This is a genomic window from Streptomyces sp. NPDC031265 (assembly GCF_055570295.1).
On record NZ_JBVIHM010000006.1, the window covers coordinates 254,192 to 298,229 of the forward strand.

General features: G+C 71.6%; 33 protein-coding genes and 4 pseudogenes. 21 read left to right on the plus strand and 16 right to left on the minus strand.

Translation table 11 applies throughout. The annotated features are described in order from the left end of the window. Positions 1-180: 180 nt before the first annotated feature. Positions 181-1,287, minus strand: coding sequence for a sugar ABC transporter substrate-binding protein (locus ACZ499_RS12980; RefSeq protein ID WP_468674480.1), 1,107 nt, complete (start codon positions 1,285-1,287; stop codon positions 181-183). A gap of 686 nt (positions 1,288-1,973) precedes the next feature. Between ACZ499_RS12980 and ACZ499_RS12985 the strand changes: the two are divergent. Further along, a pseudogene (locus tag ACZ499_RS12985) lies at positions 1,974-2,814 on the plus strand (coagulation factor 5/8 type domain-containing protein); the annotation flags it as partial. A 130-nt stretch (positions 2,815-2,944) separates the two neighbouring features. Next, on the plus strand, positions 2,945-3,091 hold the full coding sequence (locus ACZ499_RS12990; RefSeq protein WP_468674482.1) for a LuxR C-terminal-related transcriptional regulator: 147 nt from the start codon (positions 2,945-2,947) through the stop codon (positions 3,089-3,091). A 19-nt stretch (positions 3,092-3,110) separates the two neighbouring features. On the opposite strand, the gene ACZ499_RS12995 is transcribed toward ACZ499_RS12990, so the two are convergent. Then, a complete protein-coding gene (locus ACZ499_RS12995) occupies positions 3,111-3,926 on the minus strand; it encodes an SDR family NAD(P)-dependent oxidoreductase (protein ID WP_468674484.1) in 816 nt (271 codons plus the stop codon). Positions 3,927-4,087: 161 nt separating this feature from the next. Between ACZ499_RS12995 and ACZ499_RS13000 the strand changes: the two are divergent. Then, positions 4,088-4,690, plus strand: a pseudogene (locus ACZ499_RS13000) (hypothetical protein); the annotation flags it as partial. Positions 4,691-4,751: 61 nt separating this feature from the next. Here the strand turns inward: ACZ499_RS13000 and ACZ499_RS13005 are convergent. Then, positions 4,752-5,375 carry a histidine phosphatase family protein gene (locus ACZ499_RS13005; protein WP_468674486.1) on the minus strand — a complete coding sequence of 208 codons (624 nt, stop codon included), beginning with the start codon at positions 5,373-5,375 and terminating at the stop codon, positions 4,752-4,754. Positions 5,376-5,827: 452 nt separating this feature from the next. On the opposite strand from ACZ499_RS13005, the gene ACZ499_RS13010 reads away from it, so the two are divergent. Further along, the gene (locus tag ACZ499_RS13010; RefSeq protein WP_468674488.1) at positions 5,828-6,664 is read left to right on the plus strand and encodes a helix-turn-helix domain-containing protein; all 837 of its coding nucleotides are present in this window, start codon (positions 5,828-5,830) and stop codon (positions 6,662-6,664) included. A gap of 91 nt (positions 6,665-6,755) precedes the next feature. Here ACZ499_RS13010 and ACZ499_RS13015 read toward each other — a convergent pair whose 3' ends face one another. Beyond that, positions 6,756-7,670: an SCO4651 family lipoprotein gene (locus ACZ499_RS13015; protein WP_468674490.1), complete on the minus strand. Its 915-nt coding sequence runs from the start codon at positions 7,668-7,670 to the stop codon at positions 6,756-6,758. Between the two features lie 169 nt (positions 7,671-7,839). Here ACZ499_RS13015 and ACZ499_RS13020 point away from each other — a divergent pair, with 169 nt between their 5' ends. The 8 genes and pseudogenes from ACZ499_RS13020 (at position 7,840) to ACZ499_RS13055 (ending at position 16,111) form a co-directional block, all read left to right on the plus strand. Beyond that, positions 7,840-9,000, plus strand: coding sequence for a serine hydrolase domain-containing protein (locus tag ACZ499_RS13020; RefSeq protein WP_468674492.1), 1,161 nt, complete (start codon positions 7,840-7,842; stop codon positions 8,998-9,000). A gap of 326 nt (positions 9,001-9,326) precedes the next feature. Beyond that, positions 9,327-9,575, plus strand: a complete 249-nt coding sequence (locus ACZ499_RS13025; protein WP_101386713.1) for a ribbon-helix-helix protein, CopG family — start codon at positions 9,327-9,329, stop codon at positions 9,573-9,575. 111 nt (positions 9,576-9,686) lie between these two features. Further along, positions 9,687-10,133 (plus strand): annotated as a pseudogene (locus ACZ499_RS13030) (hypothetical protein); the annotation flags it as partial. A gap of 39 nt (positions 10,134-10,172) precedes the next feature. After that, on the plus strand, positions 10,173-11,288 hold the full coding sequence (locus ACZ499_RS13035; RefSeq protein ID WP_468674565.1) for a hypothetical protein: 1,116 nt from the start codon (positions 10,173-10,175) through the stop codon (positions 11,286-11,288). Continuing rightward, positions 11,285-13,039, plus strand: coding sequence for a hypothetical protein (locus ACZ499_RS13040; protein ID WP_468674494.1), 1,755 nt, complete (start codon positions 11,285-11,287; stop codon positions 13,037-13,039). The genes ACZ499_RS13035 and ACZ499_RS13040 overlap by 4 nt, the downstream gene beginning before the upstream one ends. Further along, on the plus strand, positions 13,036-15,159 hold the full coding sequence (locus ACZ499_RS13045) for an integrase (protein ID WP_468674496.1): 2,124 nt from the start codon (positions 13,036-13,038) through the stop codon (positions 15,157-15,159). The genes ACZ499_RS13040 and ACZ499_RS13045 overlap by 4 nt, the downstream gene beginning before the upstream one ends. Then, the gene (locus ACZ499_RS13050; protein WP_468674498.1) at positions 15,156-15,575 is read left to right on the plus strand and encodes a hypothetical protein; all 420 of its coding nucleotides are present in this window, start codon (positions 15,156-15,158) and stop codon (positions 15,573-15,575) included. Before ACZ499_RS13045 ends, ACZ499_RS13050 begins: the two co-directional genes overlap by 4 nt. Before the next feature lie 35 nt (positions 15,576-15,610). Beyond that, on the plus strand, positions 15,611-16,111 hold the full coding sequence (locus ACZ499_RS13055) for a DUF4326 domain-containing protein (RefSeq protein ID WP_468674500.1): 501 nt from the start codon (positions 15,611-15,613) through the stop codon (positions 16,109-16,111). A gap of 9 nt (positions 16,112-16,120) precedes the next feature. Here the strand turns inward: ACZ499_RS13055 and ACZ499_RS13060 are convergent, their stop codons facing one another. From ACZ499_RS13060 to ACZ499_RS13075, 4 genes and pseudogenes are all read right to left on the minus strand, one after another. Beyond that, positions 16,121-17,041, minus strand: a complete 921-nt coding sequence (locus ACZ499_RS13060) for a hypothetical protein (RefSeq protein WP_468674502.1) — start codon at positions 17,039-17,041, stop codon at positions 16,121-16,123. Further along, positions 17,038-17,445, minus strand: a complete 408-nt coding sequence (locus ACZ499_RS13065; RefSeq protein ID WP_468674503.1) for a hypothetical protein — start codon at positions 17,443-17,445, stop codon at positions 17,038-17,040. Before ACZ499_RS13065 ends, ACZ499_RS13060 begins: the two co-directional genes overlap by 4 nt. Further along, positions 17,442-20,579: a CHAT domain-containing protein gene (locus ACZ499_RS13070; protein ID WP_468674505.1), complete on the minus strand. Its 3,138-nt coding sequence runs from the start codon at positions 20,577-20,579 to the stop codon at positions 17,442-17,444. Before ACZ499_RS13070 ends, ACZ499_RS13065 begins: the two co-directional genes overlap by 4 nt. A 344-nt stretch (positions 20,580-20,923) precedes the next feature. Continuing rightward, positions 20,924-21,028 (minus strand): annotated as a pseudogene (locus ACZ499_RS13075) (HNH endonuclease); the annotation flags it as partial. Positions 21,029-21,161: 133 nt separating this feature from the next. On the opposite strand from ACZ499_RS13075, the gene ACZ499_RS13080 reads away from it, so the two are divergent. Beyond that, positions 21,162-21,452 carry a toxin Doc gene (locus ACZ499_RS13080; protein ID WP_468674507.1) on the plus strand — a complete coding sequence of 97 codons (291 nt, stop codon included), beginning with the start codon at positions 21,162-21,164 and terminating at the stop codon, positions 21,450-21,452. 92 nt (positions 21,453-21,544) lie between these two features. Then, the gene (locus tag ACZ499_RS13085; protein ID WP_468674510.1) at positions 21,545-24,742 is read left to right on the plus strand and encodes an amidohydrolase family protein; all 3,198 of its coding nucleotides are present in this window, start codon (positions 21,545-21,547) and stop codon (positions 24,740-24,742) included. A gap of 15 nt (positions 24,743-24,757) precedes the next feature. On the opposite strand, the gene ACZ499_RS13090 is transcribed toward ACZ499_RS13085, so the two are convergent. Further along, positions 24,758-25,375 (minus strand): TetR/AcrR family transcriptional regulator, encoded by a 618-nt coding sequence (locus tag ACZ499_RS13090; RefSeq protein ID WP_468674512.1) that lies wholly within the window; start codon positions 25,373-25,375, stop codon positions 24,758-24,760. A gap of 117 nt (positions 25,376-25,492) precedes the next feature. Between ACZ499_RS13090 and ACZ499_RS13095 the strand changes: the two genes are divergently transcribed. From ACZ499_RS13095 to ACZ499_RS13110, 4 genes are read left to right on the plus strand one after another with little or no spacing between them, the layout of a single operon-like run. Further along, positions 25,493-26,689, plus strand: coding sequence for an alpha/beta hydrolase family protein (locus tag ACZ499_RS13095; RefSeq protein ID WP_468674514.1), 1,197 nt, complete (start codon positions 25,493-25,495; stop codon positions 26,687-26,689). Then, positions 26,689-27,861: a thiolase family protein gene (locus tag ACZ499_RS13100; RefSeq protein ID WP_468674516.1), complete on the plus strand. Its 1,173-nt coding sequence runs from the start codon at positions 26,689-26,691 to the stop codon at positions 27,859-27,861. The genes ACZ499_RS13095 and ACZ499_RS13100 overlap by 1 nt, the downstream gene beginning before the upstream one ends. Further along, positions 27,861-29,798, plus strand: a complete 1,938-nt coding sequence (locus tag ACZ499_RS13105) for an AMP-binding protein (RefSeq protein ID WP_468674518.1) — start codon at positions 27,861-27,863, stop codon at positions 29,796-29,798. The genes ACZ499_RS13100 and ACZ499_RS13105 overlap by 1 nt, the downstream gene beginning before the upstream one ends. 53 nt (positions 29,799-29,851) lie before the next feature. Continuing rightward, positions 29,852-30,703 carry an MBL fold metallo-hydrolase gene (locus ACZ499_RS13110; RefSeq protein WP_468674520.1) on the plus strand — a complete coding sequence of 284 codons (852 nt, stop codon included), beginning with the start codon at positions 29,852-29,854 and terminating at the stop codon, positions 30,701-30,703. 9 nt (positions 30,704-30,712) lie between these two features. Here the strand turns inward: ACZ499_RS13110 and ACZ499_RS13115 are convergent, their stop codons facing one another. Genes ACZ499_RS13115 through ACZ499_RS13145 form a run of 7 tightly spaced genes read right to left on the minus strand, consistent with a single transcriptional unit; the run spans position 30,713 to position 39,884 of the window. Then, positions 30,713-31,516: a thioesterase II family protein gene (locus ACZ499_RS13115; protein ID WP_468674522.1), complete on the minus strand. Its 804-nt coding sequence runs from the start codon at positions 31,514-31,516 to the stop codon at positions 30,713-30,715. Beyond that, a complete protein-coding gene (locus ACZ499_RS13120) occupies positions 31,513-31,752 on the minus strand; it encodes an acyl carrier protein (RefSeq protein ID WP_385538997.1) in 240 nt (79 codons plus the stop codon). The genes ACZ499_RS13115 and ACZ499_RS13120 overlap by 4 nt, the downstream gene beginning before the upstream one ends. 2 nt (positions 31,753-31,754) lie before the next feature. Then, positions 31,755-33,680 carry an HAD-IIIC family phosphatase gene (locus ACZ499_RS13125; RefSeq protein WP_468674524.1) on the minus strand — a complete coding sequence of 642 codons (1,926 nt, stop codon included), beginning with the start codon at positions 33,678-33,680 and terminating at the stop codon, positions 31,755-31,757. After that, positions 33,677-34,708: a 3-oxoacyl-ACP synthase III family protein gene (locus ACZ499_RS13130; RefSeq protein ID WP_468404380.1), complete on the minus strand. Its 1,032-nt coding sequence runs from the start codon at positions 34,706-34,708 to the stop codon at positions 33,677-33,679. Before ACZ499_RS13130 ends, ACZ499_RS13125 begins: the two co-directional genes overlap by 4 nt. Further along, positions 34,705-37,731, minus strand: coding sequence for a type I polyketide synthase (locus ACZ499_RS13135; protein WP_468674526.1), 3,027 nt, complete (start codon positions 37,729-37,731; stop codon positions 34,705-34,707). The genes ACZ499_RS13130 and ACZ499_RS13135 overlap by 4 nt, the downstream gene beginning before the upstream one ends. Further along, positions 37,728-38,042, minus strand: coding sequence for an acyl carrier protein (locus ACZ499_RS13140; protein ID WP_385539001.1), 315 nt, complete (start codon positions 38,040-38,042; stop codon positions 37,728-37,730). The genes ACZ499_RS13135 and ACZ499_RS13140 overlap by 4 nt, the downstream gene beginning before the upstream one ends. 45 nt (positions 38,043-38,087) lie before the next feature. After that, on the minus strand, positions 38,088-39,884 hold the full coding sequence (locus tag ACZ499_RS13145) for a fatty acyl-AMP ligase (protein ID WP_468674529.1): 1,797 nt from the start codon (positions 39,882-39,884) through the stop codon (positions 38,088-38,090). Between the two features lie 370 nt (positions 39,885-40,254). On the opposite strand from ACZ499_RS13145, the gene ACZ499_RS13150 reads away from it, so the two are divergent. From ACZ499_RS13150 to ACZ499_RS13160, 3 genes are all read left to right on the plus strand, one after another. Next, positions 40,255-41,850 carry a DHA2 family efflux MFS transporter permease subunit gene (locus ACZ499_RS13150; protein ID WP_468674531.1) on the plus strand — a complete coding sequence of 532 codons (1,596 nt, stop codon included), beginning with the start codon at positions 40,255-40,257 and terminating at the stop codon, positions 41,848-41,850. Between the two features lie 2 nt (positions 41,851-41,852). Then, positions 41,853-42,551, plus strand: coding sequence for a TetR/AcrR family transcriptional regulator (locus ACZ499_RS13155; RefSeq protein WP_468674533.1), 699 nt, complete (start codon positions 41,853-41,855; stop codon positions 42,549-42,551). Positions 42,552-42,686: 135 nt separating this feature from the next. Beyond that, on the plus strand, positions 42,687-43,919 hold the full coding sequence (locus tag ACZ499_RS13160) for an alpha/beta hydrolase family protein (protein WP_468674535.1): 1,233 nt from the start codon (positions 42,687-42,689) through the stop codon (positions 43,917-43,919). Positions 43,920-44,038 lie beyond the last annotated feature (119 nt).

Here is a 44,038-nt window from a genome sequence, read left to right on the forward strand (position 1 = left end):
AGTCCCCCGTTGTGTGCGGTGCGGGGGCGGGGCCGGGCCCCCGTCTCCCCCCCCCCCCCACGCCCCTGCACGTCCGCTACCCCCCCCGCATCCCCTCAAACCGACCCCACCCCCTCCCCCATCCCCGCCCCCGGCGGCCCGGGCAGAGGTCTTTACGGTCGGGCGGTACGGCTGCGCCCGCTACTGCAGTCCGGCGGACTTGCAGGCGGCCTTGTACTTGGCCGTGCAGATCTCGTCGATGGTGTAGAGGCCGTCGCTGACGACAGTGGAGCGGATGTTCTCCTTGATCACTGCGACGACCGGGACGAGCGCGGTGGGGATGTCGCTCTTGGTCGGGCTGTTGGTCTTGGAGTTGGCGATGGAGATGAGGCTCTGCCCCTTGGCCAGCGCGACCGCCATCTGCGCGGCGATCGGGCTCTCCTCCGCGTACGACTTGTAGACGCTCATGTACTGCTCGCCCGCCACGATGCGCTGGACCCCGGCGAGTTCGGTGTCCTGGCCGGTGATCGGCGGCAGCTTGGAGACACCCGCGGCCTTGAGGGCGCTGATGATGCCGCCGGCCATGCCGTCGTTGGCGGAGTAGACACCGATGATCTTGTCCTTGCCCAGGGCCGAGATCGCGCTGCGCATGTTGGCGGCGGCGTTCTCCGGCTTCCACTCCTTGGTGTCGTATTCCTTCCCGATGTTCACCTTGCCGTCCAGCTCGGTGTGCGCGCCCTTCTTGAACTGGGCGGCGTTCGGGTCGGTGCGGGCACCGTTCATCATCACGATCTGGCCGTCCTTGGCCTTCTCGCCCAGGTTGTCCAGCAGGGCCCTGGCCTGCACATGGCCGACATCCTCGTTGTCGAACGAGACGTACGCGTCGACAGGGCCCTCGGCGAGCCGGTCGAAGGCGACGACGGGGATGCCCGCGTCCTTGGCCCGCTGCACCGCGCCACCGATGGCCTTGGAGTCCACCGCGTCGATGATGAGCGCGTCGACCTTCTTGGCGATCATGGCGTCGACCTGCTGGTTCTGGCGCGCCGCGTCCTGCTCCGCGTTCGCGTAGACGACCTGGCCCTTGCCGCTGGTCAGCTCGCCGACCATCTTCTCGATCAGCGGCTTGTCCGACTTCTCGTAGCGAGCAGCCTGCTTCTCCGGCAGCAGCAGACCTATCTTGAGGTCCCTCTTCTTGGCGGCTCCGTTGGACCCGTCGCCGGACTTGCTCCCGCCGCCGCATGCGGCGAGGGTGACGGCCATCGCGACGACACCCACGGTCATCGCTCCACGGCCGGTACGCGTGCTCACTTAAAAACAACCTCCCTGACATGGCCGCATAAATTTCGGCCGAGGTGGCTGGAAGCCAACCCTGCCCTTGCAGTGACGTCAAGAAGTTAGCCCTTAACGAGATGACAACGGAATTTTCGGATACGGGTGGGACAGGCTTAATCTGCCCGGCAATACGGGGTGAAACGGGCTTACGGCTGCTTTTTGCTTTGGTGGGCGATTGCTGATGGTTCGTCAATTTGACGAGGAGGGGAATTGTAGTCTCGCAGCCCAGGTGGGTAGCGCCCGTCGAGAGGCGGCCAGGTGGTCTGTCCGTCGGTCATTGCATTCAAGGAATGCGGCGTGTTGATGGAAAAGGTGGAATGTTCGTTCATGTATTGAACGCAAGCGCATTAAAGTCGGGCTGAATTGGTCTACACCTTAGCGGAACCCTCTTGTTTCACTACGTGACTTAAGTGGCGAGCCAACAACCTGTCAAGCCCCTGGTTCAGACCAGATGTTCGAGGTCTGAACTATTGACGTGTTCATGGTGCAGTCTTACTTCACGCCTTGAAGAAAGGGTGAGGCCATGACCATTCCCGCAACCCCCACTCCGCACGACCGTCGGAGCGTGCGTGGCAGAGCCGCATCACTGGTGGCCGTCGGCGCGCTCGCCGCCTCCTTGACCACCGGTGCCGTTGCCGCCCTCGGCGCAGAGGCCGCGCCGCGGCAAGAACCTGCTGTTCACACCAGGCGTCTACCACCTGAACGAGACCATCGAGGTGAACCGCCCGGACACCGTCGTGCTCGGTCTCGGCCTGGCCACGCTGGTCCCGGACGACGGCATCACCGCGATGGACGTCGCGGACGTCGACGGGGTGAAGGCCGCCGGACTGCTCATCGACGCCGGGCCCACGAACTCCGCGCTCCTGATGCGGGTGGGCACCCCGGGCGCGACCGCCCGGCAACACCGCCGACCCGACCTCGCTGCACGACGTCTTCTTCCGTATCGGCGGAGCGGGCGTCGGCAGGGCCCCCCAGAGCCTGGTGATCAACAGCTCGGACGTCATCGGCGACCACATGTGGCTGTGGCGCGCCGACCACGGCAGCGGCGTCGGCTGGACCAGCAACGCGGCCGCGAACGGGCTGGTCGTCGACGGCAGCGATGTGGCGATGTACGGCCTGTTCGTCGAGCACTACCAGCAGCACCAGGTGCTCTGGAACGGCAACGGCGGCCGTACGTACTTCTTCCAGAACGAGATGCCGTAGGACCCGCCGGACCAGTCCGCGTGGATGAACGGTTCTACCCGGGGCTACGACGCGTACAAGGTCGCGAGCTCGGTGACCAGCCACGAGGCGTGGGGTCTGGGCAGCTACTGCTACTTCAGCGCCAATCCGTCGGTGGTGGCCGAGCGCTCCTTCGAGGCGCCGGGCACGGCGGGCGTCCGCTTCCACGACATGGTGACGGTCTCGCTGGGCGGCACGGGGACGATCAACCACGTCATCAACAACGCCGGAGGGGCCGCCAACTCCTCGAACAACGTGGTGGACCTGGTCTCGGGCCCCTGATCCGGGTCTAGCTGCTCGAAGGCCCGGAGGCGCGCGCGGTGGCCGTCATGATCCAACCGACCCCGGGCCGCCTGCTGTTGCCGGTCGTCTCCGTCTGGTACGGGATGACCACCCGGGAGCGCACCCTGTCATGCAGGAAGTACTCCAGGGCCTGCCCACCAAGCACATCGCCCGCCGGCTCGATCTGTCGCCGCGCACGGTCAACGACCACCTCAAGGCGATTCACCGCAAGGCGGGTGTCAACGGCCGCGAGGAGCTGCTCACCGGCCTAGCCTGACGGATAGTTAGGTGTGGCCTCAGCCGGCCGCGTCCCCGCGGCGCTCGACGTGGAACCCGAAGGGCACGGTCCCGGGGTCGAGCGCCGTCACCCCGCCGTCGACGGTGAGCGTCGCGCCGTTGACGAACGACGCCGCGGGGGAGAGCAACCACGCGATGGCCTCGGCGACTTCACGCGGCTCACCAGGGCGCTGGGCGGGCAGCAGCCGGGTGGCCGTCTCGTACGCCGCGTCGACGTCCGCGAGGCCCTCCTCCTCGGCGAACCGCGCCATGCGCCGGTCGGCCATCTCCGTACGCACCCAGCTCGGGCACACGGTGTTGGCGCGCAGCCCCTTCGGCCCGTAGTCGACCGCGAGGGAGCTGCACAGCTGGAGCAGCGCGGCCTTCGACGTGGCGTACGCGGCGTTGCCCACCCCGTTGCGCAGCGCGGACACCGAGGCGACCGCGACCACGGACCCGCGGGCCTCGACCAGATGCGGCAGCGCGCTGCGCAGCAGCAGGAACGGGCCGGTGAGATTGGTGCGCATCACCAGGTCCCAGTCCTCCACCGAGGTGTCACCGACGGCCCCGCTGCGCCCGGTCCCGGCGTTGAGCACCACGCCGTCCAGCCGGCCGTACGCCGCGACCGTCGCGGCCACCAGGCCCCGCACGGCGTCCGGGTCGCCGATGTCGCAGGGGTGGGCCAGCGCGCCGGTCTCCTCGGCGATCTCGCTCAAAGGCTCGGGGCGGCGCCCGGAGACGACCACCCGGTGTCCGGCGTCGGCGAGCAGCCGGGCGGTGGCGGCGCCGATCCCGGTCCCGCCTCCGGTGACGATGACAACCTGTCGCTCAGCCATGCCCGTTCAGCCTCCGTGGTCGCGTGCGGTGCGGTTCGACCAGCACCTCGATCGAACCCTCGAACGATCATAGGCAGACGCCATCGGTACGCAGCCGCCGGGAATCCGTACGGCCGCGCCCCTGTCGGCCGCGAGCAACCGGTTTACGTCATGTGTCACACATGACCCTGGAAAGCCCCACAAGAGGAAGGAACAGACAGGGACGGAAAGGACAGTGCACGGTCAAGACCACCGGGCTCGCCGTCGGCGCGCTCCTGCTCAGGCTCGGCTTACCAGCGGCGCCGGTGTCCGCTGCGGCGCCGGCGCCCCGGGTCGACCTGCGGGTCCTCGTCGTCAGCGACGGCGGCTCGCCCACCGGCGCGATCACCGCCGAACTCGACGGCGAGGGCCCGCCGTACACCGTGGTGGAGCTCGGCAGGTCCGGCCGTTCCCGTCATCGACGCCGCCTTCCTGGCGGACACGGCCGACGGCGCCCGCACTAGGTGCCAGGCGGTCGTCCTGCCCAACGACGCGCCCTTCCCGGTCGGTTCGCCGGAGATGGCCGCGCTCGTCGCGTACAGAAGACGTAGGCGATCCCACAGGTCGACGCCTATGTGTACGCGCGTCCCCAGGTCGGCCTCCAGGTGCCGGGCAGCGCCGGGTACAGCGGATCGCTGGACGGGCTGCCCGCCCGGGTGTCCGCGGCGGGGCCCGGCGGCCCGTTCGGCTATCTCCGCGGGAGCGTGCCGTTCGAGAACAACGACCCTGCGGTGAAGGAGAGTTACCGCTTGGGTACGAGTTCTCGAAGATCTTCGCGGGGTACGGCGGCTGACCGGCGGCGGCCGCTCAGACGCGGAACTCCGGTGGGAAGCCGGTCCAGCGGAGTTCCGCGGGCAGATGCCCCATGTCGTTGAAGAAGACGACGGAGGGCGGGCGGTCGGGCGCGTACCGGATCACGGTCAGTGCCGCGTTGGCGTGGTTGAGGCCCTGCCAACGCCACTTCGGACCGTCGAGCGCGGCCCGGACGAGCCAGCCGATGAGGAAGTTGTGGGTGACGACCAGCTCGTGGCGCGGCTCGTCGCCGTCCACGGGCCGGGCGAACCGGGCGAGGGCGGCGGGAGCCAGCTCGCGCCCGAGCTCGCTCATCTCGGCCGGGAACTGGGCGAGCCGTTCGAGCAGCGAGTCGGCGTACTCGGGCGGCAGCTCCTCCTTGCGGGGCATGTACGGGATGTAGTCCCCGGCCAGGTCCGACGGCTCCATGGGGACGCCGTCGAGTTCGCCGTGGATCAGGCGCGCGGTTTCCGCCGCGCGCGCGAGCGGACTGTGCAGCACCAAGGAGAGCGGGCTGTCCCGGAGCCGTCGGCCGAGCAGGACGGCCTGGCGCCGCCCGTTCTCCGTCAGCCCGCTCTCGTCCGGCAGGGCCTCGCCGTGGCGCGCAAGGTAGAGGTGGCGGGCAGCCGTTCCGGCCATGGGCGAGGCCCTCCGGGGCAGATCGTGATCACACGGATGCCCGGAGGGACGCCGGGCCCCGCCGTGCGGTTCCGCTTCCCGTGCCCCGGTCCGCTTTCCTGTTGTCACCCGCCACCCCCGTGGGCGGGTGACAACAGGGAAACGGACCGGTCTGAGCCGGCCCCCCCCTCGGGCCCGTCGTACCACCGCTCGGCTGGCCGTAGACCAGGGGCATATGCGCCCGACACCCTGTCAATGGCCGATATTCGGCCAGGGGTTCGGCTGTTCCTGGCCTTCACCGCCTCTGCCATCACAGACTGCTGCCGAGGCCGACCGCTGGTCTTGTAAGAAGGCGCACTGCCTTGCCGGATTCCGGTCGGCGGAACACGCGCATGGTGAGGAGAGGGTTGCAGGTGGAGGCCAAAGCATCCTTGATTGCCGAAGACCGAGAGGAGGAAGACCGAGGGGAGAGTGTGGAAAGGGCGGCACCCGACTGGCTGCGGGGCCAGGTGGTCAAGTACCGGGGCCGGCGCACACCGGGAGGGATGCCCGCCAGGCTGACGCTCCCCGGCGCCACGGTGACGATGATCGTCGGCTGGGGCGACCCGCTGCACCTGTTCGGCGCCGGTGAGAGCGAATCGGCGGGCGGGGCGTGGTACTCGCTGGTCGGAGGTCTGCGGACGTCACCCGTCGTCGGCGGCTACCGGGGATCCGGACAAGCCGTCGAAGTGGATTTCACCCCGCTCGGCGCCTATATGTGCCTGGGCATATCCATGCACCATCTGGCGAACGAGACCGTGCACCCGGACGAGTTGCTGGGCAAGAGATGGACGGAGAGGCTGACCGAACGGCTCGCCGCGGCACCCGACTGGGAGGCGCGCTGGGCGCTCCTCGACGACGCCCTGGCGAGCCTGCTGGCCGACGGCCCCGTGCCGTCCCCCGTGGTCGCCGAGGCCTGGAGCAGGCTGAGCGCACGCCACGGCGGGATGACGCTGGGCGAACTGGCCGGGGCCACCGGCCGCGGTGGCCGGCGCCTGCAGGTGCTCTTCCGGGAGCAGATCGGTCTGCCGCTGCAGTCCGTCGCCCGGATCCTGCGGTTCCAGCGCGCGCTGACGCTGCCGTACGGCTCGCACGGGTCGCTCGCCGAACTCGCGGCGGCGTGCGGCTATTACGACCAGGCGCATCTGAACCGCGACTTCAAGGCGCTGGCGGGCCTGACACCCGCGCAGCTGTGCGGACTCGCGAACCACACCCCGCTGGACGGCACGGCGGCCGTCGAAGGGAGCCGCACCAGCGTCTTCAACCGCTGACCGCATCCCGACGCGGCAACTGAGGAGGGGTGCTGCCGGACCTGCCGGACCCGCCGGGCCCGGCAGCACCCCTCACGCACTCCCGTACCGCCTACGACTGCTGCGACAGGCCGTCGACGAACTCCTTCCAGCTGGCGACGGTGTCCGCCGCAGGCGGCGTGATCGCCGGGACCGCGCCGAAGTCCGAGTACTCCTCGACGACGAGCCCGGGCCCCTTCGAACCCCGGCCCTCCTCGCGCGACTTGAGGACGAGACCGTCCTTGCCGACCCACAGGTCGATGACGACCGAGCTCATGCCCTGCTGCCGGGTGCTCGCGACATAGCTGTCGCGGACGCCCCTGTCGATGGCGGGCCCGGTGTACGCGGCCAGCTCGTCCACGACCACCGTGCCGCGGTAGTGGTCGGCCGGACGCCCGCCGACCCGCTCCTCGCCAAGGCGCCGGGTGGACGGGGACGCGGCGAGCGCGCCCGCGAACTCGGGGACGTATCCCGCCGCCCGCGATTGGCCCGAGCCCTTGTCGGCGCCCGCGTACGCGGTGTCGTCCATGGTGTACCAGCTCTTGCCGGGCACCTCGTCCGTGTGGACATAGGTCTTCCCGCCGAGCGAGATCACCTGGCTGAAGCCGCTCGGATTGGCCGAGGACGGCTTGCTCCACGACCTGATGACGCTCGCGGACGGCGACTTCTGGAACAGCATCTCGGAGCGGCCGGAGCCCGGCGCCCCCGTCTGGAGCGTCTTGTACGAGGTCTGCTCGCCGGTCTTCCTGGCCGCGGCCGTCAACGCGGCGCGGACCTCCGTTCCTTTGCCGGACCCTTTCGCGGATCCTTTGCCGGAGGCCGCTCCTTCGTCGTCGGCCCGCTCCGGTTCGGGCGTGCCCGTGCCGTCCTTCGCACCGCCGCCGTCCGGACCGTCCTGCTCGGACTCGCCGCTTCCGCACCCCGACAGCATCACCGCGAGCGCCGCCCCCGCTGTCGCCAGCGCGATGCCCCTGCCCCAAACGCGCACAGGTCGCATTCCTTCCCCGTTTGTGAAAAATCCTCGTGATCTTAGCCGTCTGCGCAGGTGGGAGGGGTCGGTGCGGATCCGATGGCTGAGGGACCGATGAGTTCGCGCGCCGCCGGCGGTCTTCCTCACGACTGACCGCTGATGACTTCCGACTGCCGAAGGTGGACCGATGAGCGATCTGCACGACATCCTCAAGAAGCACGTGGACGGCGACGGCTGTGCGCCCGGGGCCGTGGGCCTGGTGGCCCGGGGTGACCGGGTGGAGGTGGAGGCCGTCGGGCACACCGACGTCGAGGGCAGCGCGCCCATGGCCCGGGACTCGATCTTCCGGATCGCGTCGCTGACCAAGCCGATCGTCGCGGCGGCGGTGATGACGCTGGTCGAGGACGGCCGGATCGCGCTGGACTCGCCGGTGAGCGAATGGCTGCCGGAGCTGGCGGCGCCCAGCGTGGTCCGTACGCCCGAGAGCCCGGTCGACGACGTGGTCCCGGCCGTCCGTCCCATCACGGTGGCCGATCTGCTCACCTTCCGTGCCGGATACGGCTTCCCGGCCGATTTCTCGCTCCCGGCGGTCGCGCCGCTCTTCACCGACCTGCTGCAGGGCCCGCCGCAGCCGCAGGCCGTCGCGGCGCCGGACACGTGGATGGCGGCGCTCGCCCGGATCCCGCTGCTCCACCAGCCCGGCGAGGCCTGGCTGTACAACGCGTGCTCGGACATCCAGGGCGTACTGATCGCCAGGGTCGGCGGGCGTCCGCTGCCCGAGTTCCTGGCCGAGCGGATCTTCGAGCCGCTGGGCATGGCCGACACCGGGTTCGCGGTCCCGGCCGCCGACCTCGGCCGCTTCACCGGCTACTACCGGGCCGGGGCCCCGGACTCCGAGGGCCTGGAGCTGGTCGACGCGCAGGACGGGCAGTGGAGCACCCCGCCCGCGTTCCCGTCCGGGGCGGGCGGGCTCGTCTCGACCGTCGACGATCTGTACGCCTTCGCCCGGATGCTGCTCGCCGGGGGCACGCTCGACGGCCACCGCGTCCTGTCGCCCGACTCCGTACGGCAGATGACGACCGACCACCTCACCCCGGCCCAGCGCGCGGCGAGCAGGCTGTTCCTGGAGGGGCAGGGCTGGGGCTTCGGCGGAGCGGTCGACGTCGAGGCGGTCGAGCCCTGGAACGTGCCGGGACGGTTCGGCTGGATGGGCGGCACCGGAACGGCGGCGCACATCGTCCCGTCCACCGGCACGGCCACGATCCTGCTCACGCAGCTGGAGCTGACCGGACCCACTCCGCCTCCTGTCGCCATGCAGGATTTCTGGCGATATGCGGCGAACGCCTGACAGGCGTACAGGGCTTGACCACTCGGCGCCTCCGCCACCGGCCTTCAACGAGGCGTACTACGCCTGCCCGGAGATGCTGCTCGACCCCGGTGCCCGGCAGGCGTGCTCGGGCTGGAGCCTTGTGGACGAGACGGTGTGCGCGTGGTTCGCCCGCGACCTGGACAGCGGCGCCTGGGACGCGCGCTTCGGCGCGCTGCGCGAGCAGCCCTCCTACGAGGGGGCGTTGGTGGTGTCCGCTCGGTACCCGAGTGACCTGACAGGGCGGCCGCGGGGCCGTTTCGGGTGGATGCGGTCCCGCGCTGTACGGCCTGCTGTACGGTCGAAGCATGTCGAAGTCAGTGACGATCCGGGTCGACGACCAACTGCACGCGCTGCTGAAGGAGCGCGCGGAGGCCGAGGGGTCGACGGTGACCGCGCTCATCACGCAGGCCGCGTACGAGGCGGTGCGCGATCCACGGCTCGAAGGCGCGGCGGAGGTCTTCCGCTCCTTCATCGCCGAACAGGGCGACGCCTTCGACGCGGCCTTCCCGGACGACGCCCCCGACCAGCGGGACTCCTCGGGGCGGGCCGCCTGACGGTGGAGTTCCACATCGACATCCGCTGGCTGCTCGAACGCCAGACGGAAGTGCTGCCCAAGCAGCCCACGGTCCATGACTTCTCCAGCCTGGTGGCCGCTTCCCTATTGAATGAGCGTGTTGAAGCTCATCAAGAGGGGTGCTGGCACAGTGAGTTGGCGAGTGTTCTGGGTGCCGCGGGACGCGGTGCGGTGTGGGGTACGGGGGGCGTTGCTGGACAGGTGGACCGACCTGCCAGTGCGCGAGGACGCAGTACGGGTCCGGCCCGGGGACCCTATCTTTCTGTCGCCTGACTACCAGGTCGACGCATTTCTAAGCCTCTACGGGCAGTCAAATACCTTCCGCAGATATACAAAAGAGACGCGACGCAACTACGCGACGGATATCGTGCTTCTCCTCACGTTCTTGTGGAATCGCGGGCGGACGTGGACCGAGGCGACCCAGCGGGACCTTGAGGATTACGAGCACTGGCGACGCTTTTCCGAGACGAATCCGGAGCGAATCGGCGGGTCGAAGTGGAACCGTGAGCTCGCCGCGTATACGAGTCTGTTTGGTTGGGCTGCCAGGGAACGGCATCTGATAGGCAATCCGGTTGCCATGAAGCAGGTCCTGGGCCGCAACGGAGAGGTCCTGACGGTCGCGGCGGCGAGGGCGAAGGATGCCCGGCCGAGCAACGTGCACTGGTTGACGCCTCGGACCTGGCGACGCTGGATCGACGTCGGGTTGCGGGGGCACGACCGCGAGGGCGTCCCGGAGCCTGGCTGGGTGGGCCGTCTGGAGGACCGGAATACGGCCTTCGTTCGCATGATGGTGTCTTCCGGCCTGCGACGGACCGAAGGCGGGTCGCTCCTGACGTTCGACGTCCCGCAGCGGCGGTTGGCGGGCGGACGGTACTACCGCGGGAGGATCGCGGCCGAGGTGACGCGGTCGAAGAAGCCGCGGACGTTCTATGTCTCCTCGGACGCGATCGGGGACGTCGAGGCCTACGTAGACTCCTCACGGGCGTGGGCGGTGCGGCGGGCCCAGAAGGCCGACCGCTACGTGCAACTGCCCGAGATGCGGCTGGTCAGAGAGGTCACGCGCGGGCTGAAGCCGGTGGTGCGCTGGTGCGACCAGGACGGAGTGGCGGGCGAGCGGGCGCTGGACGAGCTGACGGTCGAGGAGCGGATGCTTCTGTTCACCGAGGGTCCGTACGGGCCCGAGCCGCTGTGGTTGTGGCTCAACGAGCAGGGCCTGCCCTTCCATCCGCACTCGTGGGACGGCGTCTTCCGTACCGCCAACCAGCGCTGCGAGCGGGTGTTGACCCCGCCGAAGCGGGTGGGCATGGATCCGCACAAGGTCTACGCCCCCTACGCGACCGTGCACTCGGCGCGTCATTCGATGGCCCTGTTCATGCTGGTGGTGCTCAACACGCTGATGGACCGGCGCTACGGGCTCACGCCGGAGGAGCGGAGGGACTTCCGGCTGCTCTACGGGGATCCGTGGTTCATGGTCCAGAACCTGTTGGGTCACGCCTCCCGGGAGACCACGGTGGACCGGTATCTCGCGCCGGTGGCGGACCTGCAACTGCGCTCGATGCTCGCCGACGCCGACAGCCCGGTCCAGGCTCCGATGCCCGAGCTGGACGGGGTGTTCGCGCGCATCGCACGGGAGTCTGAGGGCATCCAGGACATCGACGCGCGCATGGAGCCCGCCGCGGGCGGTGCCGGGTGAGCCCGCGCGGACGCAAGGCGTCCCTCCCGCCGACCGACCACACCCGTCCCGAGCCGCTCGCCCCCGACGGACTCGTCGTCCACCACTACAACCGGGCCGGCCGGGTCAAGGACTACGACTTCTCCACTCTGCCGGTCGCCGAGCCGATGCAGCGTTCGCTGGCAGCTGTCTTCGCGGGCTTCTGCAGGCCCGACGAGTGGGGCGCCCATGCGACGTCCGCGAGCTACTGGTACCAGTTGGAGGTGTTCACGAAGTACCTCGCGCGCCAGGAGAATCCCCCGCGCGATCTCGACGAGATCACCTCCACTGTGGTGAAGCAGTGGCGCATGGGCCTGGGCACGAGCCGGGGGAGCTACAACGCGAGCACCCAGGTCACCCGCCTGTTGCTCAGCGACGGGCGGCTGCAGGCCGGCCCGGTCGCCGACGAACTAGCCGTCCGCCGCAAGGCGCCCAAGAGCAAGATCCAGTCCTACAGCGAGACCGAGTTCGACGAGATCAAGGCCGCCGCCCGGCGGATGTTCCGGTCCGCGCTGCTGCGGATCAGGGAGAACGCCCAGCACCTGGAGCGATGGCGGCAGGGCGACTACTACCCGGAGGGCAGCCAAGGCTGGCTGGTCGGGCAAGCGCTGGACATCCTCGCCCGCACGGGGGACCTGCCACGCTCCCTTCACCGGGACGGCAGGCCGCGGATCGTGATCCGTAAGTACGCGAAGGTGCTGGGTGGCCAGAAGCCGGAGGTGACGTGGCAGAGGCTGTTCCTATCGCGTATGGAGGCGGTGGCTCTGGGGGTGCTGCTGATGGCGGAGTACGGATGGAACCTGTCCGTCATCGACCATGCCGAGGTGCCCCGGGCACTGCCGGATCTCGGCGAGGACGGCCACCCGACCTACCGGATCCCGCTGGAGAAGTACCGTCGCGGAGCCGGCCGCCACTACGAGACGCGCAATGTCACCGACGACGGGGCGGCGTCCCCGGGCCGCCTGATCACGCAAGCGCTGGAAGCCACCCGGTTCGCCCGCGCCGTTGTGGAAGACCTAGCCCCCGGTGTCAACCGCCTGGTCGTCTGGCGGACCCACAAGTTGGGGCGACAGCAGGCGGGCCAGGACCGGCTACCGCCCGTCGGACACTTCCACTTCGGCATCCACCGGAGTTACACACAAGAATGGGCACACGCGCACGGCTTCGACGGAGCCCCGTTCCAGCGGGGACGACGGACCGTGAACGCACTCGACCGCCGGCAACCGGGCCAGAACAGCCAGGAGACCCACGACCGCAACTACGTCCTGGTCGACAAACGAGTTCAGGCCGAAGCCGTTGAGGTCATCGCATTCGGCGCCGAGGACGCTACGCTCCGCGCCCGCAAGGCCGTCCTGGCAGCCGAGTTGCGGGACCAGCCCGCAGCGGGAGACGTGGAAACCGCGACAGCGGACTGCTCGGACTACGACAACGGCCCTCACCCGGCGCCGGAGGGCGGATGCGGCGCCTCGTTCCTGATGTGTCTGGGATGCCAGAACGCCCGGGTCCACCCGGGCCACCACAGCAGGCTCGCTCACCTGCACTCCGCGCTCACCAACCTGCGCTCGGCCCTGGCTCCACCCGTCTGGCAGGCGGACTGGGGCGAGACCCACGAACGCCTGGAAGACCTCAAGGACAAGCTCGGCCACGGCACATGGACCCAGGCCCTGGCCCGGATCGGTGACGCCGACCGCGAACTCATCGACCACCTCTTGACCGGGAACCTCGACACGTGACCACAGCCTTCGAACTCGACCCCTACCTCCTGCCGCTTCCCAACCCGACTACGCCGGTTGTTCCCGTGCACCTGGTCACCGCCATGCACGCCCACCTCAACACCCAGTACGCGGATCCGGTCTGGTCCCTGGCCCCGATGACCGAGAACCCCAGCGCGAGCAAGCTGACGATCAACTGGGCCAACTGCCCGGCCTTGTTCCAGGACGAGCTCCGGCTGGCCGTCTGGAACCTGATCAACGGCCAGTTGCGGCCGACCTTTCTCAAAGAACGAGGCAGCCGGATGCGAAGCCGCCTTGGCGCCGACGGCACGGGCGAGGCAGTACGGCGCTGGATGCACCTGGCTTCCTGGCTGGAAAGCCGCGGCATACCCAGCCTCGCCGAATGCGGAACCGCCGTCCTGCATGCCTACGGCCTGCACCTCCTCGAGACGGCGGGCAACCGCGACTCACATCAGAAGATCTTGAGCTCCCTCACTCGGCTCTGGGCGTTCGACCAGCTCAGCGCCCGCCCGAACGGCATCGGACGGCCGCCCTGGGACGAGGTGGGCGCCGACGACTACCTGCCCCCCGCGACGACCCGAGGCGGCGAGAATGCGAGCGATCCCCTGGCCGAGGAGACCATGGGTCCCCTACTGATCTGGGCGATCCGCATGGTCGACGACCTCGCCGATGACATCCTCGCGGCCTGGGCCGAGTCACGGCGCCTGACCGACGCCGCGCGCATCGCATCCCCGGGGCCGATCGGCTACGCAGCCCTGGACGCCTACCTCACCCCGATGATCGCGGCCAACGCCCCTCTGCCCACGACCACGAACCGGGGCCGGCCGAGACTCGCCCGCACCTACATCGCGGCAACGACCGGCGCGTCGATTGGCCAGGTCGACCGAGTCTCCCGACGCCACGGGCTGTTGGACGCGGCACCCGTCCGACCGGGACCCTGCCCGCTGGACGTGCCCGTCAACGGCCGCATCTCCGGAGCCCCCTGGCGGACGGCGATCGACCTCGACGAAATCCACGCGTTGAGGCGGCACTTGGCCACAGCGGCCTTCGTGACCTGCGCTTACTTGACAGGAATGCGTCCCGGGGAGGTCCTCGGCCTGCGCTCGGGCTGCTGCCCTGACCCGACGCCGGACGCCGAAGGACGGGTCGGACGACACCTGATCCGCAGCTACGAGTACAAGACGGCCACCGATGAGCACGGCAACCACCTTTCCGCGGGCGTTGAACGCGAAGTGCCGTGGGTCGCCATCACACCCGTCGTCAACGCCATCCGCGTCCTGGAACGCATGGTCCCCGAAGGCTCGCTCCTGTTCGACCACAATGCCCATGTCCAACATCAATCCCGCGCCGATACCGGGGCCCTGAAGACGACCGGCCTGCGGGAGCGGATCGAGCACTTCGTCGCCTGGGCGAACGAGGAAGCCCAGCGGCACCGGCTCCCCGGCGAAGTCATCCCACCCGACCCGGCAGGGGCCATCGGAACCAAACGGTTCAGAAGATCGCTGGCCTGGCACATTGCCCGCCGCCCGGGCGGTCTGGTCGCCCTCGCCATCCAATACGGGCACCTGAGGACCGCCTTCGTCTCCGAGGGGTACGCCTCCCGCAGCCGCGACGGCATCCACGACCTCATCGACGTGGAGACCGTCCGCGCGGTCGCCGACACCGTCGCCGAACTCCACGACGACCTTGAAGCCGGCGGCGGCGTCTCCGGGCCCTCGGCCGGGCGGGCCATCCGTGCTGCCACACGTGCCCAGCGCTTCTCCGGCACCGCCGTCGGGGCCACCGCCGCCCGGCGCCTCCTCGCCAACGAGAACGCCATGATCTACGACAACCCGCAGGCCCTCCTGCTCTGCCACTACAAGCGGGACCAGGCTCTGTGCCACCGCGACGGCGTCAAGGACACTCCGAGCCTGGACCGCTGCGTTCCCGGATGCGGCAACATCGTCCGCACCGACGACCACGCCTTCCAACTCCGCGAGCGCGCGAGCCTCCTCGAACTCCAGGCTTCCCACGCTCCTCAGCCGATCGGCGAGCGCCTCCAGGCCAAGGCCGGCCGGCTCCGCACCCTGGCCGCGGACCACGACCGCACGCGCATCACCCTCCAGGAGGCCATCGAATGAGCCCCGCCCCAGACGAACGTGACCGCATCCGGGCGGCGATGGACCGCATCCTGGACGGCGCCCATCAAGCCTCCAATGGAGCACTCACGATCGTCGCCCTGGCCCAGGAAGCCGGAGTCCCGAGAAACGCCCTCACCCAGCGCCATCTCGATCTGAAGAACGAGTTCTACGAGCGGGTCAAGGAACGTGGCGCGACCCCAGATGTCGAAGCCCGCCTCCGAGCCACCATCGTGAGACTCAAGCAGACGATCGCCAACAAGAACGAAGAACTCGATCAACTTCGCGCGGACGTCCCGGCTCTCGTCCGAGCCATCAACCAACTCACTCTGGAAAACCAGCAACTCCGGGAGCTGCTGGCCCGCCCTTCACCAAATGTGATCTCCATCCACCGTCGACAACCCCACCCGAGCGAGTGACAGCTGAAGGTGATGGCGATCCCCGAAAGCCACCGGTGACGCTCTCCGTTCTCCTGGCCCGGCTGCCGGAGCTGCGCGGCATGGACCTGGCCTGCCCGTGCGCTCCCGGCGAGTCGTGCCACGCCGACGTGCTGCTGGAGTGGGCCGCGCTGCAGGTGCTCGCCTTGGATGTGCGCATCGCCTCGACCCGGGCCCGGGTCGACCGACAGCGCGTCTTCCGGGGCGAGGAGCCGCTGTGCGACGCCGATGCCCGGGCCGCCGTCCTCACGCGCAGGACGTGGGCTTCCGCTGCCTGGTCGACGTCGACCCGGGCGACGGCGTCCCCCAGTGCTGGGACGGCGGCACCCGGAGCCAGCACCTCATGCGCCAGCGGCTCGCCGAGGCATATCAAGGGCGTCGCCGGGCGATGGTGCCTGCGCGTCCTGCGTGGGACCGATCGTGTTGTCCTCCAGCGCGTTCGCCGGGACGCGCCGGAGGAGCCTGTGGGTCAGGGGCGTCCGTACTGGCCGGATGCTGCTTGCTGGACGGCCTTGTAGGTCTGGCTCTTATCTGGATGTGTGCTCGTAGGGTTCGGTGGCGGGCAGGCCCTGGCGGAGATGGCTTGAGACGGTATGGAACCGAGCGCGCTCTTCGTCCGGGTCGGCGGGCAGTGGCAGGTGGAAGGCAGTGAGGAGGTCGAATCTGTGCAGATTCACGGCCGCGTTGACGAGTCGGCCGTAGTTCTCGGCAGCGCTGATCGCGCTTCGGTAGGTGAGGGCGGCCGCGAGAAGGAACGCTACGGCCAGAAACGTCCACCGGCTGAACGGGAGAATGGCTGCCGAGAGGACGCCCATCAAGGCGAATGCCGCGGTCATGCGGCTGGTCATGTCGAGTTGGTCTCGTGCGTCGTCCACGAGGGACGCGGTCCGCTCGGGAAGGACCGCGTACAGCTCCGGCCAGGAGGCCACTGTGTCGAGGCCATAGGTTTCGGCGGGCCGGTCCTCAGCCGCACGGAGCACGTTTCCGAGTCTGGTCGGCATGAGCCGTTCCGGGTCGCGCGGCAGCTTGGCCAGACGTGCCGCGGCTTCGGCCATCGCAGGTAGGTTCTCGGGACGGGGATCGGCTCGCTGTTGCAATGTGTTCAGCCGTTCCCAGCGCCGCCGCCATCGGGCGATGAGCAGACGCCCCAGCACCACGCCGGCTCCGCGCGTCAGCGGGTAGCCCTCAAGCCAACGGACCAGCTGCTGCTGGAGGGGCTGCAGCAGGAGCGCGGCCATGATCACGCCGAGGAAAAGCAGGACCCACTCGCCGGGAGTGAGCGACTGCAGTGAGTTGACCAGCTGTTTCCTGCTAGGCATATGTGACGGCGCGCCGGAAGCGAGCTCGGCGAGCACGGTGAACAGGATGGCCAGCATGGGGATGGTGCCAGTGATCGAGAAGCGGCGTCCGTAGTCCTGGCCCAGGCCGGGCGGTGTAACGGCATTCATCCGACGACCACCAGAGTCTGTTCAGGGTGGACCGGGCATCGAGGTGGCCGGAGCGGATAGAGGATCAAGGCGAAACGGTGGGAACAGTTCGTGACGGGGCAGCGCATGGTGATCATCTCGTACCGCACGTCGCCGGGCAGGGCTGCCTGGTCGGAGGCGCCGTAGTCGCGCGTGCTCAGCCGGGGCGGCGGAAGGCTGTAGGCGTCCCGGCGGTGGAGCAGGCCGAGCTGCTCTCCGCCAGCGAGGACTGTAACGGCTGGACGGTCGTCGTCCGCGTCGAAGTACTGGAGTGCCGCTGTCAGCGCGCGGGTGGCGTCCTGGTCGTCGACCACGATGACGCCGGGGTGCGGGTTGGGTTGCGGCAGAGGTCGCAGCAACGCGGCAATTTCGGCGACGCTGGTCATTCGTACTCCCCCGCGAACTGATCAAGTTGGACGGGTCCCGGGTCACCCTGGCAGACGAACGCCGCCCAGTAAACGGGGTGCGGGTACTTGAGGCGCTGCACCCCTCGGGCAGCGGTCAGCGCCTCCACCACGCCCGCGCCAGCCATCAGCCGGGCATAGAACTCGTTCATCAGCTCGCGGGTCTGCTTGTCGGGCACCTTCCAGAGGCTCATCACCAGAGTGCGGGCGCCTGCGAGCGAGACAGCCCGCCGCATCCCGAAGACTCCTTCACCAGTCCGGGTCTCACCGAGCGCCGTATCACACGCCGAGAGCACAACCAGCCTGGTCGCACTCAGGTCGGCAGCCGCCAGATCGGCCGCAGTGACCACGCCGTTTCCCGCCTCGTGTGGCGGCTCTCCTCCGGCGAGCCACGTGTTGGCCCCGGAGAGTGCCAGGCCCGACCGCAGCATTGGATCGTCCAGGCCCTCACCGGACAGGCGCCGGAACGGGTCGTCACGCTCGACCGTGAAGCCGACCGGCGTGGCCAAGATCCCGTTGAGCGCCATCATCCGCCGGTCAGGGTCGGCCGGCCGTATGACGGCCCCGGCCTGAATCGACTCGGGATCCAGCAGGTCCGGCCGGATGGCCGGCAGGAAAAACCCGTGTGTGGCGATGTGGAGCACCGACGGGCCGCGCGCCCCAGTCACGCTGCCCTTCACCGCGTCGCTGCCCAGTAGGGGCACGACTCCGAGCAGCCCGGCTATGTGCTCCGCCTCGGCACGGGCCGCGGGCAGCGGGCTGAAGGCGGGGGCTGCCGACTCCGGCGGCCCACCGGTCGAGGAGCTCAAGTCGAGGTCGGGATCGGCCACGACGAGGGGAGGGCCAGCAGAGGCCAGGGGCGCGCAGATGCGCAGGACGTCACGTGCTGTGGGCAGGTAGCTGACCGCGTACTCGTCCATGACGAAACGGTCGCCGTCGAGAGGGATGGATTCGAACGGAAGCCGGTTCAGTTCACCGTCCGGGGCGATCAAGAGCGCACGCATTCCCGCGAGTTGCGGCAACAGCGGGTTGACGATCGCCTCCCGGAGAGCGGAGACGGCAGTGTCGTCGGTTGCCTTCAGTCCGCTGAAGGCGGCGACCACGTCAACGGCCATGGCGTCGATCACGTCGGCCGCACCGAGCGAGACGAGCGCAGGGGGTCTGTTCCGGCGCAGGACGAGCGCGGCGTAGCGACGCTCGCCGGCGAGGGAGTTCGTCCGGTCGTCAGCCGCGTAATGGAATGAAGCGTAGCGCCGCAGGTCAACCAGGGCGGTTTCGGCGGGCAGCGCCTCCGCGATCTGACGCCACCGCAGGGCGAACGCCTCGATGCCGGATCTGCCGAAGACACGGGTTGAAAGTTCGGACTCGATCGCCTCCAACCGGAACCGGTCTTCGATCAGTCTTGCCGCGTGGTCGCGTTCCCCTCCTGCGGGCGGACCGGCCAGTCTCCTGCTTTCGATAGCCGCGCTCAGTCTCGTGTGGTCCCGCCGGAGTTCGCCGAGCCGGGGGTCGGTGCCGTCCCCGAACACGATGTCACGTTGGATCAGGCTCGTCGTGGTTGCGAGACCGGCGCGGTTCAACAGCACGTCGGCTGCCAACTCCACGACATCGGGGCCGCCCTCGTGGTAGGTCACGACCATGTCGAGCAGCTGGTCGACGCGGTATTGGGCGGCCGAGACAGCCGCGAGCCACTCACGCTGCGAACCGGTTCTGAGAATCGACGACAACTGCGCGTCCTCAAGGCTCAAGCCCTCCTGGAACGCTGATACGGCCGTGGCGGTGTCGCCGAGCGCCAGTTGCACCTCCGCGAGGTTGAAGAGGATGTCCCCCAGGTCGGGCTGATCGCCCTCGTCTGCCCGGTATACATCCAACGCCTCCTGATAGAGACGGGCTGCCTCGCGGTCCCGGTGCGACTTGAAGGCCAGGCGTCCACGGTTGTTCAGCAAGGACGCGCGCTGCTGCGGCGGGGTCTCGCCCGTCACGAGCGAGGCGACCTCATCAAACAGCTCCCTAGCCTCGTCGAGGCGCCCATCCTGCTCCCGCAGAGCACCGAGGTTGGAGAGAATCCGGAGTCTGATCTGCGGGAGCGGCTCAGCGAGCCTGTCCAAGATCCCAAGCGCGTGCTCGTAGTGCCGTTCCGCGGCCCCGAGGTCGCTTTGCGCCTGGTAGGTATGGCCGAGTGCCACGACCGCTTCGGCGACCGACTGCCGCCTCGCGAGGGCTGAGTTCAGGTCGATCGCCTCCTGGAACGCTCGCTCCGCGCCGAGGAAGTCACGTCTGCTGCGGTGAGCGACGCCGAGGTTGAAGAGCATGTCGGCCACGGCCGCTGCGTCCGTTGCCGGAGTGAGCCAGGCTGGCTCTCTGGGAGCATCGAGGGTCAGGCGGGTGAGTTCGTAGGCCTTTTCAAGGTGGTGCGCCGCTCCGGGCGTGTCGGAGAAGGCCAGCATCAGCCGTCCGAGCCCGAGATGTGCGGCGATGCGCAGCGGGCGGCTGTCGGCGAAGTGTTCTGCCCAGTCCACTGCACGGGTCCAATGATTGTCGGCTGCGTCGCCCTCGCCGAGGCGCGAGCACAGCTCACCCAGCAGATAGTGGGCCGAAGCGCGCGCGGATGCATCATCGCTGTCATGCGGACCTTCTCCTGGCAGGCCTCCAGCCAGCTCTTCATACAGTGCTCGAGCCGCGTCGACGGTGCCCGCCGCGAGCTGTAGGCGTGCCGCGTCGTTCAACGCCAGTATGAGGTCCGGGTGCCGGTCGGGCAGGTATCCCCGCCTCGCCTGAAGGACGTACTCCGCCATATCCCGGGCGAGTTCGTCCTGTCCGACTCGCTCTGCGAAGAGCATGATTGTGGTCGCCCGCTCCACGATCGGAGGGCCGTCGCCCTGGAAGGTCCGTAGAAGGGCCCACATCGTACGGGTGAGGGACAGCACCGCGCCGAGCTCACCGGCGCGAAAACCGGAGAAGATCACCTCGTCGGCGGCGGCGAGCAGTTCGACGTCGGGCGCGCGCCTCACCTGCTCTTCGAGAACTGCCGCCGCCCGTGCGTAGTCTCCTCGAGCCTTGAACATCGCGGCGTCCTTCAGTGCTCGCCTCTTGTCTCGCGTATCGCCCGTCTCCACCCCAACTCCCTCCTCGGCCGAACCTCTTATGCACTTGGAGGCTGGTAGGCAAAGAGACTACTGATGCTTTTCGGATTGGGGTCGGTTGGTGTGGGGTGATGGCCAGTCCGGTCTCGGTGAGGCAGCCGTCGATGAGTTCGGGATGACGCTGGATATGGGCAAGTCCCCGGCGGAGGGTGTGGGTGAGGTGGTCGAGGTCGGCAGCGTACAGGCGCATCCCAGCGACGCGATGGGTGTTCACAGTGAGGTAGGCCGCCGGCGAGGTGCCCATGGTTTGGGTCCTTATCCGTCGGCCCCCTCCCGAACCGTGCGGGCGGCGTTAACCGCACACGGCTCTCCAGTGATTACTTCCGTGGAAGGGCTGGACCCCGTCCGGCATGGATGTTGTGGTGACAGGCTGAACAGACCACCAGGGTCTTGTGTCGACGTGCTGCCATCAGGACCGCCCAAGGTGGCCGATCGGGCCGACCGGGCCTGTTGAGATCGGCGAGCTTTCAGGGAGCGTCATCAAAGGCCCCCGGGCTGCAGGAGGAGCCCCTGCCCCCAAGTAGTCCCTCGTCGCTCATCTCTCAACACGTTGACTTGACAGGGAAGGCCGCCGTCGGCCGCCACCGCGTCAACACCCCCCGGGTCGAGGCGACCGTCGACAACTCCTGGCGGGCGGGCGCACTGATGCACGCGATCATCCGGCTGCGCCCCCTGCCCGCCCGCAACGCGCTCTTCGGCGCGGCGGTGGTGGTCGCGTACATGAACGCGGCCGGCGAGGGTCTGGACGCCCCGTACGGCGCCCTCATCGACCTCGCCCGCGACATAGACGCGGGCCACACCGACGCCTACGACGCGGCCGACCGGATACGGTCCTGGCGCATCTGACCGCTCGCCTTCAACTGCTCCCCCATCCCGACCCATTTGGCCTGAAGGGCAGGGTTGCCCACGTGATGCGTGGTGCGCCAGCGTGTGGGGGCATGGACCGTGACCCGAGCGGCTTCGCCGCGAGCTCCCTCTCCCGCCGTCAACTGCTCGCCGCCGCCGGTGCGGCCGGGGCCGTCACCGCCGTCGGGACGGTGCCGGCGGCGGCCCGGCAGCGCAGTGGGCTCTCGTTGTCGTTCAGCGCGGCCACCAACGGCTCCGCGAGCCTCGCGCCCGCCGGGGACCGGGTGGTCGCCGAGGTCCAGAGCGTGCTGTGGTCGCTGCCCCGGCACGGCGGCAGGGCCGTGCCGCTCACCCCGGCGGGGCTGGAACCGGGTCGGCCGGTCCACTCTCCGGACGGGTCGCTCATCGCCTTCTGCGCCTATGAGGGCGGCGGCTACCACGTATGGACCATGCGACCGGACGGCTCGGACGTGCGGCGGCGCACCGAGGGCCCCTGGGACGACCGGGGGCCGGCCTGGTCGCCCGACGGGACGCGGATCGCGTTCGCGTCCGAGCGCGCGGGCGACCCGGTGGCGGGCAGCTCGTACCGCGTCCATGTGCTGGACCTGCGGACGGGGCGGCTCACCCGGCTCACCGGGCGTCCCGGCCAGGACGGGCCGCTCCAGGACGGGGCCTGGGAGGACTTCGACCCCACCTGGTCGCCGGACGGGGCGAGGATCCTGTTCGTCCGCGCGAAGGTCGTCACCACCGCCCTTGGGCTCGGTGTGGAAGCGCGGACCATCGCTGCCGTTCCGGCCGAAAGAGATGGCCCCGTCGGCGTCGTGTACACCGAGAGCGAAGTCGCCCAGGTCATGTGCCCGGTCCTCGCGCCCGACGGCCGCCGGCTCGCCCATCTGCGCACCACCGCCGCGCCGAACGGCTCCTGTGTGCTCGTCGTCGACGGCAAGCCGGTCGCCGTCGCCGGGGACATCGCGCCGGTACCCCCGCGCTGGACGGCGGCCGGCGAGCTGCTGCTGACCGTCGACGGGCGCTTCACGCTGGTACGGCCCGACCGGCCGGGGGAGGCCGAGACGATCCCGTTCGAGGGCGTGCTGCCCGTCGAGCGGCCGCGCTACCGGGTCAAGGAGTACGACCTCGGCGAGGGGCGCGTGCGGCCGGTGCGGGGCATCCATCTGCCCGCGCTCTCGCCCGACGGGCAGCGCATCGCGTTCGCCGCCCTCAACACACTGTGGCTGGCGGACACTTCGGGCGCCCGGCCGCCCGAGCGGCTGCGCGAGTCGGCGCCGACGCGCTATCTGCTCGGTCCCGTCTGGAGCCGCGACGGGCGGGCGCTGCTGTATGCCGACGACCGCGACGGGCTGCTCGGTATCCACCGTCGAGATCTGGCCACCGGTGAGGAGAGCGCGCTCGCGACGGGCGGGCGTGTGCACCCGGCGCTCTCGCCGGACGGCAAGCGGCTCGCCTGCCTCGACATGACCGGCCACCTCCTCGTACGCGACCTGGCGTCCGGCGGCGAACGTGCCCTGGCGGCGCCCCTCGGCGGCGGCGGGCTGCCCGGCCGCCCCAGCTGGTCGCCCGACGGCCGCCATCTCGCGCTCTGCGACCGCAACCGCCTCAACGCGCGCTTCAGGGAGGGCTACAACCTCATCCGGGTCGTCGACACGGAGACCGGCACCGCCCGCCTCCACGCGGTGGCGCCGCACGTCTCCGTCTCCGACCGGTACGACTCGGGGCCCGTCTGGTCGCCCGACGGACGCTGGATGGCGGTGATCGTCGAGTCCGCGCTCTGTCTGCTGCCCGTCGCCCCCGACGGAACCCCGCAGGGCCCGCCGCGCACCCTGACCGACGAGCCCGCCGACCACCCGTCCTGGTCGGGCGACTCCAAGACACTGCTGTATCTGTCCGGTTCGCGCCTGCGGCTCATCGGCGTCGACGGCGGGCCCGCGCGCACCGTCCGGGTCCCGCTGGACGCGCACAGGCCGGCGCCCGCCGACACGGTGGTGCACGCCGGGCGGCTGTGGGACGGCACCGGCGAGAAGGTCCGCGACGACGTCGACATCGTCGTACGCGACGGGCGCATCGCGGCCGTCGAGCCGCACCGCGCCCGTGGGGCGCTGCGGCGGATCGACGCCTCGGAGCGTACGGTCGTGCCCGGACTGTGGGACACCCATACCCACCCCTGGCAGAGCACTTATGGCGGCCGTCAGACCGCGGGCCAGCTCACCTACGGGATCACCACGGCCGTATCCCTCGGCGGATTCGCGTACGAACAGGCCCGCATCCGTGAGGCGGTGGCCGCCGGGCAGCTCGCCGGGCCCCGGCTGCTCACCACGGGGGAGCTGCTGGACGGCTCCCGGGTGGCGTACAGCATGGGGCGCGCCCATCGCACCCGGGAAGGACTGCGGCGGTCGCTGGAGCGGGCTGCCGCGCTCGACTGGGACTTCGTCAAGACCTATGTGCGGGCGCCGGACTGGGTGATGGAGGAGGCGGCCCGGTTCGCGCACGAACGCCTCGGGGTGCGCGCCGGAAGCCATCTGCTCTCGCCCGGTGTACAGCTGGGACAGGACCTGACGACCCATCTGCAGGCCACCCAGCGAGCCGAGTTCGGGCACGCCACCACCGCGTCGGGGCGCGCGTACGAGGACGTGGTGGAGGTCTACTCCGCGCGCGGCGTCAACTTCGCGCTCATCGCCACGCCGTTCACCTCGGCGCCGCTGATCGGGGCCGATCCCGGGCTCGCGGCGGACCCCCGGGTCACCGTGGTGATGCCGCCGTGGGACTCCGCGCTGGTGCGGCAGTCGGCGGGCGTGCCGCCGACGGCGGCCCAACTGGCCGCGCTGCGCACGGAGACCGACGTCTACCGCCGGGTGCTCGCGGCGGGCGGTCTGGTCGCTCTCGGGACGGACGCGCCGATCGTGCCCGTCGGTCTCTCCCTGCACCTGGGCCTGCGCGCGCTGCACCGGGGTGGTCTCTCCCCGGCGGCGGCCCTGCGCACCGCGACCGTGCTCCCGGCCCGCCTGTTCGGGGTCGAGCGGCACCTCGGCACCGTGGAGGAGGGGAAGATCGCCGACCTGACCGTGGTGGACGGCGACCCGTTCGAGGACTTCGACACGATGGTACGGACGGTCTCGGTGTTGCGGGGCGGAGTGCCGTACGAGACCGAGGAGTTGGTGGCCGCGTTCGAGCAGCCGCTGCGGCACGCGGGCGCCGACAGCGAGTGGCTCTCGGTGGGGCGGCTGATGCGGCGCGGCGGGTGCTGCGACGTGGAGGCCGAGCTGCTGCCCGGGTGAGCGGTCGCGGTGCGGTCAGCGGCTCGCGGCGACCGCCGCGACGATGGCGTGGGTCAGCCGCCTGAGATAGGCGTCGTCCGTCGGGCCGCCCGCCGCCAGTATGCGGAAGTACAGCGGCGCGCCGAACAGGTCGGTGGCCAGGCCCATGTCGATGTCGGGCGGCAGCTCGCCCCGTACCGTCGCGCGGTCCAGAAGGGTCGCGACCGCCGCGCGGCGCGGGGCGAGGACGGCGTGGTGGAGCGCGTCGTGGAGTGAGGCGCTGCGCGCCGACTCGGCAAGCAGGTCGGGGATGATCCGGCCCACCAGGGGGTGCCGCAGCGCCCGCAGGGTCTCCCGGACGAACCGCTCGACGTCGCCGGGCAGCGACCCCGAGTCCGTCGTCGTGGGGATGTGCGCGGCTGCCGCCTCGGAGACCAGCTCGACGACCATGGCCTCCTTCGACGGCCAGCGGCGGTAGAGCGCCGCCTTGCCGACGCCCGCGCGGCGGGTCACGGCCTCCATCGACATCCGTGCGTACCCGGACTCCGCCAGCTCTTCGAACATCGCCCGGCGGATCGTCGCGGTCACGGACTCGCGCAGTACGCCCGCGCCGGCGGGCGGGCGCCGCAGTGCGCTGTCACGGAGGCTGGCCATGATCGGAGACTAACACGGAACGGAACGGTTGCGTTCCGTGATGTGGCGGGTGTACGTTCGCGCCCTACGAGCCGGAACGGTGCCGTTCCGTTCAGTGGGTTCAGCGGGAGGGCCGCGGTGAAGTTCCTCTTCGACGACAAGGCGTTCTCCTTCCAGGCGCTGCGCACGGCGGGACACGCCGCCTGCGGGGGCGCCGATCTCGGGGAGGTGCTCGTCACCTGCCAGGACGTTCCCGACGGCAACGAGGCCGCTTGGTGCCGTGCCTGGGCGGCCACCGCCGCACGGCTGCACCGCACCGGCGACGACGCACTGGCCGCCGGGCACCGGGTGAGCGCGCGCGAGGCGCTGCTGCGGGCCTCCAACTACTACCGCACGGCCGACTTCTTCCGCCTCGACGACCGCGACCACGACCGGGAGTCGGACCGCCTCGCCCTGCACTCGCGCGAGACGTTCGCCCGCGCCGCCGCGCTGTTCGACACCCCGGTGGTCCCTCTGCGCATCCCGTACGAGGGCACGACCCTGCCGGGTTACCTCTTCCTGGCCGGGGCCACGGACGAGCCCCGGCCGACGCTGATCCACCACGGCGGGTACGACTCCACGCTGGAGGAGCTGTACTTCATGGTCGGCGCGGGTGCCCTGCGGCGCGGCTACCACGTCCTCGCCTTCGAGGGGCCCGGCCAGCAGTCCGTGCGCCGCGAGCAGGGCCTGGCCTTCCGGCCGGACTGGGAGGCGGTGGTCACCCCGGTGGTGGACCACGCCCTCAGCCTGCCCGGGGTCGACGCCGACCGGCTCGTCCTCTTCGGCACCAGCTTCGGCGGGCTCCTCGGCGCCCGGGCCGCCGCCTTCGAACGGCGCTTCGCGGCCTGCGTCCTGCACAACGGCATCTACGACTTCTACCGGCTGCCCCTCACGGGCATCCCGGCGCACCTGGCCGAATGGGTCGCCGAGAGCCGCGACGAGGTGGCCGGGCCCGCCCTGGGGGTCGCCATGTCCCACAGCACCCAGCTGCGCTGGTTCCTGCGGCACGGCATGTGGGCCTTCGGGGCCAAGACCCCGGCCGAGGCCCTGCGCGCCTGTATGCCGTACAACCTCGACGGCGTGGCCGAGCACATCACCTGCCCGACCCTGGTCCTGGACGCCGAGAACGACGTGGTCGCGCGCGGCGAGGCGCAGCGGGTCCACGCCGCGCTGCGCGCCGAGAAGGACCTCATCCGGTTCGCCGCCGCCGACGGCTCCGGCGAGCACTGCCAGGAGGGCGCGGCCCTCCACTTCCACCAGCAGGTGTTCGACTGGCTCGACGAGCGGGGGATCTGATGCTGTCCGACATCGCCGTGGTCCACGGGGCGCGTACGCCCGTCGGGCGGTTCAAGGGGGCGCTGCGGTCAATCCCGGCGCACCGGCTCGGCGCCCTGGTGATCCAGGAGGCGCTGCTGCGGGCCGGTATCGGCCTGCATGAAGTCGACGAGGTCGTCCTGGGCTGCGTCGGCCAAGTGGGGCCGGACGCGTTCAACGCGCGCCGCGCGGCGCTGGCCGCCGGACTGCCGGTCGACGTCCGCGCGTACAACGTCAACCGGCTGTGCGGCTCCGGCCTGCAAGCCGTCTGGTCCGCCGCGCAGACGCTCGCCCTCGGCGAGGCGCAGGTCATGGTGGCCGGCGGCAATGAGTCGATGACCCGTCAGCCGCTGCTCGACTACAGCGAGCGCGCCGCCGACGAGCTTCCCGGACCACCCCGTATCGACGGGACGTTCTCGCTGGTCACCGACCCCTTCGCGCACGGCCCGATGGGGCTCACGGGTGAGGCCGTGGCGGCGCGGTTCGCCATCTCCCGGGCGCGCCAGGACAGTTGGGCCGCCCGGAGCCAGCAGCGGGCCGCCGAGGCCGTGGCGCAAGGGCGGTTCGCCGGTCAGATCGTTCCCGTGCTCACCCCGGACGGCACGGTCGAGCGGGACGAACACCCACGCCCCGGCACCACCGTGGAACGGCTCGCCCAACTCGACCCCGCGTTCGCCCCCGACGGCACGGTCACCGCCGGGAACTCGGCCGGGCTCAACGACGGGGCCGCCGCCGTACTGATGACGCGCGCCACGGATCTGCGCCCGGGGACCGTCGCCCTGTGCCTGCTGCGCGATGTGGTGGTCACCGCCCTGGAGCCGGAGATCATGGGATTCGCGCCCGCCGGCGCCATCAGGAAGCTGCTGCGGCGCGCGGGGCTCGACCTCGACGACATCGCGGTGGTCGAGCTCAACGAGGCGTTCGCCGCGCAGGTCCTCGCCGTACTCGACGACCTCAAGGTGGACCCCGACCGGGTCAACCCGAACGGCGGGGCGATCGCGCTCGGCCATCCGATCGGCGCGACGGGAACGATCCTGCTGCTCAAGGCCGCACACGAACTGCGCCGCACCGGCGCGCGGTTCGCGGTCGTCGCGCTGTGCATCGGCGGCGGCCAGGGCATCGCCGCGCTCATCGAGAACCCGGAGGCGCACTGATGGGCGAGTACGCCTGGTACCCCGGCCGGGAGCTGACCGAGCACAGCAACGTCGCCCGGTTCTGCCGGGCCCACGGCCTGGACGGATACCGCGAGCTGCAGCGCCGCTCCATCGCGGACCCCGAGTGGTACTGGACCAGCGCCGCCCGCGACATGGGCATCGTCTGGCACGAGCAGCCGCAGTGCGCCCGCGACGGGCGGGGCGGGATCGCCGCCACGCGCTGGTTCCCCGGCGGGCGGACCAACCTGGTCGAGTCCTGTCTGGAGCGCCATGTGCGCCGCGGCCGCCCGGACGCGACGGCCCTGCGCTGGGAGCGCGAGGACGGCACGCGGGGGCGGCTCGGCTACCGCGAGACGGCGCGGCTCAGCGCCCGGGTCGCCACGGGACTCCGCGGCCTGGGAGTGGGGGAGGGGGACCGGGTGGCGGGCTATCTGCCACCCGGGCCCGAGGCCTTCGTGCTGCTCTTCGCCTGCGCCCGGATCGGCGCCGTCCTCGTCCCGATGTTCTCCGGCTTCGGCACCGAGGCGCTGGCGGTACGGCTCGCCGACGCCGAGGCCCGGGTGCTGGTGACGGCCGGGGCCACGACCCGGCGCGGCAAGCGGTACGAGATGCTGCCCGTCGCCCGCGCGGCGGCCGGCAAGGTCCCCGACGTACGCCACCTGGTGGTCGTCGCGGACGAACCGCCTGACACCGCGCCGCCGTCCGGCGCGGCCACCACCACCTGGCAGGCGCTCACCGAGGCGAAACCCGCCGAGACCGTGCCGCTGCCCGCCAGTGCGCCCTTCCTCCTCCTCTACACGTCCGGCACCACCGGACGTCCCAAAGGCGCCATCCACACCCACGGCGGGTTTCCCGTGCAGGTCGGCTCCGAGGTCCGCTACAACCTCGACGTGCGCCCCGACGACGTGGCCTTCTGGGTCACCGACCCCGGGTGGATCATGTTCGCCCTGGTCGCCGTCGGCTGCACCCTCGCGGGCGCCTGCGTCCTCGCGTACGAAGGCGCCGTCGACCACCCCGGCCCGGCCCGGCTGTGGCGGCTCCTGGACGACCACCGGGTCAGCGTCTTCGGCAGCTCGCCCAGCCTCGCGCGGGCGATGATGACCACCGCCGGGCCCGGGTCAGCCGCGTCCCGGGTGCGGATCCTCGGCTCCACCGGCGAGCCCTGGACCGAGGACGCCTGGCGCTGGTACTTCCACGAGGTCGGCGGCGGCCGCTGCCCCGTCATCAACATCAGCGGCGGTACGGAGGTGGGCGGCTCGCTCCTGGCGTCCGCGCCCACCGTCCCCCAGACGCCGTGCGGCTTCACCGGCCCCTGTCTGGGCATCGACGCGGTCATCGAGGACGCGGACGGCGCCGAGGCCGGCGAGGGCGTGATGGGCGAACTGGTGGTGCGCCAGTCCTGGCCGGGCATGACCCGGGGCCTGTGGCGCGCGCCCGAGCGGTTCGCCCACACCTACTTCAGCCGCAGGCCCGGCCGCTGGTCCCACGGCGACCTCGCGTCCCGGTCCGACGGGGAGTGGTTCGTGCACGGCCGCCTCGACGACGTGATGAAGGTGGCGGGCAAACGGCTCGGCCCCGCCGAGGTCGAGGAGGCCGCACTCGGGGACCCCGCCGTGGCCGAGGCGGCGGCGGTCGGGATTCCGCACCCGGTCAAGGGCGAGGCGCTCTGGTGCTTCGTGGTGCCCGCGCACGGGACGCTCTCGGCGCCGGACGCCGACCGGATCCGCGCGCGCGTGGCCGACGCACTCGGGCCCGCGTTCCGGCCCAGCCGTGTGGTCGCCCTGCCCGACCTGCCACGGACCCGCACCGGCAAGGTGATGCGCCGGCTGATCCGCGACTGCGTCACCCAGGACGCGCCCGGCGACCTGTCCACCCTCGCCAACCCGCACAGCCTCGAAGCGCTGCGCGCCGCCGTCCACGAGGCGGCCGACGGCTGACACCGGAACACGGCCGGCTTCGCGTCAACAGCGTCAACACACAAGGGAGTTCCATGCCGACGATCGACATTCTCCTGCCCGGCTTCGCCATCGACACCGACCAGGGCTACCCCGCCTTCTGCGGGGTCTTCCTCGTCCGGGGCGCCGACGCCACCGGCCGCCCCCGCACCATCCTCGTCGACGCCGCCCACGTCGGACGCCGCCCCCATCTGTGGGCGGCGCTCGCGGCACACGGCCTCACAGCGGCGGACATCGACACCGTGGTGCTCACCCACGCCCACTGGGACCACGTACAGAACATCGATCTGTTCCCGTGCGCCGAGCTGCTCCTCCACGGCGACGAGCGGCGCTACGCCCACGCGCCGCACTCCAACGACTGGGCGACCCCCGCCTGGACCGGACTGCTGCTCGAACAGCTGCCCATCCGGGAGGTGGCGGACGGCGAGGAGATCGTGCCCGGCGTCAGCGTCATCGGCCTGCCCGGGCACTCGCCCGGCAGCATCGGCGTCCTGGTCGACACCGACGCCGGAGTGGCCGCGATCACCGGCGACGCCCTGCACTTCGCGTACGTGGCCACGACGCGCCGCAACCCGCTGGTCTTCTGGGACGCCGATCTCGCGGCCCGCAGCATCGACCGGGTGATCGGGGCGGCCGATGTGATCTACCCGGGCCACGACCGCCCCTTCCGCCTCACCGCCGACGGCGCCATCGACTACCAGGAGCCGTTCGCGCTCACCGTGACGGGGCTGCGGCCCGACACCGAAGGGCTCGCCTTCGCCGACGGCTCCTCGCGCCCGCTGTGGGTCATGCCCGGTGTGGACGAGCAGCGCACGCTGTACGAGAAGAACGCGGAGGAGGCCCGGCGGCGCATGGCCGGGGTGCCGCGCGTGGTGCGCCCGCGGTGAGGCGGCCCGTCACGCGGGGGCCCGCCGCGCCTCGGTGAGCAGCCCGGCCAGCGAGCGGTTGAGCTCCTCGAAGAACGGCTCGGGGGCCTCGCGCGGGAAGAAGTGGCCGCCCGGTACGGTGGTCAGCCGGAAGTCGCGCGCGTACCGCTCCCAGGCGTACACCGCGCCGGGGTCCACCAGCGCGTCGTCCGCGCCCGCGAAGGCCCGGATGTCGAGCGGCAGCCGCTGCTCCGCCTCGTCCGGGTCCGGCAGCCCCGCCTCCCGGTGGCTGGCGCAGATCCGCAGGTCGTCCCGGACGATGGGCAGCAGCGCGCGCAGCCAGTCGTCGCGGCCCAGGAACTGCGGGTGCAGCCCGCCGATGTCCACCAGGAGGCGGGCGAGGCCGGCGTCGTCGTGCAGATCGGCGGGCGGCAGGGGCGGGGTGAGGTGCGGGGCCGCGTACGCGCCGAGGAACATCGCGAGCGGCGCCCGGCCCCCGGCCCGCATCCGGGCCGCCACCACCGCGAAGCCGATCAGCGCGCCCATGCTGTGCCCGTACACGGCGTACGGGCGGTCCAGCCACGGGGCGAGCTGCTCGGCCAGGGCTTCGGCCAGGGTCCCCGCGTCGTGGAACCGCGGTTCGCGGAACCGGGACTCGCGGCCGGGCAACTGCACCGGCAGGACGTCGACTCCGGGTATCACCCGGGCGGGCCACGGGGCGTAGAACGACGCCCCGCCGCCCGCGTGGTGGAAGCAGAACAGCCGCAGCGGAGCGTCCTCGCGCGGCGCCCGGACGAGGCAGCCCGCCGGGGCGGCCGTGGCGGGGCCGCTCACGCGCGTACCGCCTCGTACATCTGCTGGAAGGTCACGGCCTCCAGGAGGTCGGCCACCGGGATGCGGCGGCCGGTGACGCTCTCCACCACGGTGACCAGGCGCAGCAGATGGACCGAGTCCCACTCGGCCACTTCGTCGAGGGGGCGGTCGAGGTCCTCGGGGGCGACGCGGATGCCGAGTTCGTCCTCCAGGAGTGCGCAGAACCCGGTGGCGTCGGCGATGGCGGTGGCGGTCATGGTCAGCTCTCCTCGAAGGCGGTGTGCAGCCGCAGATGGGCGGGGGCGGCCGTGATGTCGCGCAGGGCGTGGCGGAAGACGACGGTGGTGGGGTCGTCGGGGGCGACGCCCGTGGGGACGAAGCCGTGGTCGATGTAGAAGGAGGCGAAGGCGGCGTTGCGCGGGGTGGGCCGGTGGCGGGCGAGCGCGCCGTGCGCGCCGGACGCCGCCGCGTGCTCCAGGACGGCTGCCAGGCAGGCGCTCTCGATGCCGCGCGAGAACACCCGGCAGCTCAGCACGTAGTTGTCGATGTGCAGGTCCTCCGCGTCGCGGCGCAGGAACACCGCGCCGACCAGGCCGTGGTCGCCGAACCGGTCACGGGCGCGCACCACCAGCACACCGCGGTCCGGACGCTCGGCCCACTCGCGCACCTGCGGCAGCTGGAGGCGCTCGGGGGCGAGGTGGAACTGGTTGGTGCGCAGGGTGAGCTGGGAGACCCGGGTCAGCTCCGCGGGCTCCGGCGGGCGCACTGTCACCTCGATGCCGAGACCGTCCAGATAGTCCTGGTACGAGCCGGTGTCCTCGCGGAACTCCTGCCGCTTGGCCTCGGTGCGGTAGCGGCCCGCCCGCTCGCGGTCCTCGTCGGTGAGAACGGGCAGGTCGAACCAGCCGTCCGCGAGCAGCGCGGCCGGGTGCAGAGCCGGCTCCTCGTCGACCCGGACCACCGCGATCTGCGGCAGCTGCTCGCGGACCAGACCGCACTCGAAGGTGCTGTCGTCGACGAAGACGAAGCTGTCCAGACCGATCCCGAGCCGCTCCGCGATGTCGCGCAGATTGTCGTGCTTGGCCGACCAGTTGGCGTTGACCCGGACGAAGTCGTCCTCGCGCAGCAGCATCGAGGGGTGTTCGCGCAGCGCCTCGCGCACTCTGTCCTCGTCGTTCTTGCTGCTGACGGCGAGTAGCACCCCCTGCGAGCCGAGCTGGGCCACCACCCGCTGGAACTCGGCGAACGCCTCGCCGTGGAACCCGCTGCCGAGCTCGATGCCGTCCACGCCGTCCTCGCCGAGCACCCCGCCCCACAGCGTCCCGTCCAGGTCCAGGACGAGGCACTTGCGGGTCCGGCCGAGCAGCCCCGTGACGAGGTGGCCGACATCGCGGGCGTAGCTCGCGAGCAGCCCCTCGGCGAGGCGCGCCTTGGCGTACAGACCCGTGCGCGGCTCGTACGCGGGTGTCCCCTCGGCGACCAGCGGGTCGAGGTCGACGACGATCAGGCCGGGGTGCTCCGCTGCGAGGGCGAGCAGTCCGCTGTTGAACTCGCGCCAGACGACGCCCAGCCGGGCCCGGGAACGCAGATCGACCAGCTGACGGGCGTGGCGGTGCAGCAGCGGAACCGTGTTGAGGACCAACGGGCCGCGCCCGCCGTCCTGATGGGCGCGGACGGCCCGGCCGATCAGGGCGAGCCGGGACCGGGCCGCGGCTTCGACGTCCTCGACCCGCCAGGGCAGCGGCACCTCCTCGAAGACGGTGTGCGCGTCCAGCAGGCACAGCGTGAGGCGGGGCTGCGGCCCGGTGCCGGAGCCGCCGGGCCCGAGCAGATCCGCCAGGTACGAGCCGTACGGCGAGACCACCGGGTCGAGCAGAAGACCGTGGCGCGCCAGCTCCGCGGTGAGCGGGGCGACCAGCGGGGCGACGGTGGACTGGCCGGTGACGGCGACGGTCACCACGGGCACGTCGGCGTGGTGGCGGGCGACCTCTTCGCGGTCGAGCCGGGCGAGCAGCTGTCCCGCGGCGGCCAGTTGCCGCTCCGGGAGGCGGGCGAGCAGGGGCCGTACCGAGGGGTACTCGGCCTCAAGCCGCCCGGCGGCGTACAGGGCGCGCAGGGTGCGCAGCGCCTCCGGGTCCTGCCAACTGCCGCCTGCCTCTGGGGCGTTGGTCGTGATCGTGGTCATGCGCGCTCCAGAGCGATGCCGGACTTGATCCACTTGCTGGACTCCACGGCGACGGTGACGGCCCGCCCGCCGCCCTGCCACTTGTCGAGCAGTTCGGCGAGCTGCAGGAAGGGCAGCGCGTTGCCGTTGTTGCCCACGGTGCGCACCACGTTGACGCGCTGGGCGAGCGGGGCGGGCATCGAGTCGGAGATGCGGTCGCTCATACGGCCGGAGAGCTGGGGCGGGAGCAGATAGTCCACCTGGTCGGCCGTCCAGCCCACGTCCCCGATGAGCTCCCAGAACATCTGGGTCGCAAGCACCGGCACCGCCGCCTCGATCGCCTTGTAGTCCTCGGAGATCGCCGTCCGGTCGCTGTGCCGGTCTCCCAGGCCGAACCAGTCGATGACCTGGCCGGGCGCCTTGCCCAGGCCCACCAGGCGGTTGAGGATCTGGCGGATCTCGACGCGCTGCCCGAAGGACTCGGCGCTGAGCACGGCCGCGCCCGCCCCGTCGCCGAACAGGATGTAGTTGACCAGCTCGGCGGGGGTGCGCGAGCCGGGGTCGAAGTCCGTCTCCAGATGCTTGGCGCAGACGTCGCCGCCGATCACCAGGACCGTCGAGCAGCGCCCGGCGAGCAGCATGGTGCGGGCCACGTCGAGCGCCTGTATGGCGCCGGCGCAGCCCGACTGGAGCTGGTAGGTGGGGACGTTGTCGATGCCGAGGCGGTCCGCCACCAGGTTGACGGTGGCGGGCATCAGCTGGTCCGGGGTCGCGGTGCCCATGACGACGCAGTCGATGTCGACGGCCTCCAGGCCCGCGGCCGCCAGGGCCCGGTCCGCCGCGGTCGCCGCGATGTCCGCGAGGGAGTGGCGGACCTGACCGGTCGCCAGGTCGACGGCGAAGTGCCTGCTGACGTTGCCGATGAACATCTCGGCCCACTGCTCGTCGACGCCGACGAGCTTGGCCAGGGTGGCGTTGTCCACCGGTTCCCCCGGCAGGCAGGTGCCGACCGAGACCAGGTGGGCGACGGGGGCGGATGACGGGCTCATGTGCGCGGTCCTTCCGGGGCGGAGGGTGCGGTCGGTACGAGGAGTCGCTCGCCCAGATAGCGGCTGAGGTCGCCCACCGTCTCCAGGCTCGCCAGCAGCTCCTCGACGGGCAGGCTGCCGAGCTCGGGCAGCTCGTCCTCGATGCGGGTCTTGAGCTCCATGACCTGGATCGAGTCGAAGCCGAGATCTTCGGCGAGGCGGGAGTGGGCCCGTACCGCCGAGGGGTCGTGCCCGCCGATCCGGCACACCAGACGGTGCGTCACCTCGGACACCCCGTGGGGGGAACCACCGTCCGGGGCCGGCGGGCACGTTTCCGCGAGGTCCGCCGTCGGCGGTTCCGCGGCTGCCGCGTCCAGGGCGGGTAGGCGGGGCGCGGGCAGTTCGGGGGCGGTGGCGGAGCGCCAGGCGCGGAAGCTGTCGTCGAAGACGTACGGCGGCAGCCGGCGCGGCACGCGGTCCGCCTCCGGGTACAGGCTGTCCCAGGTGGGGTCTGCCCCGGCGCTCCACAGCTCCCCGAGCAGGTGGTGCAGCGGATGGCGGGGCGCGCGCTCGCCCGGGTGGGCGGCGAGGCAGCCCACCGGGTCCCCGTCGGCCGGCCTGAGCCGGGCGAGCATGGGGGTGAGCACGGCGCGCGGGCCGATCTCCACGACGTGGGTGACGCCGGACGAGAACAGTTCGGCGGCGGCGTCGGCGAACCGCACCGGCGCGGTGATCTGGCGCGCCCAGTACGCGGCGTCCATGCGCTCCTCGCCGCCCATGATCCGTCCGTACACGGTCGAGAAGACCGGCACCGAGGGGGCGCCCACCGCCACGTCCGCGCCCTCGCGCCGGAACGGCTCGACGGCGGGCCGCATCAGCGGGGAGTGGAAGGCGTGCGACACGGTCAGCGGGCGGGCGGTGACGCCCCGGTCGGCCAACGTGGCGCGCAGCAGGGTGAGTTCGTCGAGCTCACCGGCGACCACGGTGCTGCGCGGGCCGTTGACGGCCGCGACGCACACCCGCGCGGGATCGGCGAGCAGAGCCTCCACCTCCGCCTCGGGCAGTGGTACGCCGAGCATGCCGCCGCCGTCCGGGAGCGCCTCCATGAGCGCGCCCCGGCGGGCGACGAGACGGGCCGCGTCGGCGGGTTCGAGCACTCCGGCCGTGCACGCGGCGGCGAACTCGCCGATGCTGTGGCCGATGACGGCGGCGGGCCGGATCCCGGCGTCGGCCAGGGTGCCCGCCATCGCGTACTCGACCGCGAAGAGCGCGGGCTGGGCCAGGCCCGTGCGGTCCACCCCGGGGTCGCCCTCCAGGACCGCGTCGCGCACCGAGCGGCCGAGGTGGACGGCGAGGTGCTCGTCGATCTCGTCGAAGAGGCGGGCGTAGACGGGGGAGGAGGCGTACCAGGAGGCGGCCATGCCGGGGTGCTGGGCGCCCTGCCCGGTGAACGCGAACGCCACCGTGGGCGGCGTGCGCCGCGCCCCGCCCTCCTCGTCGCGGGTGCGCCCGGCCGCCTCGCGCAGCCCGGCCACCAGACCCGCCAGATCGCCCGAGGCGACGGCGACGCGGTGCGGCAGCCGGGACTTGACGCGGTTGCTGGTCCAGCACAGCTGGGCGAGCCGGTCCTCGGGCAGCCGGGCCAGCGCGTCGGCCTGCGCCAGCAGATTGGGGCGCAGCTGGCGCGCGGAGCGGGCGGACACGGTGAACACGCCCGGGACTCTCCCGCCGGAGCGGTGGACCGCGCGCGGCGGTGAGGAGAGCACGGCGTGCGCGTTGGTGCCGCCCATGCCGAAGCTGCTGACGGCGGCGTGCACGGTGCCGGACGGCAGCCGCAGGGGGGACTTGAGCAGCGTGAGGTGCCGCTCGGGCAGTTGGAGCCCCGGGTTCTCGTCGTCCGCGAAACGGCTGGGCGGCACGGTGCGGTGGTGCAGCGCGAGGACGGTCTTGACGACCCCGGCGATCCCGGCGGCGCCCTCGGCGTGCCCGAAGTTGCTCTTGACCGAGCCGAGCGCGACGCTGCCGCCGCTGCGGCCGCTGGTCAGGTGGCCGAGCGCCTGGGCCTCCATCATGTCGCCGAGGAGGGTGCCGGTGCCGTGCGCCTCGATGAAGCCGATGTCGTCGGCGCCGACGTCGGCCGAGCGCCAGACCCGCTCGATGAGCTGCTGCTGGGCCCAGCGGTTGGGCGCGGTGATCCCGTTGCTGCGGCCGTCCTGGTTGACGCCGGTGCCGCGCAGCACGGCGTAGACGGGCTGGCGGTCGGCGAGTGCGTCGGCGAGCCGGCGCAGGACGAGTACGGCGACGCCCTCGGCGCGGCCGATGCCGTCGGCCGAGGCGCTGAACGGCTTGCAGCGGCCGTCGGGCGCGGACAGGCCGGCCTGGGTGTAGAAGATGTTGAGGACCGGCGTCATGATCAGGTTGGTGCCACCGGCGAGCGCGTAGTCGCAGTCGCCCGCGCGCAGTGCGCCGGAGGCGAGGTGCAGGGCGACGAGCGAGGACGAGCAGGCCGTGTCGACGGCGAGGCTGGGGCCCTTGAGGTCCAAGTGGTACGAGACGCGGTTGGCGCCCATGAAGTAGCCGTTGCCGGAGCCGTGCCGGGCCGTGATCCGGTCGTAGTCGGCCAGTTGGAGGTGGGCCCACTCGTTGGCCATCACCCCCACGAACACGCCCGTATCCGTGCCGGCCAGGTCCTCGGGGGCCATCGTCGCGTCCTCGATGGCGCGCCACGAGCACTGGAGCAGCAGCCGCTGCTGCGGGTCCATGGCGGCCGCTTCGCGGGGCGAGATCCCGAAGAAGGCGGGGTCGAAGGCGTCCGGGTCGTCGATGAATCCGCCGCGCACGGTGTTGGAGCGGCCCGGGGTCCGGGCCTCGCCCGGGGCGGCCGGGTCGGCGAGCCGGTAGCGGTCCGCCTCCCAGCGCTCCTCGGGGACGTGCCGGGTGCCGTCCCCGCCCTCCATCAGCAGCTTCCAGAACTCGCCTGCGTCCCGGGCTCCGGGGAAGCGGCAGTCGAGCCCGACGACCGCGACCGGTTCGGGTGCGCTCATGAGCCGGCCTCGGCAGCACCGACGGCGAGCAGCTCGGCCAGGTGCCCGGCGATGGCGCGTACCGTCGGGAAGTCGTAGGCGAGGGTCGGCGGGACCGCCAGGAGGTGGCGTTCCTCTATCTCGCCGCAGATGCCGATGGCGGCCACCGAGTCGATGCCGTAGTCGGCGAGCGGGGTCGTCGGGTCGATCTCCCGGGCGGGCCGGTGCAGATGGAAGGCCACCCGGTCGGTGAGCCACTTCTCCAGGTCCGCGGGGGCCAGTACGGGGGTCTGCGGCCGGATCGCGGTGCGGGTGTCGGGGGCGATGGACATGAGGTACCTCTTCCTTGGGGGCGTCGCTCGGAGGACCGGGCGGGCTCAGCGGCCGAGGGCGGCCGGCGGAGCGGACTGCCCGGCGGCCTCGGCCGACCGGGCGACCAGGGCCGCGACCGGCCGTTCCAGGCGCTGGTGGAGTACGGGCAGGGCGCCGTCGACGAACAGCCGGCGCATCAGGGTGCGCTGTGTCTTGCCGCTGGTGGTCTTGCGGACCGCGCCGGGGCGCACCAGGACCACACTGGCGGCGGGGAGCTGGAATCTGCGGCTCAGCACCGTCTGGACCGCGGCGGCGAGGCCGGGCAGGTCGGACTCGCCCTGCTTGTTCGGGCGGACCTCCTGCACCACCACGACGTGCGAGCGGTCGCCCTCCTCGTCCCCGACGGTGAACACCGCCCCGCCGCCGCGCCGCAGGGCGGGCCCCGAGTCCTGGACGGCCTGCTCGATGTCCTGCGGGTAGAGGTTGCGGCCGTGGTGGATGAGCATCTCCTTGATGCGGCCGGTGACGAACAGCTCCCCGCCGACCAGACCGCCGAGGTCGCCGGTGCGCAGATAGCCGGAGCGGCCGTCGGCGGTCTCGGCGCGGAAGGTCTCGTCGGTGGCCTCCGGGCGGTTCCAGTAGCCGCGCGCCACCGAAGGGCCGCGCAGCCAGATCTCGCCGACCTGGCCGTCCGCCAGCGCCTGGCGCGTCATGGGGTCGACCACGAGCACCTCGCTCCCGGCCGGCGCGCCGCAGCCGACCAGGGTCCTGGAGGTGCGGTCGGGGCGGGCGGGCCGCAGCTCGTGCTGCTCCAGGAGGTGCGCGTCGACGGCGAGTTCGACGTGCCGGGTGGTGGTGTCCCCGGCGGAGGCGAGCAGGGTGTTCTCGGCCAGCCCGTAGCAGGGGAACAGCGCCTCGGGGCGCAGCCCCTGGGCGGCGAAGCGCGCGGTGAAGGTGCGGATGGTGGCGGCGCGCACCGGCTCCGCCCCGTTGAGCGCCACCCGCAGGCTGGACAGGTCGAGTCCCTCGGCCTGCTCGTCGGTGGTGCGGCGGGCGCAGAGCTCGTACCCGAAGTCGGGCGAGGCGGTGCCCTCGACGCGGTAGTCGTGGATCATCCGCAGCCACCGGTACGGCTGTTTGATGAAGGAGATGGGCGACATCTGGACGCTCGTGCCGCCCATCCACAGCGGGTGCAGCGTCATCCCGATGAGGCCCATGTCGTGGTAGAGCGGCAGCCAGCTGCCGGTGACGACGCCGGGCTCGGTGAGCATGGCGCGGTGGATGGCCTCCTGGTTGGCGGCCAGGTTGGCGTGCGTGACCATGACGCCCTTGGGCTGGCTGGTGGAGCCCGAGCTGTACTGGAGGAAGGCGACGTCGTCGGCGTGGACCTGCGGCGGGAACCACAGCGCGGGGTCCTCGCCGTCGTCCTCGGGCGCCAGGCACACCACGTCCTGCTCGCCGGAGGCGGCCAGCCAGGCGGCGAGACCCTGGCGGTGCTCGGGGAGCGTCAGGACCGCGCCCACTGCGGCGTCCCGCAGGATGCCGCTGACCCGGGCGAGACGCTCGCCCGGCTCGTCCGGCAGCGGGGCCGGGATGGCCGTGCGCCCGGCGTAGAAGCAGCCGAGGAACGCGGCGACGAAGTCGAGCGTGGGCGGGTAGAGCAGCAGCACCGGGCGGGCAGGGTCGCCCAGCGACTCCTGGCGCAGCCGGGTGGCGATCAGCCGGGCGCGGCGGTCCAGCTCCGCGTAGGTGAGCTCCTCGGGCCGCATGGTCCGGCCGTCCTCGTGCAGGTACACGAACGCGAGCCGGTCGGGGTGCTGCTCGGCTCCGGCGCGTACGGCCTCGGTCAACGTCCTGTGCATCTCTTCCCCTGTCGGTCTGGCCGGGTCGGTCTGTTCGGGCTGGTGCGGCACCAAGTGCCATCTGCTGACCCATCGTTGGTGGGAAGTGAAAAGGGCGTGTAAAGGCAGCCTTGAGGTGCACGTCGCAGCTTCGGGTCTTCCCGCAGGGTGCGGTGGGGAGGGGGAGTGTGAGGGGTGTTCACACATGTACGGAGGGGGAGTTGGCACCCAGTGCCGCAGGCTCTTGGGCTCTCCTGCCGCGGCCGAGACATGAGTCAGCAGTGTTTCGATACGGCATTGACTCGATTGGTGGACGGGTCTAGCGTCGTGAACCGCACAGCTGCAGACGGCAGTTCACGCAACACCCTCTTCCTTCCGAGGAGCGGCACCCGTGACCACTCAGCTCGAACATCGCAATGCCGAGCAGCACCAGGCCGCCGCCCACCGCTGGTGGGTACTGGGCGTGCTCGTGGTGAGCCTCCTGCTCGTGGTCCTCGACACATCGATCCTGAACGTCGCGCTCAAGACGCTCGCCGAGCCCGCACCACAGGGCCTGGGCGCCTCCTCCAGCGCGCTGCAGTGGTCGGTGGACTCGTACACGCTCGTCTTCGCGGCCCTCCTGTTCAGCACCGGAGTGCTGGCCGACCGCTGGGGCCGCAAACGTACGCTCGTGACCGGGCTCGTCGTCTTCGGCGGCGCCTCGCTCTGGTCCGCGTACGCGGGCAGCGCCGGCGAACTGATCGCCGCGCGCGCCGGGCTCGGTGTCGGCGGCGCGCTGGTGATGCCCGCGACCCTGGCGATCATCATGAACGTCTTCCCGCCCGCCGAACACGCCAAGGCCGTCGGCATCTGGGCCGGCGCGGCCGGTCTGGCGGTCGCCGTCGGGCCCATCACCGGCGGCGCGCTCCTGGAGCACTTCTGGTGGGGCTCGGTCTTCCTCATCAACATCCCGATCGTGGTGATCGGCACGGTCGCCGCGCTGGTCGTCGTGCCGGAGTCCAGGGACCCCGGGCGCGGCGGCTTCGACCCGGTGGGCGTCGCCCTGTCCGTGGCGGGTCTGACCCTGCTGGTGTACGGGGTGATCCAGGGTGGCGAGTCGGACGACTGGGCGGCGGGGCGGGTGTGGGGGACGATGCTCGGCGGGCTCGTCGTGCTGGCGGCGTTCGTCGTCTGGGAAGGTCGGGCCGAGCGGCCGGCCCTCGACATCGCGCTGTTCCGCATCCCGCGCTTCTCGGCCGCCGTGACCGTGATCGGCCTGGTGTTCTTCGCGCTGCTCGGCGCCACCTTCTTCCTGGTCTTCTATCTGCAGAGCGTGCGCGGCTGGACGCCCCTGCAGGCCGGATACTGTCTGCTGCCGCTGGCCGTGGCCCAGTTGGCGTTCTCGCCGCCCGCCACGCTCGCGGCCAAGCGGATCGGGGTCCGCCCGGTGTGCACCACCGGGATGCTGCTGACCACCCTGGCGTTCGTCGTCGTCGCCACCGTCGACGAGCACACCTCGCTGTGGCTGCTCGAATCCGTCTTCTTCGTCCTGGGCGTGGGCATCGCCTGTGTGATGCCGCCCGCCACGGCCGCCGTCATGTCGGCCCTGCCCCGTCGGCGCGCGGGCACCGGCTCGGCCGTCAACACCACCTTCCGCCAGGTGGGCGGGGCGCTCGGCGTCGCGGTCCTCGGCTCGGTCCTGTCCACCGCGTACCGCTCGCGGATGTCGGACCACCTGGGAGCCGTCCCGGGCCAACTGCGCGACAAGGCAGGGGAGTCCGTGCAGAGCAGCCTGGCCGTGGCCGACGCGCTCGGCCCGCGCGGCGCCGGGCTCGCGGGCCACGCCGTCGACTCGTTCGTCTCCGCGATGCACCTCACCGCACTGGTCGCCGCCGGGGTCACCTTCCTCGGCGCCCTCGTCAGCCTGCTCCTGCTGCCCGCCCGTACGCCCGACGAACCCGCCGGTGCGGAAGAAGCGGCCCGGGTCCACCACTCCTCGGAGGTCTGAGCATGCCACCACCCGTTCCACCGGAGGGCGAGGGCGCCGCGCCCGCCGGCCTCCGGCCCGTCCCCGCGACCGGGGACGGGCCCGCCCCCGCGCCGCCCGCGCAGCGCACCGCCCGCGGCGGGCGCCGGCGTGACCCCGCGGCCGACCGGGCGATCCTGGAGAGCACCCTGGGCCTGCTGGGCGAGGGATGCAGCTTCAGCGCGCTGTCGATGGACCTGGTGGCCCAGCGGGCCGGAGTCGCCCGCGCCACCATCTACCGCCGCTGGCGCAACAAGGAAGAGCTGGTGCTCGCTGCCCTGAGCAGCCTCGACGTCCCCGTCACCCCCTCGGACGGACTGCCCCTGCGGGAGCGTCTCGTGGATCTGGTCGACCAGATCCGCCACCGCGGTCAGGACACCAATCTGCACCGCCTGCTCGCCGGCCTCCTCGGCGAGGCGGTGCACCGGCCGCAGCTGGTGGAGGCGTACGAGGACACGGCGGTCGCCGCACGGAGGGACGCCATGCGGCAGGTGCTGCGCGACGGGCTCGACAGCGGGGAGCTGCGCCCCGGCCTCGACGTCGACCAGGCCATCGAGCTGCTGACGGGGCCGATGCTCGCACGGCTGATCCTCCGTCAGCGTCCGGTGGAGTCCGCCGCGTTCGCGGAGGCGATCGTGGACACCTTCCTCGACGGCACCCGGACCCACCCCGCACCCCGGTAGACGGGCCGCGCCCACCGGAACGGGAAACCGGACGCCGGGCGCACGCACTGGTCGGCCGCGCGCGAGCGCAGCGCCATCCGCCCGTCCGCCGCGCGGACGGGCACCGAACCGCCTCCCCACCCAGGAGCCGCAACCATGAAGTTCCTCTTCGACGACCCCGCCTTCGACTACCAGGCCTTACGGGCGGCCGGCTACGCCGACTTCGGCGGCGCCCAGCTCGGCGAGATCATCGCCGTCGCCTCGCGCATCCCCGGCGGAGACACGGACGCCTGGCGGCGCGAGTGGACCGCACTGGCCGAGCGCGTCCACGGCCTCGCCGCGGCCGCGCTCGCCCAGCGCCGTACCGTCGACGCCCGAGGCGCCCTGCTGCGCGCCCACACGTATTACCGCACCGCCGAGTTCTTCCTGCGCGACGACCCGCTGCACGACCCCGAGGCGGCGCGGCTGATGCGGCTCTCCAAGGAGACCTTCGCCGAGGCGGCCGGGCTCATGGAGCGCCCGCCGGAGTTCGTCCGCATCCCGTACGGGGACGGCTCGCTGCCGGGGTACTTCTACCGCGCCGACGACTCCGCGGGGCCGCGCCCGACCCTGATCCACCACGGCGGCATCGACTCCACCCTTGAGGAGGGCTACTTCTTCATCGCGGCCGCCGCCCAGGCGCGCGGCTACCACGTCCTCTGCTTCGAGGGGCCCGGGCAGGGCTCGGTGCTGCGCGAGCAGGGGCTCACCTTCCGGCCGGACTGGGAGGAGGTGGTCACGCCCGTGGTGGACTTCGCGCTGGCGCAGCCCGGGGTGGACCCCGAGCAGGTCACGCTGGTGGGGACCAGCCTCGGCGGGCTGCTCGCGGTCCGGGCCGCCGCGTTCGAGCACCGGCTCGCGGGGTGCGTCGCCCATGACGCGGTCTGGCAGCTCGGGGACGTGGTGTGGCTGCCGCCGTTCGTCCAGGAGTGGGTGGAGCAGGGCTGCGACGACTTCGCCAACCCCGTGATGTACGGGATCGCCGTCCAGCAGACCTTCACGCGCTGGCTGCTGCGGCAGGCGATGTGGACGTTCGGGGCCCAGAGCCCGGCCCAACTGCTGCGCCGGATGCCCGCGTTCGGCCTCGCGGACGTGGTCGGGCAGGTGCGCTGTCCGGTCCTGGTGCTCGACGCCGAGGAGGACATGTTCTTCGCCGGTCTGGAGCACGCGAAGAAGGTGTACACGGGCCTCAACTCCCCCAAGACCCTCCATGTCTTCACCGCGGACGAGGGCGGGGGGGCGCACTGTCACTCCGGCTCCATGACGCTCTTCCACGACCGGGTCTTCTCCTGGCTCGCCGAGACGTCGGAGGCCGGGGCCCCGGAGCCCGAGCCCGCGCCGTCCGTCTGACCGTTCGTACACGTACGCCCGAGGCGGGGGGGGGGGGGGGGGGGGGGGGGGGGGGGAGGGTGGAGGGGGGGGGGGGGGGGGGGGGGGGGGGGGGGGGGGGGGGGGGGGGGGTGGGTGGG

What these genes read in the sequence shown, in the direction of transcription:
- ACZ499_RS12990 (WP_468674482.1), top strand. Translation starts at nt 2,945, where the DNA reads ATGCAGGAAGTACTCCAGGGCCTGCCCACCAAGCACATCGCCCGCCGG.
- ACZ499_RS12995 (WP_468674484.1), bottom strand. Translation starts at nt 3,926, where the DNA reads ATGGCTGAGCGACAGGTTGTCATCGTCACCGGAGGCGGGACCGGGATC.
- ACZ499_RS13005 (WP_468674486.1), bottom strand. Translation starts at nt 5,375, where the DNA reads ATGGCCGGAACGGCTGCCCGCCACCTCTACCTTGCGCGCCACGGCGAG.
- ACZ499_RS13020 (WP_468674492.1), top strand. Translation starts at nt 7,840, where the DNA reads ATGAGCGATCTGCACGACATCCTCAAGAAGCACGTGGACGGCGACGGC.
- ACZ499_RS13025 (WP_101386713.1), top strand. Translation starts at nt 9,327, where the DNA reads ATGTCGAAGTCAGTGACGATCCGGGTCGACGACCAACTGCACGCGCTG.
- ACZ499_RS13035 (WP_468674565.1), top strand. Translation starts at nt 10,173, where the DNA reads ATGAAGCAGGTCCTGGGCCGCAACGGAGAGGTCCTGACGGTCGCGGCG.
- ACZ499_RS13050 (WP_468674498.1), top strand. Translation starts at nt 15,156, where the DNA reads ATGAGCCCCGCCCCAGACGAACGTGACCGCATCCGGGCGGCGATGGAC.
- ACZ499_RS13060 (WP_468674502.1), bottom strand. Translation starts at nt 17,041, where the DNA reads ATGAATGCCGTTACACCGCCCGGCCTGGGCCAGGACTACGGACGCCGC.
- ACZ499_RS13065 (WP_468674503.1), bottom strand. Translation starts at nt 17,445, where the DNA reads ATGACCAGCGTCGCCGAAATTGCCGCGTTGCTGCGACCTCTGCCGCAA.
- ACZ499_RS13085 (WP_468674510.1), top strand. Translation starts at nt 21,545, where the DNA reads ATGGACCGTGACCCGAGCGGCTTCGCCGCGAGCTCCCTCTCCCGCCGT.
- ACZ499_RS13090 (WP_468674512.1), bottom strand. Translation starts at nt 25,375, where the DNA reads ATGGCCAGCCTCCGTGACAGCGCACTGCGGCGCCCGCCCGCCGGCGCG.
- ACZ499_RS13100 (WP_468674516.1), top strand. Translation starts at nt 26,689, where the DNA reads ATGCTGTCCGACATCGCCGTGGTCCACGGGGCGCGTACGCCCGTCGGG.
- ACZ499_RS13105 (WP_468674518.1), top strand. Translation starts at nt 27,861, where the DNA reads ATGGGCGAGTACGCCTGGTACCCCGGCCGGGAGCTGACCGAGCACAGC.
- ACZ499_RS13110 (WP_468674520.1), top strand. Translation starts at nt 29,852, where the DNA reads ATGCCGACGATCGACATTCTCCTGCCCGGCTTCGCCATCGACACCGAC.
- ACZ499_RS13120 (WP_385538997.1), bottom strand. Translation starts at nt 31,752, where the DNA reads ATGACCGCCACCGCCATCGCCGACGCCACCGGGTTCTGCGCACTCCTG.
- ACZ499_RS13125 (WP_468674524.1), bottom strand. Translation starts at nt 33,680, where the DNA reads ATGACCACGATCACGACCAACGCCCCAGAGGCAGGCGGCAGTTGGCAG.
- ACZ499_RS13130 (WP_468404380.1), bottom strand. Translation starts at nt 34,708, where the DNA reads ATGAGCCCGTCATCCGCCCCCGTCGCCCACCTGGTCTCGGTCGGCACC.
- ACZ499_RS13135 (WP_468674526.1), bottom strand. Translation starts at nt 37,731, where the DNA reads ATGAGCGCACCCGAACCGGTCGCGGTCGTCGGGCTCGACTGCCGCTTC.
- ACZ499_RS13140 (WP_385539001.1), bottom strand. Translation starts at nt 38,042, where the DNA reads ATGTCCATCGCCCCCGACACCCGCACCGCGATCCGGCCGCAGACCCCC.
- ACZ499_RS13145 (WP_468674529.1), bottom strand. Translation starts at nt 39,884, where the DNA reads ATGCACAGGACGTTGACCGAGGCCGTACGCGCCGGAGCCGAGCAGCAC.
- ACZ499_RS13155 (WP_468674533.1), top strand. Translation starts at nt 41,853, where the DNA reads ATGCCACCACCCGTTCCACCGGAGGGCGAGGGCGCCGCGCCCGCCGGC.
- ACZ499_RS13160 (WP_468674535.1), top strand. Translation starts at nt 42,687, where the DNA reads ATGAAGTTCCTCTTCGACGACCCCGCCTTCGACTACCAGGCCTTACGG.